At 64.7% G+C, this 55,204-nt stretch carries 56 protein-coding genes; 28 read left to right on the forward strand and 28 right to left on the reverse strand.

Annotated features, from left to right (window positions below; all coding sequences use genetic code 11):
• Positions 1-29 precede the first annotated feature (29 nt).
• Positions 30-923 carry a COG3904 family protein gene (locus HYH08_RS16610; protein WP_220010873.1) on the reverse strand — a complete coding sequence of 298 codons (894 nt, stop codon included), beginning with the start codon at positions 921-923 and terminating at the stop codon, positions 30-32.
• Positions 924-1,153: 230 nt separating this feature from the next.
• Here HYH08_RS16610 and yidD point away from each other — a divergent pair, with 230 nt between their 5' ends.
• Together yidD and HYH08_RS16620 are read left to right on the forward strand one after the other, a co-directional pair.
• A complete protein-coding gene (yidD, locus tag HYH08_RS16615; RefSeq protein ID WP_220010874.1) occupies positions 1,154-1,492 on the forward strand; it encodes a membrane protein insertion efficiency factor YidD in 339 nt (112 codons plus the stop codon).
• A 92-nt stretch (positions 1,493-1,584) separates the two neighbouring features.
• A complete protein-coding gene (locus HYH08_RS16620) occupies positions 1,585-1,800 on the forward strand; it encodes a hypothetical protein (RefSeq protein ID WP_220010875.1) in 216 nt (71 codons plus the stop codon).
• Positions 1,801-1,807: 7 nt separating this feature from the next.
• On the opposite strand, the gene HYH08_RS16625 is transcribed toward HYH08_RS16620, so the two are convergent.
• Genes HYH08_RS16625 through HYH08_RS16635 form a run of 3 tightly spaced genes read right to left on the reverse strand, consistent with a single transcriptional unit; the run spans position 1,808 to position 4,651 of the window.
• Positions 1,808-2,764, reverse strand: a complete 957-nt coding sequence (locus HYH08_RS16625; protein ID WP_220010876.1) for a PDR/VanB family oxidoreductase — start codon at positions 2,762-2,764, stop codon at positions 1,808-1,810.
• Positions 2,761-3,282 carry an MOSC domain-containing protein gene (locus HYH08_RS16630; protein WP_220010877.1) on the reverse strand — a complete coding sequence of 174 codons (522 nt, stop codon included), beginning with the start codon at positions 3,280-3,282 and terminating at the stop codon, positions 2,761-2,763. The genes HYH08_RS16625 and HYH08_RS16630 overlap by 4 nt, the downstream gene beginning before the upstream one ends.
• 55 nt (positions 3,283-3,337) lie before the next feature.
• Complete coding sequence (locus tag HYH08_RS16635) at positions 3,338-4,651, reverse strand: MFS transporter (protein ID WP_220010878.1); 1,314 nt, start codon at positions 4,649-4,651, stop codon at positions 3,338-3,340.
• Between the two features lie 344 nt (positions 4,652-4,995).
• Here HYH08_RS16635 and HYH08_RS16640 point away from each other — a divergent pair, with 344 nt between their 5' ends.
• Entirely contained in the window at positions 4,996-5,553 is a 558-nt protein-coding gene (locus tag HYH08_RS16640; RefSeq protein WP_220010879.1) for a helix-turn-helix domain-containing protein, read from the forward strand.
• Positions 5,554-5,574: 21 nt separating this feature from the next.
• Here the strand turns inward: HYH08_RS16640 and HYH08_RS16645 are convergent, their stop codons facing one another.
• Complete coding sequence (locus HYH08_RS16645; protein WP_220010880.1) at positions 5,575-6,786, reverse strand: hypothetical protein; 1,212 nt, start codon at positions 6,784-6,786, stop codon at positions 5,575-5,577.
• A 2-nt stretch (positions 6,787-6,788) separates the two neighbouring features.
• A complete protein-coding gene (locus HYH08_RS16650; protein WP_220010881.1) occupies positions 6,789-8,156 on the reverse strand; it encodes an APC family permease in 1,368 nt (455 codons plus the stop codon).
• 333 nt (positions 8,157-8,489) lie between these two features.
• On the opposite strand from HYH08_RS16650, the gene HYH08_RS16655 reads away from it, so the two are divergent.
• The gene (locus HYH08_RS16655) at positions 8,490-9,830 is read left to right on the forward strand and encodes an alpha/beta hydrolase (RefSeq protein ID WP_220010882.1); all 1,341 of its coding nucleotides are present in this window, start codon (positions 8,490-8,492) and stop codon (positions 9,828-9,830) included.
• A 32-nt stretch (positions 9,831-9,862) separates the two neighbouring features.
• Here HYH08_RS16655 and HYH08_RS16660 read toward each other — a convergent pair whose 3' ends face one another.
• Positions 9,863-10,240, reverse strand: coding sequence for a hypothetical protein (locus HYH08_RS16660; RefSeq protein ID WP_220010883.1), 378 nt, complete (start codon positions 10,238-10,240; stop codon positions 9,863-9,865).
• 88 nt (positions 10,241-10,328) lie between these two features.
• Positions 10,329-11,504, reverse strand: coding sequence for an MFS transporter (locus HYH08_RS16665; protein WP_220010884.1), 1,176 nt, complete (start codon positions 11,502-11,504; stop codon positions 10,329-10,331).
• 182 nt (positions 11,505-11,686) lie between these two features.
• Here HYH08_RS16665 and thrS point away from each other — a divergent pair, with 182 nt between their 5' ends.
• From thrS to HYH08_RS16680, 3 genes are all read left to right on the forward strand, one after another.
• Complete coding sequence (thrS, locus tag HYH08_RS16670) at positions 11,687-13,729, forward strand: threonine--tRNA ligase (RefSeq protein ID WP_220010885.1); 2,043 nt, start codon at positions 11,687-11,689, stop codon at positions 13,727-13,729.
• 92 nt (positions 13,730-13,821) lie between these two features.
• Positions 13,822-14,385, forward strand: a complete 564-nt coding sequence (locus HYH08_RS16675; protein WP_220010886.1) for a nitroreductase family protein — start codon at positions 13,822-13,824, stop codon at positions 14,383-14,385.
• 63 nt (positions 14,386-14,448) lie between these two features.
• Positions 14,449-15,717, forward strand: coding sequence for a serine hydrolase (locus HYH08_RS16680; RefSeq protein WP_220010887.1), 1,269 nt, complete (start codon positions 14,449-14,451; stop codon positions 15,715-15,717).
• Here HYH08_RS16680 and HYH08_RS16685 read toward each other — a convergent pair.
• A complete protein-coding gene (locus tag HYH08_RS16685; RefSeq protein ID WP_220010888.1) occupies positions 15,703-18,165 on the reverse strand; it encodes a putative bifunctional diguanylate cyclase/phosphodiesterase in 2,463 nt (820 codons plus the stop codon). The two genes, HYH08_RS16680 and HYH08_RS16685, sit on opposite strands and share 15 nt — an antisense overlap.
• 1,093 nt (positions 18,166-19,258) lie before the next feature.
• A complete protein-coding gene (locus tag HYH08_RS16690) occupies positions 19,259-20,110 on the reverse strand; it encodes a helix-turn-helix domain-containing protein (RefSeq protein ID WP_220010889.1) in 852 nt (283 codons plus the stop codon).
• 43 nt (positions 20,111-20,153) lie between these two features.
• Between HYH08_RS16690 and HYH08_RS16695 the strand changes: the two genes are divergently transcribed.
• A complete protein-coding gene (locus HYH08_RS16695) occupies positions 20,154-21,089 on the forward strand; it encodes a PhzF family phenazine biosynthesis protein (protein ID WP_228747865.1) in 936 nt (311 codons plus the stop codon).
• Positions 21,086-22,060 (forward strand): Bug family tripartite tricarboxylate transporter substrate binding protein, encoded by a 975-nt coding sequence (locus HYH08_RS16700; RefSeq protein WP_220010890.1) that lies wholly within the window; start codon positions 21,086-21,088, stop codon positions 22,058-22,060. Before HYH08_RS16695 ends, HYH08_RS16700 begins: the two co-directional genes overlap by 4 nt.
• A 40-nt stretch (positions 22,061-22,100) precedes the next feature.
• On the opposite strand, the gene HYH08_RS16705 is transcribed toward HYH08_RS16700, so the two are convergent.
• The 3 genes from HYH08_RS16705 to HYH08_RS16715 all read right to left on the reverse strand — a co-directional run bounded on the left by HYH08_RS16705 (position 22,101) and on the right by HYH08_RS16715 (position 24,042).
• Complete coding sequence (locus HYH08_RS16705) at positions 22,101-22,334, reverse strand: hypothetical protein (RefSeq protein WP_228747866.1); 234 nt, start codon at positions 22,332-22,334, stop codon at positions 22,101-22,103.
• Between the two features lie 235 nt (positions 22,335-22,569).
• Complete coding sequence (locus HYH08_RS37895) at positions 22,570-22,704, reverse strand: hypothetical protein (protein ID WP_502788171.1); 135 nt, start codon at positions 22,702-22,704, stop codon at positions 22,570-22,572.
• A 264-nt stretch (positions 22,705-22,968) separates the two neighbouring features.
• Positions 22,969-24,042, reverse strand: coding sequence for an RgsD C-terminal domain-containing protein (locus HYH08_RS16715; RefSeq protein ID WP_220010891.1), 1,074 nt, complete (start codon positions 24,040-24,042; stop codon positions 22,969-22,971).
• A 249-nt stretch (positions 24,043-24,291) separates the two neighbouring features.
• Between HYH08_RS16715 and HYH08_RS16720 the strand changes: the two genes are divergently transcribed.
• Positions 24,292-25,320 (forward strand): patatin-like phospholipase family protein, encoded by a 1,029-nt coding sequence (locus HYH08_RS16720; protein ID WP_220010892.1) that lies wholly within the window; start codon positions 24,292-24,294, stop codon positions 25,318-25,320.
• A gap of 7 nt (positions 25,321-25,327) precedes the next feature.
• On the opposite strand, the gene HYH08_RS16725 is transcribed toward HYH08_RS16720, so the two are convergent.
• Entirely contained in the window at positions 25,328-25,756 is a 429-nt protein-coding gene (locus HYH08_RS16725) for a CBS domain-containing protein (protein ID WP_220010893.1), read from the reverse strand.
• A gap of 186 nt (positions 25,757-25,942) precedes the next feature.
• Positions 25,943-26,761, reverse strand: a complete 819-nt coding sequence (locus tag HYH08_RS16730) for a rhomboid family intramembrane serine protease (RefSeq protein ID WP_220010894.1) — start codon at positions 26,759-26,761, stop codon at positions 25,943-25,945.
• Positions 26,762-27,212: 451 nt separating this feature from the next.
• On the opposite strand from HYH08_RS16730, the gene HYH08_RS16735 reads away from it, so the two are divergent.
• The 3 genes from HYH08_RS16735 to HYH08_RS16745 all read left to right on the forward strand — a co-directional run bounded on the left by HYH08_RS16735 (position 27,213) and on the right by HYH08_RS16745 (position 28,761).
• Positions 27,213-27,767 (forward strand): PAS domain-containing protein, encoded by a 555-nt coding sequence (locus HYH08_RS16735; RefSeq protein WP_220010895.1) that lies wholly within the window; start codon positions 27,213-27,215, stop codon positions 27,765-27,767.
• Between the two features lie 66 nt (positions 27,768-27,833).
• Entirely contained in the window at positions 27,834-28,340 is a 507-nt protein-coding gene (locus HYH08_RS16740; protein WP_220010896.1) for a GNAT family N-acetyltransferase, read from the forward strand.
• A gap of 127 nt (positions 28,341-28,467) precedes the next feature.
• Positions 28,468-28,761 carry a hypothetical protein gene (locus HYH08_RS16745; RefSeq protein ID WP_220010897.1) on the forward strand — a complete coding sequence of 98 codons (294 nt, stop codon included), beginning with the start codon at positions 28,468-28,470 and terminating at the stop codon, positions 28,759-28,761.
• A 77-nt stretch (positions 28,762-28,838) separates the two neighbouring features.
• Here the strand turns inward: HYH08_RS16745 and HYH08_RS16750 are convergent, their stop codons facing one another.
• On the reverse strand, positions 28,839-30,806 hold the full coding sequence (locus HYH08_RS16750; protein WP_220010898.1) for a DEAD/DEAH box helicase: 1,968 nt from the start codon (positions 30,804-30,806) through the stop codon (positions 28,839-28,841).
• Between the two features lie 247 nt (positions 30,807-31,053).
• Between HYH08_RS16750 and HYH08_RS16755 the strand changes: the two genes are divergently transcribed.
• Positions 31,054-31,554, forward strand: coding sequence for a hypothetical protein (locus HYH08_RS16755; protein WP_220010899.1), 501 nt, complete (start codon positions 31,054-31,056; stop codon positions 31,552-31,554).
• 51 nt (positions 31,555-31,605) lie between these two features.
• Here the strand turns inward: HYH08_RS16755 and HYH08_RS16760 are convergent, their stop codons facing one another.
• From HYH08_RS16760 to HYH08_RS16775, 4 genes are all read right to left on the reverse strand, one after another.
• Positions 31,606-32,118, reverse strand: coding sequence for a hypothetical protein (locus HYH08_RS16760; protein WP_220010900.1), 513 nt, complete (start codon positions 32,116-32,118; stop codon positions 31,606-31,608).
• A gap of 94 nt (positions 32,119-32,212) precedes the next feature.
• The gene (locus HYH08_RS16765) at positions 32,213-32,635 is read right to left on the reverse strand and encodes a VOC family protein (protein ID WP_228747868.1); all 423 of its coding nucleotides are present in this window, start codon (positions 32,633-32,635) and stop codon (positions 32,213-32,215) included.
• 153 nt (positions 32,636-32,788) lie between these two features.
• Positions 32,789-33,271, reverse strand: coding sequence for a DUF5680 domain-containing protein (locus tag HYH08_RS16770; protein WP_220010902.1), 483 nt, complete (start codon positions 33,269-33,271; stop codon positions 32,789-32,791).
• A gap of 3 nt (positions 33,272-33,274) precedes the next feature.
• Positions 33,275-34,426: a zinc-binding dehydrogenase gene (locus HYH08_RS16775; protein WP_220010903.1), complete on the reverse strand. Its 1,152-nt coding sequence runs from the start codon at positions 34,424-34,426 to the stop codon at positions 33,275-33,277.
• A 176-nt stretch (positions 34,427-34,602) separates the two neighbouring features.
• On the opposite strand from HYH08_RS16775, the gene HYH08_RS16780 reads away from it, so the two are divergent.
• The 6 genes from HYH08_RS16780 (at position 34,603) to HYH08_RS16805 (ending at position 40,369) form a co-directional block, all read left to right on the forward strand.
• Complete coding sequence (locus HYH08_RS16780; RefSeq protein WP_220010904.1) at positions 34,603-35,538, forward strand: acyl-CoA desaturase; 936 nt, start codon at positions 34,603-34,605, stop codon at positions 35,536-35,538.
• Positions 35,528-36,007, forward strand: a complete 480-nt coding sequence (locus tag HYH08_RS16785; protein ID WP_220010905.1) for a GNAT family N-acetyltransferase — start codon at positions 35,528-35,530, stop codon at positions 36,005-36,007. The genes HYH08_RS16780 and HYH08_RS16785 overlap by 11 nt, the downstream gene beginning before the upstream one ends.
• A gap of 262 nt (positions 36,008-36,269) precedes the next feature.
• Complete coding sequence (locus HYH08_RS16790) at positions 36,270-37,517, forward strand: MFS transporter (protein ID WP_283844144.1); 1,248 nt, start codon at positions 36,270-36,272, stop codon at positions 37,515-37,517.
• 52 nt (positions 37,518-37,569) lie between these two features.
• On the forward strand, positions 37,570-38,733 hold the full coding sequence (locus HYH08_RS16795) for an MFS transporter (RefSeq protein WP_220010907.1): 1,164 nt from the start codon (positions 37,570-37,572) through the stop codon (positions 38,731-38,733).
• A 68-nt stretch (positions 38,734-38,801) separates the two neighbouring features.
• Positions 38,802-39,413, forward strand: coding sequence for a PilZ domain-containing protein (locus tag HYH08_RS16800; protein ID WP_028176079.1), 612 nt, complete (start codon positions 38,802-38,804; stop codon positions 39,411-39,413).
• Positions 39,414-39,742: 329 nt separating this feature from the next.
• The gene (locus HYH08_RS16805) at positions 39,743-40,369 is read left to right on the forward strand and encodes a transglutaminase-like cysteine peptidase (RefSeq protein ID WP_220010908.1); all 627 of its coding nucleotides are present in this window, start codon (positions 39,743-39,745) and stop codon (positions 40,367-40,369) included.
• A 118-nt stretch (positions 40,370-40,487) separates the two neighbouring features.
• Here the strand turns inward: HYH08_RS16805 and HYH08_RS16810 are convergent, their stop codons facing one another.
• Both HYH08_RS16810 and HYH08_RS16815 read right to left on the reverse strand, forming a co-directional pair.
• Positions 40,488-42,221: a CYTH and CHAD domain-containing protein gene (locus tag HYH08_RS16810; protein WP_220010909.1), complete on the reverse strand. Its 1,734-nt coding sequence runs from the start codon at positions 42,219-42,221 to the stop codon at positions 40,488-40,490.
• Between the two features lie 393 nt (positions 42,222-42,614).
• The gene (locus tag HYH08_RS16815; RefSeq protein ID WP_220010910.1) at positions 42,615-43,322 is read right to left on the reverse strand and encodes a GntR family transcriptional regulator; all 708 of its coding nucleotides are present in this window, start codon (positions 43,320-43,322) and stop codon (positions 42,615-42,617) included.
• A 269-nt stretch (positions 43,323-43,591) separates the two neighbouring features.
• Here HYH08_RS16815 and HYH08_RS16820 point away from each other — a divergent pair, with 269 nt between their 5' ends.
• Genes HYH08_RS16820 through HYH08_RS16840 form a run of 5 tightly spaced genes read left to right on the forward strand, consistent with a single transcriptional unit; the run spans position 43,592 to position 48,521 of the window.
• Entirely contained in the window at positions 43,592-44,578 is a 987-nt protein-coding gene (locus tag HYH08_RS16820; protein ID WP_220010911.1) for an ABC transporter ATP-binding protein, read from the forward strand.
• A 44-nt stretch (positions 44,579-44,622) separates the two neighbouring features.
• Positions 44,623-45,912, forward strand: a complete 1,290-nt coding sequence (locus HYH08_RS16825; protein ID WP_220010912.1) for an ABC transporter substrate-binding protein — start codon at positions 44,623-44,625, stop codon at positions 45,910-45,912.
• A complete protein-coding gene (locus HYH08_RS16830; RefSeq protein WP_220010913.1) occupies positions 45,912-46,871 on the forward strand; it encodes an ABC transporter permease in 960 nt (319 codons plus the stop codon). The genes HYH08_RS16825 and HYH08_RS16830 overlap by 1 nt, the downstream gene beginning before the upstream one ends.
• A gap of 3 nt (positions 46,872-46,874) precedes the next feature.
• A complete protein-coding gene (locus tag HYH08_RS16835; protein ID WP_220010914.1) occupies positions 46,875-47,753 on the forward strand; it encodes an ABC transporter permease in 879 nt (292 codons plus the stop codon).
• A gap of 36 nt (positions 47,754-47,789) precedes the next feature.
• Positions 47,790-48,521, forward strand: coding sequence for an aspartate/glutamate racemase family protein (locus tag HYH08_RS16840; RefSeq protein ID WP_220010915.1), 732 nt, complete (start codon positions 47,790-47,792; stop codon positions 48,519-48,521).
• Between the two features lie 49 nt (positions 48,522-48,570).
• Here HYH08_RS16840 and HYH08_RS16845 read toward each other — a convergent pair whose 3' ends face one another.
• On the reverse strand, positions 48,571-49,848 hold the full coding sequence (locus tag HYH08_RS16845) for a DUF892 family protein (protein WP_220010916.1): 1,278 nt from the start codon (positions 49,846-49,848) through the stop codon (positions 48,571-48,573).
• A gap of 198 nt (positions 49,849-50,046) precedes the next feature.
• Here HYH08_RS16845 and HYH08_RS16850 point away from each other — a divergent pair, with 198 nt between their 5' ends.
• Together HYH08_RS16850 and HYH08_RS16855 are read left to right on the forward strand one after the other, a co-directional pair.
• On the forward strand, positions 50,047-50,247 hold the full coding sequence (locus tag HYH08_RS16850; RefSeq protein ID WP_220010917.1) for a hypothetical protein: 201 nt from the start codon (positions 50,047-50,049) through the stop codon (positions 50,245-50,247).
• A 211-nt stretch (positions 50,248-50,458) separates the two neighbouring features.
• Positions 50,459-50,953, forward strand: coding sequence for a hypothetical protein (locus tag HYH08_RS16855; protein ID WP_220010918.1), 495 nt, complete (start codon positions 50,459-50,461; stop codon positions 50,951-50,953).
• A gap of 177 nt (positions 50,954-51,130) precedes the next feature.
• Here the strand turns inward: HYH08_RS16855 and HYH08_RS16860 are convergent, their stop codons facing one another.
• Entirely contained in the window at positions 51,131-51,535 is a 405-nt protein-coding gene (locus HYH08_RS16860) for a hypothetical protein (RefSeq protein ID WP_220010919.1), read from the reverse strand.
• A gap of 103 nt (positions 51,536-51,638) precedes the next feature.
• Positions 51,639-51,944, reverse strand: a complete 306-nt coding sequence (locus tag HYH08_RS16865; protein ID WP_220010920.1) for a hypothetical protein — start codon at positions 51,942-51,944, stop codon at positions 51,639-51,641.
• 137 nt (positions 51,945-52,081) lie between these two features.
• On the opposite strand from HYH08_RS16865, the gene HYH08_RS16870 reads away from it, so the two are divergent.
• Positions 52,082-52,246: a hypothetical protein gene (locus HYH08_RS16870; protein ID WP_220010921.1), complete on the forward strand. Its 165-nt coding sequence runs from the start codon at positions 52,082-52,084 to the stop codon at positions 52,244-52,246.
• A gap of 19 nt (positions 52,247-52,265) precedes the next feature.
• On the opposite strand, the gene HYH08_RS16875 is transcribed toward HYH08_RS16870, so the two are convergent.
• The 3 genes from HYH08_RS16875 to HYH08_RS16885 all read right to left on the reverse strand — a co-directional run bounded on the left by HYH08_RS16875 (position 52,266) and on the right by HYH08_RS16885 (position 55,045).
• Positions 52,266-53,969 carry a PAS-domain containing protein gene (locus tag HYH08_RS16875; protein WP_220010922.1) on the reverse strand — a complete coding sequence of 568 codons (1,704 nt, stop codon included), beginning with the start codon at positions 53,967-53,969 and terminating at the stop codon, positions 52,266-52,268.
• Positions 53,970-54,098: 129 nt separating this feature from the next.
• Positions 54,099-54,629, reverse strand: coding sequence for a gamma carbonic anhydrase family protein (locus HYH08_RS16880; protein WP_220010923.1), 531 nt, complete (start codon positions 54,627-54,629; stop codon positions 54,099-54,101).
• Positions 54,630-54,715: 86 nt separating this feature from the next.
• Positions 54,716-55,045 carry a DUF6949 family protein gene (locus HYH08_RS16885; RefSeq protein ID WP_220010924.1) on the reverse strand — a complete coding sequence of 110 codons (330 nt, stop codon included), beginning with the start codon at positions 55,043-55,045 and terminating at the stop codon, positions 54,716-54,718.
• Between the last annotated feature and the right edge of the window lie 159 nt (positions 55,046-55,204).

Here is a 55,204-nt window from a genome sequence, read left to right on the forward strand (position 1 = left end):
GCCCCGGAATGACCATCAAGGAAGTCCGCTTATTTCTGCGCGCCGGCGCTCGGCGCCGTACCGGTCGGCACCATGGCTTCCGCCGTCTTGGTCGACCTGGCCGCCTGCTCCGGTTCCGTTCCGAACCTCGCCTGAGTCTTCGGCGCCAGCTCTGCCATGGCCGGCGCAGTGATATCGACATGCGGCAGCACGTCGGCGACGAGATCCGTCGTCACGAGATTGGTGAGCTTCAACTCGCCTGCATCCAGCTCGTGCAGATCTTCCCAAGGCGGCACGCTGAGCGCGAGCGACAAAAGATCGCCGGCACCGCCCATGTCGAAGGTGTATTTGGCGAGGCGACCGATGTCGCGTTCCACGATCATCAGGTCCTGCGCGCTGTAGCTTGCCGCCTTGGCATCGTCAGCGCGGTCGCCCATCCAGATCTGGTGAACGCGGACGTGCGCGGCTTCCGGCACGTAGCGCTTCTTGCCGGCCAGCAGCAGGAACACGCACATGGATTCGCAATAGGCCTCGGACGCAACAGCCGGACGGGCCGACGGCCCGCCACGGTTCGGCAGGCTGATGCCGACCGTGGTCAGCAGACCGAGATTACGGAAGCGCCGGCCGAGCGTGATCGCGTCGTTGACGGAACCGCCGCTGGAATCCAGCACCACGGTGGCGCCGCCAAGCTGGCGTCCCTGGGCAAAGTCGTCGAAGTCCTTGGGCGTATCGGAGGTGATGATGCCGACCGCGCTGACCCAGCCGCGGCAGTTCGGCTCGCAGGCGATCCAGCTGAACTTCATCGGCAGCTTGCGCTCTTCGAGCGCGGCCCCAGCGCGGGCCGAAGACCCGAATGTCGCGAGGGCACCAGCCAACGCGACCCCACAAGCGGCGGTTCCCACCAGCAACCAGCCGCGAAGTTTGAGCGACTTCAGAAGTTTCAAACTGGTCCCTTCCCCAAGCCCCAAGGCGATTCAGGCAAGCCCCGTTTCGACGTTCCAACGAGTCTACACATGGACGTCATAAAAATGGTATCCGGGGGAATACAGATCGTCCATAGGTACTTGCTGCACTGCTCCCAAAAAGCACGTAAAATATGGCGCATAAACAACAGCTTGCAGTTCCCTGCGCCGGAACCGCGCAACACCTCGCCCATGATCGCAGCACACCGCCCATGAAGCATTCAGCCTGCGAGCACTGTTCCACTCCCGTCGACGGCGCATGGCGGCTGCCGCGCAGATTCGGCCGCGCGCTGATCTGGCTCTACCGGCACACGCTCTCGCCACTGGTCGGATACAATTGCCGGCACCTGCCGACCTGCTCCGTCTACGGCGATGAAGCGATCGAGCGGTTCGGATTGTGGGCGGGCGGCTGGATGACGCTGGCGCGCCTGCTTCGCTGCAATCCGTTCGGCACCTCGGGGATCGACAACGTTCCCCTCACCGCGCCGCAAGGTGCGCACTGGTATCTGCCCTGGCGTTACGCCCGCTGGCGCGGCGTCAACGCACTCTGAGTATGCTGCGGTGCTTTGCGCATCGCTGCCCTGAGCGGAACCGGAACTTTCACGTCGCGTTGCTGTGATGCTCCGCAGGGAGGAAAACAACAATGCGCTGGAAAATCAGCCCTCATTTCCACTTCAGGCCCGGTCCTTATCTCGGCCCCAGGGGTCACCACCACCATGACCCCAGGACGCTCGACGTCCTCGCGATCATCGCCCTGCTCGCACTCGTTTTCGGCTCCGGCTGGTATCTCGCGACCAGCCAGGCGACGCCGCCGAGCACCACCGCATTCGTCGAACCAAGCCAGAGCGTGCATTGGTAGTCGTAGTCTAGAGGTCCAGCACCAGCCGTTCGGCGTCGGACCCCGCTACGCAAACCATGAGATAGCGCTCGCGCTCGTAGGGCGACAGGATGCGGTCGCGGTGCACCGGCCTGCCCTCGATCCATCCGACCTTGCAGGCGCCGCAGATGCCGCCACAGCAGGAGGTCGCGACGTCGATGCCGCCTTCCTGCAACGCGGCCAGCATGGTCTGGCCGGCACGGACCTGGATCTCGGTGCCCGAGCGCGCCAGCGATAGCGTAAAGGGCTTTGCGTCGGGATCGATGACCGGCGGCGGCGCGACGAAGCGCTCGATGTGAACATTGGCCGCGGGCCATGCAGCCGTCACACGCTCGAAATCGTCGGTCATGCCTCCGGGGCCGCAGCAGGCAACCAGCGTCTCTGATCCAGCCTCCCCGACGAGGGCCGCAAGATCGGGGCGGCCGGTCCGGGACGTCCGGTGCACGACGACCCGTCCCGCTTCAATCAGCGCGCCGAGATGAGCCGCAAGCGGCACCTCCTCGCGCACGATCAGATGCAGTGCGTAGTCGGCCTCTCCGGCTCGTTCGAGATGCCGCGCCATGGACAAGAATGGGGTCACGCCGATGCCGCCGGCGACGAACACATAGCGTGCGATGGGCGCACCGGGGTCGAGCCCGCCGCGCGGCAGAGAGACGCCGATGACATCGCCGACAGCGACCTCGTCGTGCAGCGCACGCGAGCCGCCACGCCCGTCCGCCTCGCGTTTGACCGCAATGAGGTAGCGCGCATTGTCCGCGGGCTCGTTGCACAGCGAGTAGGTGCGAACCAGGCCGTTCGGCAGATGCAGGTCGATATGCGCCCCCGGCTTGAACGGCGGCAGTTCCCAATTGTCGGGGTCGGCCAGCGTGAACAGCTTGATCCCTTCGCCGGCCTTCTCGATGGCTGTGACGACCGTCTTGACCGTCGTGATCGGGCGCGCCTTCATGCCGCGTTCCGCACGGTGTCGCCGACCTTCACCACGCCGCCTTGCAGGATCCTGCAATTGAGGCCGGAGCGATTGATCAGGGGATCGAAGATCGCCTTGCCGGTGATCTCCTCGATATGCCGGCACGGGACCGACAAGCGCGTCGCTTCCAGCAAAGTCTCGCCCAGCCAGAAACGACGGCCGACGAGATGATTCAACGGCACGCCCTCGACCGTGACGTTGCGCCGGTGCTCTTCGGGACCAAGCTCAATGCCGGCGTCGCGCTTCAGCGCAACCAGCGTCTCGAGCTCGAACAGGGTGACCTGCCGGCCCTCCTCGGGCTTGTGGGAGTAAAAACCTGCTTCGTTGCCGATCATGTAGCGATCGCCTTCGATGCCCCGGCCAGCGACGAGATTGATCGATTCAGCGGCGCGCATCGGCAGGAACGCGCGCGGGCAGAAATGGAGAAAGCGCACCACGCCGGTCCAGCCGAGTTGTGCTGCGGTGTGCGCCGGGCCGGCGCTGACGGTATCGAGCATGACAAAATCCTTGTGAGGAGCGAGGACGCGCCGCCGGCAGCGGCGCGCCGAGGGATCAGGTCAGTTCCTTGTTCGCCATCTCCGGCGCCAACGTCGTGGCGGTCGCGGTGATCGCGGCGCAGGCAATGAGGAACAGCGAGACCGGCCAGGTGGCCCCGCCGCTCCACGCCATCAGAGACGCCGCAATCAACGGCGTCAACCCGCCGCTGAGGGCCGCACCGACCTGGAAGCCGAGCGAGGCGCCGCTGTAGCGCAGCCGCGCGGAGAACAGTTCGGAGTACCAGGGCGCGCCGATGCCGAACATCACCATCTGGCCAAAGGTGATCGCGACCACGATGGTGCAGATAACGATGGTGGGATCGCGGGTATCGAGCAGCCAGAACAGCGGAAATGCAAACAGGGCCGAGAATACGCAGCTCGCATAGAACATGGTCTTGCGGCCGACGAGGTCGGACAGCCAGCCGAACAGTGGAATGGCGAACAGCGCGACCAGCGACGCGGCAAAGGCGCCGTTCAGCACCACGGTGCGCGACAGGCCGAGATTGGCCGTGGCGTAAGACATCACGAACACGCCGCCGATGCTGGCATAGGCGATCTCGGAAATCTTGAGACCTACCGCGGTGAAGAACGGTCTGCGATGGTGCCTGAAGATCTCGACCAGCGGCATGCTGGCCACTTCCTTCTTGGCCTGCACCTGCCGGAACGCCGCCGTCTCTTCCATGTTGAGGCGGATATAGAGACCGACGCCGACCAGCAGGATAGAAATCAGGAAGGGAATGCGCCAGCCATAAGCCATGAAGTCGCTTTCCGGCAGGCTCGCCACCAGCGCGAACATGCCGATCGCGGCGAGATTGCCGATGGGGTTACCGACCTGCACCATGCTGCCGAGCAGGCCGCGCCGGTGGGTCGGGCAGTTCTCGACCACCATCAGCACTGCCCCGCCCCATTCTCCACCGAGGCCGATGCCCTGGAGGAAACGGAGGCCGATCAGCAGCAGCGGCGCGGCGATGCCGATCTGCTGATAGGTCGGCAAAAGGCCGATCAGGAAGGTGCCGATGCCCATCACCATGATGGTGATCGCGAGCATCGCCTTGCGGCCGACCCGGTCGCCGTAATGGCCGAAGATCGCAGCCCCGAGCGGCCGCGCCAGAAATCCAACGGCATAGGTACCGAAAGCGGCGATGGTGGCGAGCGTGGGATTACCAGCGGCGAAGAAGACCTTGTTGAACACCAGCGCGGTCGCGGTGCCGTAGATGAGGAAGTCGTACCATTCGACGGCGGTGCCAATCACGCTCGACCACACGATCCGTCGCAAGCTCGCCGCCTCGTCCGGCGCTACGTTCAGGGTTACGTCGTCTGCTACGGTCATCGATCTCTCCAGAAAGGTACCGGCATCAGGTGATTTTGTCCGCGGAGCCCATCGGCGGGCGGACGGTAAAATCGATCATGTTTACTAATGGAAATCAACGCCGCAGGACGGGGCAAATGCCGCTGATCGCGGCAGAGAGCATCCAATGCCCCAATTTTTGGCTATTATCCGAGATATACCAGCAAAAATGCCCACATTATCTGCGGCCTTGCTCGAAATTTCCGCGCGATAGTTTTCCCATGGAATACACCTGCACACGGCCGGATTGGCCCATCCGGGCCGCCGGGCTGGCAGTTCGGCCGCATCTGTTGCAAAAGAAGCCCAGCAGTTCGGGAGACTCATGCGTGCTTGACGTCAGCAAAGCGACCGCGGTCGGGGCCAACATCCGCCAGGCGCGGATTGCCAAGGGCCTGACGCTGGACCAGCTTGCCAAGCAGAGCGATCTCACGCGCGGCTACATCTCGCTGGTCGAGCGCAATCTGAAGATCCCCTCGCTGGCTGCGCTGCTGCGGATGGCCGCCGCGCTCGAGGTCAATGTCGCGAACTTCTTCGACCCCAACGCCGAGCCCGCCCCGCGCTACACCCTGTTCCGCCGCGAGGACGGCAACGTACCGCTGTTCCAGGACAATTTTGGCGTGGTCCCGCTGGTCACCGGCCGCACCCGCAAGATGATGGAGCCGTTCCTCCTCAGCCCGCCCCACAAATCGGCGACGCGCGCCTCGCATGCCGGCGAGGAGCTGCTGTTCGTGATCAACGGCAAGATCGCGATCAAGCTCGACGGCGAGGAGCTGACGCTCGGCAAGGGCGACTGCCTGTATTTCTCGGGCGAGACGCCGCACGAGGTCAGGAGCCTCGGCCGGCAGAAGGCGGAAGTGCTGGTCGTGGTGGCGCAGAGCTCTTAACGCCGGGTCTCGGCGAATAGCTCAGCGGAACCAGTAGAAGCGCCCGGCCGGCGGCGGGATCGGCTCGGGCGGGCGCGGTCGCCTGGGACGCGGTGGTTTGGGCTGTGGCTCATCCGACGAGATCGTCTCCGCCGGCGCGGTCTCGGTCCCCGGCACCTTCACTGACAGCAGCAGATTCGACTCGTGCATGCGCCAGCGATAGCCGACGCCGAAATCGATCGGTTGGGCGCGCGCGAACAGTTCGGCGTAGCGCTCCTGATAGCGGCCAGGGAATTCGCCGATCGGTCCGAGATACCGGCCGAACGGGAAGAACCGCCACTGTCGGGCGTTGTAATTGGCCAGTGGAATGCCGGAATCGTCCTGGATGATGGTCGCGCTGTTGGTGAGCAGCCAGTCACGGGTGACCGCGAAGTCGCCCTTGTGCAGGAGATAGGATGCACTCTTGAGCAGACTGTTGCCGGGCCCGAGCGTCTCGCAGAATTTCAGGAAGCCTGTGTTGCGCGCGCCGGCATTGGAGAGATCGGTCGAAAAATAATACAGCGTGCGCGCTTCGCCATCGGGGCCCGCAAAGGTGATGCGGACGCCGTGCGTGGCGTTCGGCCCCGGATTGTCATTGCCGGTGTGCATCCCGCCCTTGGCGTCGAGCGCGACCATCTCGACATTGCGGATGGTCTTGCCGGAGCGCGCCAGGAAGACATAGAGGATGGGCAAGGTGCCGTTGACCTGGTTGGCGTGCAAATCGACCTTCATCTGCTTGGTGATGAAGAACGAAAAGCTCAGGATCGAGCCGAGCGAGCGCTCGACATTGTAGAGCGCAGCGCCGACCGACCCGCGCGGCAGCCGCGTCAGATCGGGCACCGCGCCGACCGGCTCCAGGGCGCCGAGCACGTAGGTGCTGGCCTTGGAATAGAAGGCGTTGGCGTAGAGGAAGTCCGGGCCGCTGAACATGTAGAACATGGTCGGCCTGGGAGCGGCGAGATTCACCTCGGACCAGGCGCGGATCTTCGAGAGCTGCCGCTGCTCGAGCTGGCTGAAGGCGCCGTCGAAGAACTTTGCGTGATGCTGCCAGGACGGGTCTTTGGTCAGCGGCACCAGCGGCGAGTCCGCCGAAGGCTGCATGCCCGCGAGGAAGCGCGCGGTGTCGTCAAAGGTGGCGTCGGCTGCACGTGCGATTGAGACGGCCGCAGCCAGCAGGGCAAATGCGACGGCCGCAATTCTGAAGGCTGCAAGCATGTCTATTCGCGATCGTGTGAATTGCCAGCGGCGACCGGCCGCCTGCGGAAAACAGCATAAATCAACAGACCCGAGAGCATCACGAGCATTCCCGAGAGCGAATGCATCGGCCGCTCGGTCAAAAGGTAGTACATCATGAAAGCCGTCACGAGCAGGAATACGAGCGGCGTGAACGGGTATCCCCAGGCACGATAGGGCCTGGGCAGGTTGGGATCGGTAATGCGCAGCTTGATGACGCCGGCGACCGTGAAGAACGAGCAGAACAGCAGCGCGAACTGGATGAAGTCGAGCACCGCCTCGAAGCTGCGCGTGAACAGAAGCAAATTGGCGACCGCAAGCTGAAACAGGATGGCATAGGCCGGCGCCCCGCTCACCGACCGCTTCGAGAACACGCGAAGAGCCGGAATGTCCTCCCCCATCGTCATCATCACGCGCGGGCCGATCCACATCATCGCGCTGATCGAGGAGATCAGGCCGACGCAGATCATCGCGCCGACGATCCGGCCGCCGAAACTGCCGAAGATGGCGCTACCGGCGACGCTGGCGACGTCGAGCTGGCCGGCGAGCGCACTGACGGGCGTAGAGTAAAGAAACACCGCGTTCAGCGCGACGTACAGGACGAGCACGATCAGCGTGCCCGCGAGCATCGCACGCGGCAGATTTCGCTGCGGCATGTTCATCTCGCCGATGATGTAAGTCGCGGCATTCCAGCCCGAGAACGAGTACATCACGAAGACGAGGCCGATCGCGAACGGCGCGCTGACGATATGGGCGAGATCGCCCGGCTGCGGCGTGAAGGCAATCGGCTGCGGCACGCCGATGATGAAGCCAGCGACCAGGAAGGCGACGATCAGCACGACCTTCAAAATGGTCGAGATCAGCTGGAAGGTCGAGGAGTGCTTGACGCCGGTCAGTTGCACGATCGAGACGAGCCACACCACGCCGATGGCGAGCGGGATCGGCGGCAGATCGGGCACGACCGATTTGGCGTATTCGCCGAACGCCATCGCGGCGAGCGCAACCGGCGCTGCAAATCCGACCGTCGCCGAGACCCAGCCGGCGAGAAAGCCGAAGGCGGGATGATAGGCACGGCCGAGGAAATTGTACTCGCCGCTCGAGCGCGGAAACATCGCCCCGAGTTCGCTGTAGGAGAACACCCCGCACAGCGCGACGATGCCGCCGACGGTCCACAGCAGCAGGATCGAGAAGCCCGACGGGATGTCCTTGACCTGAAAGCCGAGGCTGGTGAAGACGCCGACCCCGACCATATCGGCAACGACGATGGCGGTGGCGACCAGAACGGAAACCCCTGACCCGCTTCCGGTCAGCCAGCCAGTCCGGGGCGCGGGTCCCGCATCAGATGCCGTCATCGGGGTCCTTAAACCTCAGGCGTCACGCCTCATGGGAAGCATCGTGCAGTTCGGTCCAGTCAATTCAAGCAGGGTTAACAAGGGTTAAATGAGGCAGCCGAAATAGGTAATTCAGCACCTCTTATGCATCCTCTTGGACAATAAACCGGCGGAGACACCGGAACATCCCGAGTCTCTCCCCCACAATCAGGACACGATTGCATGGTCCTTTTGAGCGTTCCGGATGTGGGGAATTTTCTCCGGACGCTTAACGTCGCCTAAACGCCAGTCGGCTCAATTGTCTTAAGATGCCGATGAGCGTGACTTGGGTCGTGACTTTGGGGTCATGGGTGGATGGTCGGGGCCGTTCCGAAATCAAGAGCTGATGGTCGTGCCGATCGGACCATGTCCGGTCGGCGCGGTCGCGCGCTCCGGATCGGCCTGATCTCAGCCTTGGTGCCGATGTCCTTGACGCTGGTTCAATGCGGCAAGGCGCCGAACCCGGCGACACTGGCGGCGAACTCGCAGGCCAATGTGCAAGTGGTCAATCAGGTCGTCGCCAAAACCAATCCGCAAACCACCAATCAGCAAGTCGCCAGCGGCGACACGTTCGAGGACCGCTTCCCCGCCCCGCAGTTCAGGGAACGCTTCCCCTCCGCGAGCGAGAGTTTTCTGCAACGGCAGATGTCGGACTTCTCGCCGAAGCGCGCCGTGCAGCAGCAGGCGCAGCCGGAGCAGGCACCCTACAAGGTGGCCTCGCTCGCCCCGCAGGTGCCGTATCAACGCCCGCAGCGCGAGGACCTGACGACGCTCGTCAGCATGAAGTCGTCCGCCTTCCCCTATTTCGGCAACAACCCCGCGTCCGACGCGCCCTTCCTCAACATCTCCAAGGGCGACCGCCGCGGCCATCGCAGCTATTCGGGGCGCGTCTACTGGCAGGACGAGACTTACAGCGACAGCCGCGTGCTGGTGCACGTCCCCGAGCATTTCGACGTGCGCAAGCCGGGCGTGATCGTGCTGTTCTTCCACGGCAATGGCGCAACACTCGAGCGCGACGTGCGCGACCGGCAGCTGGTGCCGCAGCAGGTGACAGATTCCGGCGCCAATGCCATCCTGCTCGCGCCGCAGATGGCGGTCGACGCCGCCGATTCCAGCGCCGGAAAGTTCTGGCAGGCCGGCGGCCTCAAGCGCTTCATGGAGGAGTCGGCGAGCCACCTCGCCCGCCTCACCGGCGATCCCAACAGCGCTCGCGCCTTCGCCAATATGCCGATCGTCATCGTCGGTTACAGCGGCGGCTTCCTGCCGACGGCCTGGAGCCTCGAGGTCGGCGGCATCAGCGACCGCGTCCGTGGCGTCGTGCTGCTCGACGCCGTCTATGGCGAGATGGACAAGTTCGCCTCCTGGATCGAGAGCCACCGCTCCGGCTTCTTCGTCAGCTCCTACACCCGCTACACCGCGCGTCGCGACCGCGAGCTGATGAGCATGCTCAGGCAGAAGGGCATCAGCGTCTCCGAGGACATGGACGGCCCGTTACGTCCCGGCAGCGTGGTGTTCGTCGAGACTGGCGAGGGCATCACCCACCGCGACTACGTCAATCGCGCCTGGACGCAATATCCGCTCAAGGACGTGCTGGTGAAGATGGCGGCAACGCCGGCACTGGCGCTGACGCGCGTGGCGGCGGCGGCAAGCCGCTAGATATTGCGCGAACGGATCTTGCTGCGCCAACCTCAGGTCTTGGGCAGCTTTGGAATGCTCTCGGCAAAGCCATTGTAGCAAGCCAGCCGCTCATCCTCTTCCTTGAAGAATTTGCAATCGGCGTAGCCTTTGGCCTTCGCCGGCTTCGGCTTCGGCGCCGGCGGGATGATTGCATCGTAGCAGTTGAGCCGGTCCTTGGTGCCGTCGTCGATGTCCAGGCAGGCCTGCAGCCGCGCCGCGATGGATTGCGGCTTGCCCTTCGGCGCCGGAGTGGCGGTCGCAGCCGCGGCCTTCGTCCCCTTCGGCTTGACCTGCACCAGCGGCTTGTCCCCCACCATCGGTGGCTTGTCGGTTTGCGCAAACGCGGAGGCTGAATAGAGCACCGCGGCAACCGCCAGAATCATCCTCATTTCAGTCAACTCTCTTTGGTCCCCATGCCCGCCTTCTAGCGCTCCCGCGCGCGGTTTGCCAAGCGCCTTCCGCGCTGGAAAACGCGGGTCAGACCGTCGCCGCAGTCGCCGGCCGGGGCCGGGTCAGGATCACCAGGACCAGCGCGGCCACGACGAAGCCGACCGCGACGAAGCCGAGCGGATGCAGCATTTCGCGGGCGAACAGCAATCCGCCGATGGCGGAGCCGACCGCCTGGCCGATGTAGAGGACGGAAGTGTTGAGCGCGACAGTTGCCGACGCAAGCTGAGGTGCCGCCGCGACCAGCCGCACCTGCTGCATCGAATTGGTCGAGGCAAAGCCGAGACCCCAGATCGCGACCGCGCCCACCATCAGCACCAGCGTGCCGGCGCCGAGCGCCCAACCCGCGATGCCCGCCAGCAGCAGGCAGGTGAACAGCAGCGAGGTGCGATAAGGCCCCCAGGTGTCGACGATGCGGGTCGCGATGACGACGCCGAGGAAACCGCAAACGCCATAGATGCCGAACACCAGACCGATCGCATCGGGGCTGGCGTTAGTGAGCTTCTTGAGCAGCGGGCCCATGAAGGTGAACACCACGAACTGCCCGGCCATCTGCAGCATCGTGATTGCCAGCAGCAGCAGGATTGCCTTGCTGCGGCCGACCGCGCTCCAGGTCTTCAAATCAACAGGCGTGCCCTTCAATCCTGCCGGCAAGCGCAACAGCAAGAGCAGAAAGCTGATGCAACCGAGTGCGCCGATCCCGCCATAGGCCGCCCGCCAGCCATAGCGGCTGGCCATGAAGGTGATCAGCGGCAGGCCGACGGCGGCAGCGAGCGACCAGCCGAGGAAGATGTAGGCAATCGTGCTGCCGCGCCGCTCCACCGGCACGATCAGCGCCGCCGTGCCGGCCGCCTGCGGCGTATAGAGCGCGCCGACCGCGAGCATGACCAGGCGAATGACGAGGAGGCTGGTGTAGTCGGGCGCGAAAGCCGAGGCGAGATTGCCGAGCGCCAGCACCGCCAGCGTCGTCGTCAGCAGCGTCTTCCGTTCGACGCGGCTGGTGAGCCAAGCCGTGAGCGGCGAGCCGATGCACAGCGTGGCCGCACCGAAGGTGATCAGCAGCGCGGCCGTATGGATGCTGATGCCGAGCCCAGCCGACAGCTCCGGCAGCATGCCCGCCGGTGCCAGCACCGAGCTGCCGGTGACGAGATTCCCAAGCATCAGGGCGGTTGGCGCGAGGTGGCCGGCGGCGGGCGGTTTTTGCATGCAAGTGCATGTAGAGCGGCCGCCGGCTAGTTAAAGGGCGCAGCGCGAAATAGTTGGCGTACCGCGGCTTTTGCGCGCCACTTTCTTGGAAATGCCGGATTGCGCAGGCCGAATCGCCTGATATATCGCTCGTTCCCGCTTACCTGCGCTCGTTCGCAGGAGTGAGCTTCAGGAGAAAAGCAATGTCCGACCAGCCCAAATCCGAATCCGGCTTCCAATATTCCCTCAGCAATTTGAAGCCCGTGACCCCCGCCGCCAAAGTCACCCTCACCTTCCCCGACGGCGCCCAGCGCCAATATGACAAAAGCATTACCGGGCTCGAGATCGCCAAGGGCATCTCGCCCTCGCTCGCCAAGCGCACGGTTGCGATGGCGCTCGACGGTGTGGTCGCCGACCTCGACGATCCGATCGAAGCCGATGCCAAGATCGAGCTGATCAACCGCGACGATCCGCGCGCGCTCGAATTGATCCGCCACGACTGCGCCCACGTGCTGGCCGAAGCGGTGCAGACGCTCTGGCCGGGCACGCAAGTCACCATCGGTCCGGTGATCGAGAACGGCTTCTATTACGACTTCTTCCGCAACGAGCCGTTCACGCCGGAAGACTTTGCCGCGATCGAGAAGAAGATGCGCGAGATCATCGCGCGCGACAAACCTTTCACGAAGGAGGTTTGGGATCGCGAGAAAACGAAACAGGTGTTCCGCGACAAGGGCGAGGCCTTCAAGGTCGAGCTGGTCGATGCCATTCCCGGCAACGAGCCGATCAAGATCTACTACCAGGGCGACTGGTTCGATCTCTGCCGCGGCCCGCACATGACCTCGACCGGCAAGATCGGCAACGCCTTCAAGCTGATGAAGGTGGCCGGCGCCTATTGGCGCGGCGACAGCAACAACCCCATGCTGACCCGCATCTACGGCACCGCCTTCGCCAAGCAGGAGGACCTCGACGCTTACCTCAAGCAGATCGAGGAAGCCGAGAAACGCGACCATCGCAAGCTCGGGCGCGAGCTCGACCTCTTCCATTTCCAGGAGGAAGGTCCGGGCGTCGTGTTCTGGCACCCGAAGGGCTGGACCATCTTCCAGCAGCTGATCGCCTATATGCGCCGGCGCCTCGCCGGCGACTACAACGAGGTCAACGCGCCGCAGATCCTCGACAAGGTGCTGTGGGAGACCTCGGGCCATTGGGGCTGGTACCGCGAGAACATGTTCGCGGCTCAATCTGCCGGTGATGAGGCCGAGGACAAGCGCTGGTTTGCGCTGAAGCCGATGAACTGCCCCGGCCACGTGCAGATCTTCAAGCACGGCCTGAAGAGCTACCGCGACCTGCCGCTGCGCCTCGCCGAGTTCGGCGTGGTGCATCGCTATGAGCCCTCGGGCGCCATGCACGGCTTGATGCGCGTGCGCGGTTTCACCCAGGACGACGCGCATGTCTTCTGCATGGAGGACCAGCTCGCCGACGAGTGCCTGAAGATCAACGATCTGATCCTGTCGACCTACGCCGATTTCGGCTTCACCGGTGATCTCACGGTCAAGCTCTCGACCCGGCCGGAGAAGCGCGTCGGCACCGATGCGATGTGGGACCATGCCGAGCGCGTGATGGCGACGGTGTTGAGCGAGATCCAGGCGCAGAACAATCACATCAAGACCGAGATCAATCCGGGCGAAGGCGCCTTCTACGGGCCGAAGTTCGAATATGTGCTGCGCGACGCGATCGGCCGCGACTGGCAGTGCGGCACCACGCAGGTCGACTTCAACCTGCCGGAACGGTTCGGTGCGTTCTACATCGACCATGACAGCGGCAAGAAGGCGCCGGTGATGGTCCACCGCGCGATCTGCGGCTCGATGGAGCGCTTCATCGGCATCCTGATCGAGCACTATGCCGGCAACTTCCCGCTCTGGCTCTCGCCGGTGCAGGTGGTGGTCACCACCATCACCTCGGAAGCGGACGAATACGCCAAGCAGGTGCTTGAGCAGGTCCGCCGCGCCGGGCTTCGGGCCGAGATCGATCTTCGCAACGAGAAGATCAACTACAAGGTCCGCGAGCACTCGCTGGCGAAGATTCCGGCGCTGCTGGTCTGCGGCAAGAAGGAAGCCGAGACGCAATCGGTGTCGGTCCGCCGGCTCGGCAGCGAGGGCCAGAAGGTGATGATGACGGCGGAGGCGATCGCCGCCCTCGTCGACGAAGCGACCCCGCCGGATGTGAAGCGAGCGCGCGAGGCGGCTTAAGTCCTGAATCGATCTAAATTCGCTTCCGGTTGCGGGCGTGCATGCTTATCTGGGCATGGCACGCCCGTAGCCCATTTGAAGAGGCCATCGCAATGCCCGACGCCATCGAACTCCTGAAGACCCGCCGCTCGGTCAAGCCCCGCGAGATGACCGGCCCTGGTCCCTCGCCGGCCGAGCTCGAGACCATTCTCACCATCGGCGCACGCGTGCCTGATCACGGCAAGCTTGCACCATGGCGTTTCATCATTTTCGAGGGCGACGCGCGCCAGCGCGCCGGCGAGGTGATCGCGAAGGTCTTTGCCCGGAAGAATCCCGGCGCCCCCGCCGCCGACGTCGAGATCGAGCGCAAGCGTCTGATGGACGCCCCGCTGGTGATCGGCATCGTCAGCTTCACAAAACCGCATCCGAAGGTGCCGGCGTTCGAGCAGGAATTGTCGGCGGGCGCGAGTGCCATGAACATCGTGACGGCCGCGACCGCGCTCGGCTACGGCGCCTGCTGGCTCACCGGCTGGTTCTCGTTCGATCGCGACGTGCTCGACGGCCTCGGTCTCAAGCCGGACGAGAAGCTCGCCGGCTTCATCCACATCGGTACGCCCACCAAACCGAGCGAGGACCGTCCGCGACCGTTCCTTTCTGAAATCGTGACGCGTTTTTAATCGAAGTCTTGTTGACGCTTCTGATGTCTTGCGGCTTTGATCCCAGCGAGGGAGGAAGCCCGGATGAAGCGTCGCGAATTTCTGGTCGGAGCCGCGCTGCTGGCGGGGACGATGGCAGGCAGCCGCGCCGCCGACATCCCTGCCCCCTCGCCTGCCGGCCTTGATCGCATTACCGACTATTTCAACAACGAGGTCGGAAGCGGCCGGCTGCCGGGCGCGGTGATCCTGGTGCAGCAGCACGGCAAGCCGGTCTACCTCAGGAATTTTGGCGTGCGCGACACCCGGACGGGCCTTGCGATGACGCCCGACACGATCTTCGCCATCCATTCGATGACCAAGCCGATCACGTGCCTGGGCGCAATGATGCTGATCGACGAAGGCAGGCTCGCGCTCACCGATCCCGTGTCGAAATACGTGCCCCTCTTCGCCGAGACCAAGGTCGGCGTGGAGATTGAAAAGGCAGGCAGCACCTCGACGATCGAACTCGAGCCGCCGGTGCGTCCCGTCAACATCGAGGATCTGCTGCGGCACACCTCGGGCATCAGCTACGATTATATTGGTGCTCCATGGGTGATGGACGTTTATCTGGCCGCCAACCTGTTCGACGGCCCGTTCAACAACAGGCAGTTCGCCGATCGCATCGCGAAGCTGCCGCTGACGCGTCAGCCCGGCACGCTCTGGCGCTACGGCCACTCCACCGACGTACTCGGCGCCATCATCGAGATCATCTCGGGGCAGACGCTCTACCAATTCCTCAAACAACGCGTGCTCGATCCGCTCGGTATGACCAGCACCAAATTCGTGCTGACCGCGCCGGAGGAGCGCGCGCGGATGGCGCGGCCGCTGCCGAACGACCCCGTGCTACTCGCTGGCGAGCGCGACCGCCTCGCCCATCCCGAATGGGAGTCCGGCGGCGGCGGGCTGCTCTCGACCATCACCGACTACCAACGCTTCTCTCAGATGCTTCTCAACGGCGGCGAGTTCGAGGGCAAGCGCTACCTCAGCCCTGCCGCGTTCAAGGCGATGACGACCGATCATATCGGCCCCGGCTCGGGTGTCGGGCGCGACTATTTCTATTTCCCGGGCGACGGCTTTGGCTACGGCTACGGCGTGGGCGTGCGCACCGATCCCGGCCATGCAAAGCCGCCGCCGGCGGGCTCGATCGGCGAATTGAAATGGGACTCGGGCAGCGGCACCTATTTCGGCGTCGATCCCGAGCTCGACATGGTCTACCTGATGATGCAGCAGACCCAGAATGAGCGCAGCCGCATCACGCCCGCCTTCAAGGAATTGGTCTATGGCTGCTTCCCGGAAGCGCTACGCCGCCCGTGAGGCGCGCTGGCCGAAATCGGCCAGCAGCTTTGCGATGTCGGCAGCGGGCCGCGCCGCGCTGAACAGAAAGCCCTGCACCTCATTGCAGCCCTCGGCGCGCAGCCAGTCGAGCTGATCCTCGGTCTCGACACCTTCCGCGGTCGTGGTGATGTTGAGGCTGCGGCCGAGCCCGGAGATCGCGCGCACGATCGCGCCGCAATCGGGCCGCTCGGCCAGATCCTTCACGAAGGAACGGTCGATCTTGATCTTGTCGAACGGAAAGCTTCTGAGATAGCTCAGGCTGGAATAGCCGGTGCCGAAATCATCCATGGAGATGCTGACGCCAAGCTCGCGCAGCTGATGCAGGATCGCGAGATTGGCGTCGGTCTCGGCGAGGAAGATCGACTCGGTGATCTCGAGCTCGAGCCGCTTCGGCGACAGGCCGGACTGCGCCAGCGCCGAGATCACAACCTGCACCAGGTTGCGGCTGCGGAATTGCGCCGGCGACAGGTTGACGGCGACCTTGACGTCGACAGGCCATTTCACCGCTTCGGCGCAGGCCTCGCGCAGCACCCACTCGCCGAGCTGGCTGATGAGGCCGATGTCTTCCGCAACCGGAATGAATTCCGCCGGCGAGATCATGCCCTTGTCGGGGTGACGCCAGCGCAGCAGCGATTCGAAGCCCGAGATACGGTCGGAGGCGATCGACACCAGCGGCTGATAATGCAGCTCGAACTCGCCATTGGCGAAGGCACGGCGCAGATCGAGCTCCATGTCGCGGCGCTTCTGCGCCTGGAGGTCCATCTCGCGCTCGAAGAAATGATGCACGCCGCCGCCGTCGGATTTAGCGCGGTACAGCGCCATGTCGGCGTTGCGCATCAACTCCTCCGGCGTCGTGCCGTCACCCGGCGACAGCGCGATGCCGATGCTGGCACCGATCACCATCTCCTGGCCGTCGATCTCATAGGGCGCTCGCAGCATGTCGATCAGCAAGGTCGCACAGGCGCTGGCCTCGTTCGGCGAAACGTCGGCAGCAAGAATGACGGCGAACTCGTCGCCGCCGAGCCGCGCCGCGAGATTGGAGCCGCGGACTGCGGTGGAGAGACGTTCGGCAACCTGCTTCAACAGGCGGTCGCCCGCGGGATGGCCGAAGGAATCGTTGATGTTCTTGAACAGGTCGAGATCGATATAGAGCACGCCGACACCCTTGCCGCCGGCCTGGTCGAGCGCCTGTTTCAGACGCTCCTGGAAATATTCGCGGTTCGGCAGGTCGGTGAGCCCGTCGTGATGCGCCATATAGGCGATCCGGGCCTCGGCCTTGCGCCGCTCGGTGATGTCGACGATCGCGACCAGATAGCCGTCGCGATCGTTGAAGGAGACGCGGCGGCCAAAGGTGAGCACCTCGATCTCGCTGCCGTCGGCGCGCAGGTGACGCCAATTGCGTGAGGACTGGTAATTGTCGCCGACGCGTTCGAGCGCCTCGGCGTGGCTGTCCCACTCGTCCTCCGGCCAAATCTGGTGCAGCTTCATGCGCAGGAACGTCGGACGGCTGTAGCCGTAATGCTGAACCGCGGCATCGTTGACGCTGAGGAATTCCTTGGTCTCGGCATCGAACACCCACATCGGCATCGGGTTGTTGTCGAACAGCAGGCGGAACGAGGCGTCGCGCCGCTTCATCGCGGTGACGTCGGAGATGGTCAGCGAAATGACATCGGCGAATGCCGTGGCGCTCATCCGCAGGTACCGGCCACAGCTCTCGATCTCGAACTGCTCGCCGCGGCCGCCCGACACCGCCTTCACCAGGAAGGCCATGATCTCGGAGGCGGCCAGCAAGGTGCCGCCCTCGCCGATCTGCCGCCACAGCAGGCTGCCGCTCGCGACATTCAGCAGCAGCTCGGCGCTCTTGTTGTGATGCACGATCTGGAAATCGGACGGCCGGCCGCTCGCATCGCGCAGCGTCGCCAGCGAGATCACCGCGTCGTCGGTCGCAGAGAAGATCGCATCCAGCAGATTGTATTGCGCGCCGCGCTCGTTGACATAGGCGCCGACCAGCGTGGCTCCCCAGCGCGAGGAGGTCGGCAGCGCCAGCACGTCATAGGTCCGAACCATGCCGGCGCGCACGCAATGCGCGCTCGCCTGGTGCGGCCGCCCGTTGTTCAGCGCGTTTGCGACCGCTTCCGACAGGGCCGTGGCGCAATCCGGCGGCAGCTGTTCGACCGGAATGTCCCAGCGCTCCTCGCCGAGCCATTTCTGCACATAGCGTCCGCTGCGCGACAGCTCGAGCGTACCGTCGATCTTCAGCAGCGCGATATGATCAGCGAGCCGTCCAAGGCTGCCGAGCATCACGTCCTCATAGCGCGGCAGCCGCTCACCCGGCTTCAACGCGGCGCGCCATTTGCGCTGAAGCACCGGGATGTCGTCAAACATTTCGGTGGCCGGTTTGCCCGGCATCTTCTTCGCGGCAGTCATGGTAGTCCCCAACGCACTTTCCCCGCGCATCCAATGCGCCGCGCGCTTAATGCCTTGTAAAGAGAACGCAGGCGCGGGTTCCGTTCGGCGATTATGACAGTTTTAAGTCGGGTGTTGGTTAGTGGCCGTTAGAGACTATGACAGGTGTTTGAAATGCGATGGGCGTGCGTTCGACGCTTCCGCACACAGCTCCATCCTCGTCATTGCGAGCGCTACGACTTGTCCGCCGAGCCTTGGCGAAGGCGGAAGCAATCCAGAGTCTTTCCGCGGCGGCAGTATCCATCCCGTCATCCTGAGGTGCTCGGCTTGCGATGCCACGCATCGCAAGCCGAGCCTCGAAGGATGAGCGGCCGAGATGCAGCGGGGCCGTCGCCCTTCGAGGCCTCCGCTTCGCTCCGGCACCTCAGGGTGACGGTCATCTGTGAATGCTCGCGGCAACATTCGATATTCCGTTTCAATCGCAGACACACCTTCGCAGCCTCGCGGCGCATTTCGCCCGAGCTTTGCTTGATCGCATCACCCTCAATTGAAAGAGGGCGCAGGGAAGACCGAGTGCCGGCCGGGCACCCACGGTCCACTGTGCGGTAGGTAGCAACGAGAATTTGCACAGCGGCATACAGGTGTGGCCTCAACATCCGGCCTTCCCTGCGCAGTGGTTTTACGGCGTATGTCGTGCTCTCCCCGGGGAGCGTTGCACTATTGCCCCCGTCACCTTGCGGATGGCTGATGCGCGTGTCCGGTTGGATCGCCGCATCACCGCAAGACTTGGCGCACAGACCCCGGGCGCCAGGACCACACGATTTAGCCGTACGCGAGACCGCACCTGTCGTTGGCGCGATGGTTTTCGCTCACGGTTGCCCGCCCTGCGAACCTTCCGCACCGGTGCGACCCACGTCCACCGCCCCCCAGCCCGCGTTCGTGACGATCGCGATACGCCCTCTTCCTTGGGCCGGGTTGCTGCTATTTCTACGTTATTTCCGAATTTCGGTAAAGTGGAATATTCTCGCCTGGGGGTATTGTCCCACGCCTCGTGTGTTTTGCCCGTCGGGCAACACAAGAGATTGTAGTCCGGATTGCGAAATGGGCCGCCGGATCAGGTGAACGGGATCCGGCGAAACGCGCCGGGCGACACGCCAAGCGTCCGACGCATCGCGCGCGACAAGCCAGATCCCGATTCAAAACCCGTGCGCCATGCGATCTCACCGATCGGAAGCGACGACTCCACCAGCATGCGGCGTGCGGTCTCGACGCGTTGACGATTTCGATATTCGCCAATCGACAAGCCGGTGTGCCGCCGGAACAGTCGCGTCGCATGGCGGCGCGACAGCCCGAAGGCGGCGGCGATATCGTCAATCGGCACGTCTCGGTCAAGCCGTTCATCGATGGTGGCACGCATCTCGGCAACGACGACGCCACCATGGTCATCGCCAGTTGCGCTGGAGAGCTGGTCGCCCTGCTCGACCCGATTCAGCATCGCAACCAGCAGCGCCGTCGCCAGGTGATCTAGTGCCTTCCTCGGCGCGACATCGCCCTCGCCCGTGCAGCACAAGCGCAGCAGCGTCCGGACAAAGGGAGTCGTCGCGAACATCGCGGGCTTTTTCCCATGCCGCTGCAGATCAACCGAAGGCGCGAACTGCGCGAGCGCCGTTTCGGTGAGATAAAGAGCGACGTGATTGCTGACGCGACGAACCGCCTGCGATTCGTGGGCCTGCATTTTGGGCACCACGATAAACCGTTCTTCGCTGAGATACGTCACCGAGCGGCGCGTTTCGTCCCGAAACGCAATCGTCCCGCTCGTCGGCACCAGGATCATCGCGCAGTCGTGCCAGTGCCATTGCGTCCGATACTGCAAACCGCCTCCTGCGACGACGGCGCGATGCTCGCCCGCGTCGAGCAGACGCGATGGCGGTACCGAACGCAGAATTTGTTCAAATGAGCGAAGCATGTATCGGCCACCTTAGCACATCCGAGGACACCTGCCGATCCCGATGGCCCGTTGGGTCATCCGATTTGGCCCGATCGGGCGCGCTAGACGCTGCCTGGATCGGCATTCTGGTGGCATGACACACCAGCCCATGCCCGATCCGCGCCATTCCGACCGCGCCCTCCTGGTCAACGTGTTCAGCAACGGCCCCGGAGGCGGCAACCCGGCGCCCGTCGTGGTTGACGCTCGCGGACTCGATGGCGACGCGATGCGGCGGATCGCGGCAAGGTCCGGCCACGAGAGCGCCTTTGTTCTGCCGGGACGTGACAGCTCCGACTACCATTTTCGCTTCTTCGTCCCGAACCACGAAATGGAGATGTGCGGGCATGCGACGCTGGGAGCGGTCTGGCTGCTCGATCAACTTGGTCGACTGGCGTCGAAAGACATCTCGATCATGACGCTTTCCGGACCGGTCGAGGCGCGCGTCGACGGCGGACAGGCGCGCATCAGCCAGCCCAAGGGATGGTGCAACACTGTCGAAGATGACGGCGCGGTGCTCGACGTTCTCGGACTGCAGCCCTCCGACCTGTTCGACTACCCGCTCCAGAACGCCGCAACCAGCCGCGTCAAAACACTCGTCCCGCTTCGCTCGGTCGAAATTCTCGACGGCCTTCGACCGGACTTTTCACGGGTCGCGCGCGTGTGCGACCAGATCGGCTCGACCGGGCTCTATCCCTTCGCGCTGGTCGACGACAAGGCGGCGATCTTCTCCGCCCGACAGTTTCCGCGTTCTTCCGGTTATCCGGAGGATGCGGCAACCGGAATCGCCGCAACGGCGCTGGCATGGAGCGCATGGGAATTGGGCCTGACGTCCCAGCATCGCGTCGTCGTCCGGCAGGGTGAGGCGATGGGACGGCCCTCGCGGATTACAATCGAACGCGAGGGCGATCGCTGCTGGCTGTCCGGCGACGTCGAACTGATCGGGGAGATGCCGCTATGAACCGCCGCCTGTTTCTCGCATCTCTTGCCGCGACGGCGGCCAGCAAGAGCTTCGCGCAGCAAAACGCGACGTCCTGGCCGACAAAGCCGATCCGATTCATCGTGCCCTACGCGGCAGGCGGGCCGACCGATGTCGCGGCGCGCATCCTGGCAGAAACGATCTCCCAACACTTGCCCAGGCAGGTGCTGATCGAGAACATCACAGGCGCGGGCACGACGGTCGGCACAGCGAGAGCGGCGGGCGCCAGGGACGGGCACACGTTCCTGATCGCGACCGTCGCCCACGCGGTGAACGCCGTGCTCTACACGAATCTGCCGTTCGACCCGGTGCAGGATTTCCGGAGCGTCGCCCTCGTCGGAACAGTCCCGCAGATCGTCCTGGTCAGGAAGGACTTCCCCGCGGCCTCGCTCGCCGATCTCATCACGGCCGCGCGCGCCAAACCGGGAGCCCTGACCTACGGCTCGGCAGGCATCGGCTCGGCCCAGCATCTTGCTGCGGAATTGCTCGCGAGTCTGGCGAAGATCAATATGGTTCACGTCCCTTATCGCGGCAGCGGGCCGGCCGTCACCGATCTGATGGGAGGCCAGATCGATCTGGTGATCGATAGCGCCGCGACGGGCCTTTCCCATATCAAGGGCGGCGCGTTGCGCGCACTTGCGGTGACGACGAAGGAGCGACTATCCGCCTTGCCGGATCTGCCAGCCGCAGCCGAAACGCTGCCCGGCTACGAAGCCTACACGTGGAATGCGATCATCGCGCCGGCGGGCACCGCGCCCGAGATCATCGCCGCGATGAACGGGATGACCAACACCGCTCTGTCCGACCCGGCCCTGATGAAGCGGTTCGACGAACTCGGCATTGCCATCGCAACAGGCACGACCCCCGAGGCGACAGACGCCTTCATCGCCGCGGAGATGGCAAAATGGCAGCCGGTGCTTCGCAGCGCCGGTATCGCGCCGGCTGCACCTTGATGCGGCCGGGCCTGGGAATGACGGCACTCAGCCGAGAGCTCTAGTCCTCGCTGGACGCCGCGAAGCGGTTATGCAGATAAGCCTGGGACAGCAGGAAGAACAACGCGCGCTCGCCATGATATTTGGCGGACGGCCGCGTGCGCTCGAAGCCATCGGCAAAGATCTTGCCGGACTGGTCGCACACTTGCCATCGCCAGCCAAACCGCTTGCGCCTGGTGAGGATCACTTCGTACATGCCGACGGGCTTGGTCCCCTGCTCCTGCCGGTCTCGCAAGCGCGCACGCTTGCTCCGGCCTCCCCCGTTAGACGGATGCCCGACATATAACCCAGCAGGACGGAAAGAGAATAAAATTGATTATCGGAAATACGTAGCGTCCACGGTCGTGATGAATGACAGCCATCGTGGAATAAGCCGATGCTGCCGGTGTTTGCTGGCCCTTCCGATACACAACACGGGCTGCGAGGTCCGGTAAGCAAACGCTCACCGGAAAGATCGGCTTGAGACAACGTTACCAATGCCGCGCGGAGATGTTCTTCGCGAGCTGGTGCAGCTTGGTGGCGTCGGGAATCGGCACGATCCAGAGCTTCTGCGCCAGCGGCCAGGCCAACGCGAACTGCGCCGGCATCGCTTTTGCCGGCGTCACTTTTTTCGCAGCTGCGATCTCGCCGAGCAGTTCAACCAGCGCCTGATTGGGCTTTCGTGCACTGGATGAGAAGCGCGGTACGATGTTGCGGAAGTCATCGTGCGTCGAAAGCCGCGCTCTCGTGCCCCGGACGCAGCGCAGCGCCTCTTCGGCGGTGCGCTGCAGAGCCGGGGCCCATGTCTGAACACTGTACGTGTTGCCTTCCGGGTCCCGGCTCTGCGGAGCGGCGTTTCACGCCGCGCCGCGTCCGGGACACGCGCGGTGCTACCGCGCGACCACTTCGACTTCGCCGTCGACGCCGTTCACGACGTTGAAGCCGCGCTCGTAGACCTTGCCCTCGTTCTTGGCGATGGCGCGGTATTCGCCTTCGGAGAGCACGACGCGCGGGAAGGCGCCGATCGATTCCTTGATGACGTCGCCGCCGGGGGTCAGCACCGACCAGGCGGTGTTGGCGAGCGCCTCGCCGCCCTTGTCGCTGACGAGCTTGAGCGTGATGACGGCGGCGCGGTGGGTGATGGTGACGTCGGTGAGCTTGCCGGCCTGGACGCGGATGTCCGAGCGCACCACCGAGTTGGCATCGCCATAGTTGGAGACGATGTAGTAGGTGCCCTCCGGGATCAGCACGACGTCACCGGCGGCGACGTTCGGCACCAGCGAGGCGCGCTCGCCGGATTCGAACTGGCTGCCCTTGTAGATCGCGAACGAGATCTGGTTCTGCGGAATCCGGCTGGTGCCGACGCGGCCCTCGATGCGCAGACCGCCGGCCGGCAGCACGAAGGATTCCCGGTCGGTCTCGGCCTTTAGGCTGACGGTGCGCACCGCGCTGACGAGGCCGAAGGCGACGTGCACGACGTAATTGCCCGGCGGCAGCACGATGTTGGGCGTTGCGTTACGGTCCTCCTTGATCAGCTTGAAGGTGCCGTTCTCGTCGGGACGGTCGGCAAAGACTCGCCAGACCAGACCGCTGGTGATCTGGGGCGAATCCTTGCCGTATTTCGCGGTCAACGACAGCACGCCCTGGCCGGGCACGCCCGCGTTGAGGGGGGCAGCCGACGGCACGGTGGTGACGGCCGGCGGCGGCATGCTGGGGGTGGTCGGCTGCGTCAGGGTCGGCGGCAGGCTCGGGGGACCGGCGCCGGGGCCGGAGGGGGGCGCAAGGCTCACGGCGCCGCCGGGATCGGGCACCGAGGCTGGCGGGACCGGCGGCGGACGATCGGAGAAAAGCTGCGCCTGCGCAGCGCCTTGGCCCGAGGTAACGAGGCACGCCGCAAGGATCAGCGCCGGCAGCAGCCTGCCGCTGCGCCGCCATCCGATGATGCCGTCACCCCCGCGTGTCATGTCTCCTGCTTTTCACCGAAAACGCGGCAAATTCAAGCCTCTGATACCCAGGGAAATACCGGCCTGAACCAGTTCTATGGAACCGATCTGACGCCTGCGTGATTAGACCTGGAGCAACGCCCCTCGCCATACTCCTGCCCAGCGCCCTCCCCAAAGCGGCATAAACCATGCTTCGCCCCCGATGTGGCGGAGGGCAAGTGCGGTGCCTAGTCTCGTGGTTCGGGCTGGCCCCGGCGTAGGAGAGTTTTGGTGCTTGATATCTTGAAGGGCCGCGGCGCGAACGGCTCGAATGGCGAAAAGATCGGGCTCGGCACGACCCGCCGGCCGGTGATCGGCCTTGCACTCGGCGGCGGCGCGGCGCGCGGCTTTGCCCATATCGGAATCCTCCGGACCCTGGCGGCCAATGGCATCGTACCCGATGTGGTGGTCGGCACCTCGATCGGCGCCGTGGTCGGCGGCCTCCATGCGGCCGGCCGGCTCGACACGCTCGAAGAATGGGGGCGCAGCCTGCAAGGCATGCGCAACATCCTCGGCTATCTCGACATCCGCCTCAACGGGTCCGGCCTGCTCGGCGGCGAGAAGCTCGCCAGCCGCCTTGAGGACGCGGTTGGCGAGACCTTGATCGAGGACCTCCCCATCAAGTTCGCATCCGTCGCGACCGAGGTCCGCACCGGCCACGAGATCTGGTTGACGCGCGGCCGTCTGGTCGACGCGATGCGCGCCTCCTATGCGCTGCCCGGCATCTTCGCGCCGATCCTGATCGGCGACCGCTGGCTGGTCGACGGCGCGCTGGTCAATCCGGTGCCGGTCTCGGCCGCCCGCGCGCTCGGCGCCGAAATCGTCATCGCCGCAAATCTTTCCAGCGACATCTTCACCCATTCCACGACGATCTATTCACACGGCGCGATGCCCGCGCCCGTCACGCCCGAGCCCGAAGAGCCGCCGGCCAAGCGGCGCTTTCCGCGGCTGTTCTCGGCGGAGAAGACCATGAAGCGCGAGTTCTTCGGCGCTGCCGGACGGCCGGGAATCTCATCGGTGATGGTCGATGCCTTCAACATCATGCAGGACCGTATCACCCGCGCGCGCCTTGCCGGCGATCCGCCGGACCTTCTGATCTCGCCGCGGGTCGGCCAGTTCGGCTGGTTCGACTTCCATCGTTCCGAGGATCTGATGGCCCACGGCACGCGCGCCGCCGAGCGCGCGCTGGAACAGATCCAGGAGGCGATCGAGGCGCTGGCGCCGCCGCCCGCGGGCCACGCGCCCAAAGCGAGCGAGTGACGTTCGCTCAGGCCGTCTTGATGTAGTCCCGCAGGGCTTCCTGCTCGTTCTCGTATTCCTGGACGCGACGCTTGACGATGTCGCCGATCGAGATCAGGCCGACCACCTTGCCGTTGTCGACCACAGGCAGATGGCGGAACTTGCCGGTCGTCATCATCTCCATGAGCTCGGCCACCGTGTCGGTCTCCTTGCAGGTGACGACCTTGCGGGTCATGACCTGGGAGACCGGCTCGTCCAGGGCACCGGCGCCGCGCTCGCCGATCACGCGCACGATGTCGCGCTCGGACAGGATGCCTTCGAGCCGGCTCTGGTTCATCACCAGCACCGCGCCGATCTTCTTCTCGCCGAGCAGCTTGACCGCAGCCGACAGCTTGGCGTCGGGCTCGACGCTCATGATCTGGTGGCCCTTGGTGTTGAGAATGGAACGTACCGTCATTGTCGCCTCCCTGAATCGGATCCGGCCGCGTTTCGCGGTCCGGACTTGTTCACGAGTCTTCAACTAACAGTTTAAGCGCCGGTTTCACGCTCGTGCGCTTTGCGAAGCATCGCCGCTAGCGGCTTGCAGCTTCGACATTCTTCTGGCGAATGATGGATGAATTCGGGCCGCGCCGCAAGCGCCGCTTCAGATACGGTCTGAAACGTCCTGTGATGACGCATCCGCAGCATCGCTCCGCATGCGCGGCACGGGATCGAACAGCGCGAACAGCAGCAGGCCCGCAAAGAAGCCGCCGATATGGGCCTGCCAGGCCACGCTGGTAGTCTCGGAATCCACCCCGATCGCGCCGACGCCGAAGATGATGTTGACGCCGAACCACACCGCGAGAAAGCCGACCACCCGGCCGTCGCGCAGCGCGCGCGACAGCGGCAGCGCCGGAACCTTTGCGGCGGTATCGGCGTCCGAACGTGTGAACGACAGGAAGCTGCCGCGGGCGAACGCGAAGCGGATCGCGGCTGCCATCGCGCCCGACACCGAGGCCGAGGCGCCGATCATCGGCGCCACCGCGTGCTCATGGGTGACGAGATGGGCGAGCGCGCCGGCCGCCGCCGTCACCGCCATGAACACGAAGAACCTGATCGCGCCAAAGCGCCGCGCCAGCGCGCTGCCGAACGGCAGCAGCCACAGCACGTTGAAGCCGATATGGGTCAGATTGGCGTGCAGCAGCGAATACGTGACGAAAGTCCAGACCTTCGCCCCGGCCCCGCCCGGGATCTGCAAATCGAGCAGCGAGGAATCGTAGCGCTTCGGGATGAAGCCGAAGACGTCGATGGTCCAGTTCTCCAGCTCCGGCGGCAGCAGCACCCGCAGATGGATCACCGCCAGCAACGCGATATAGGCGGTCAGCGCCCCCGGCAGCGTCAGGATCGGCTCGCGCGGAGCCTCCTCAATGGCCGGCGCCTCGGCTTGAGGATCGTGCGGCGGAGAATTGGGCGGGGAATCCAAGGCAGCTTCGCTTTCGGCGCGATCGGAGCGGTCCGCTGGAGATAGTCGCCTTTGACGTCCCTGCGCAAGTGCACAAAAGGAAAAGGCGGGGCCCTGGGAAAGCCCCGCCTGTCCGTGTCGGCCTTCCGGCACCAAGAGAGACAAGGTGTATCCCCACCCCTCCCCGGCCCGTGGCCAAACTGTTTGACGCCTGTGTACAGGCCCCGCCGAGAACCTGGAGCAAAGCGGCGAGGCTTGCGACCGCGATCACCATAGCAGCGCGGCGGCGGACGGGAAGCCCATAGTTAATTTAACGTTAACGACGCAAAGGTCGGCTTAAGAGGTCTCAAAACGCCCCTGCGGCATGGACGCTGCAAATCCCCTCCTGCACAACAACGAAAGGGATCGCGGGTGCACTGAAGCGGGACAGGTCTGTCCCGCCCGGCCGGCACCCCGGGGTTAGCGTTCAGACATGAAACATCCGTCGAGCCGCGCGTTCTTCGCGTATTGGGACAAGAAGCGCGGCACGGCGCGGGCCCCTGACCGGGCCGATATCGATCCGGCTGCGGTCCGCGGCCTGCTCGGTGACATCTTCGTCCTCTCCTGCGAGCCAAATCTCGGCTTTCCGTTCCGCGTCGCCGGTACGCGCGTCTGCGCGCTGGCCGGAACGGACCTCAAGGACCAGAGTTTTGCGGCCCTGTTCAACGAGGCCAGCCGCAGCGAGATCGAGGAGATCACGACCATCGTCGCCGACGAGACGCTGGGCGCCATCGCCGGCGTCACCGCCGCCCGCGAGGACGGCAGCAAGGCGCATCTCGAACTGCTGCTGCTGCCCTTCAACTCCCGCCCGCATACGCCTGTCAGCGTCACCGGCGTGCTCGCGCCGTTCGACGACGAATGCGGCGCGCTGGGCAGCTTCAGCCTCACTTCCTGGCGCTACCTGCACCAGCCGGAAAAGCTGCTGCCGCGCGCGATCCGCAAATTGCAGATCGCACGGGGGCTGATGGTGTATGAAGGGCTGAGGTAGTTCTCGCCGTCACGGCCGGGCTTGTCCCGGCCACACAGGTGCCGCGCGAACGTGAGACGAACCAGCATGTTCAAGCCGCATTGGCGCCTCGCGCAAGTCTCCGATCTGCCTGACATCACCGCGATCGCGGCGCGCATTCATCCTGAGATGCCTGAGCGTCCCGAGGTGCTCGCGGAGAAGATGCGACTCTGCCCCGAAGGCTGCCGCGTGCTCGTTGCGGGTGATGCGATCGCCGGGTACGGCCTCGCGCATCCCTGGAAGCAGCACGACATTCCATCGCTCGACGGCTTCCTCGAAAAACTGCCGGAGGATGCGGACTGTTTCTATGTGCACGACGTTGCCGTGCTGCCCGATTTCCGCGGCGGCGCGGCGCGCGATTATGTCGCGATGATCGAGAAGCTCGCGCGCACATCCCATATCACGACGCTCGCGCTGGTCTCGGTCTACGCCACGCGGCCGCTGTGGGAGCGTCTCGGCTTTCGGCCTGTCGCGGTGCATGCCGAATTGCGCGCAAAGCTCGCATCGTATGGTGGAGCTGCGACCTACATGCTCCGCGACCTCGCTGCGACGTAACGGCCCGCGCCGCGCCGGCGCGGCTCACGCGAGCGTGAAGCGTCCCCTCGAACCCGATCCAGCCAGCCCCCGTCGAAGCTGTGTGCGAGGCGTTCCGGTCTCGCCAAACCGAGGCTGGAGAATTTCCATGAAACTCACATTGTCGAAAGTTGCATTGCTTGCATTCGCCGCGACGGCCGCCTTCAGCGCGACCAGTGCCAACGCGGCGCAGTACCGCGCCTACGGCTGCGACGTCGGCTTCTTCGAGGGCTGCACCGGCTTCATCGAAGCACCGAACCAGGGCGGACGCCGCGTCGTTCGCACCGACCACGACATCTCGCCGATCTACATGAAGCAGACCGATCCGCGTTACAACACGTCGCTGCGCGATGCCGGCGGCGGTGGTGGCGGAGGCGGCGGTGGTGGCGGCGGCGGCCGCTGAGCCACACCTGATTTTTCAGATGATGTCGCCGGCGCAATCCGGCGGCATCACTTCCGTCTGCGCGATCGTGCGGCCGGTCAGCCGCGATGCTTCTTCTTTTTCTTCTTTCCCGGCGCGCCCTGCATCGGCCACGGTGTGACCGAGGGCTCGGCACGGCCCGGCTTGGTCTTGTGCTTCTTTTTCTTTCCGAACGACGGCACCTCATCGAATTTCGGCTTGCGTTCGCCGTGGCCCTTGTCGCGCGACTTGAATCCACCGGCATCGCGCGGACGGTCGTCGCGGCGCTCGCGATGATCGCTCTCGCGCGGCTCGCGCCGAGGCGCCTCGAACCGCTGGTCCGACCGCGCGTCCGAATGGTCTTGCCGCTGCGGGCTATCTGCCATCGGCTCGATGCGGATGCTGTCTTCCTTGTCCGGGCGCTTGACCTTGGCGGCGAAGGACTCCGCGACCCGCTCCGAGATCTCGAACTCGGTGGTGGTGTCCATGATCTTGATGGCGCCGATGTCCTGCTTGTTGATGCCGCCACGACGACAGATCATCGGCAGCAGCCAGCGCGCCTCGGCATTCTTGCGCCGCCCGATCGCGGCGCGGAACCAGACGCTGCCCTCCGCCATGCCGTGCTTCGACGACGCTTTGCCCGGTTTCGACCGGGGCCTGACGGGACCATCGTCGCCGCCTTCGCCCCTCGCCTGGAATTTATCGCGACCGCGATCATCACGCGACCGGGCGGGCCGCTCGCCGGGATCGATGATGTCCTCGGGCGACGGCAACCGCGCGCGATAGAGCCGCGCCAATGCTGCGGCAATATCCTCGGCCGGCCGCTCGGCAAGCAGCGCCTGCGCCAGCGCCAGATCGTCCGGCGTCGTCTCCTCGGTGAACAGCACGTCCTTCATGCGGTCGTGATCGAGCTTGCGGATTTCTTCCGCCTGCGGCGCGGTGCCCCAGGCCGCATCGACGCCCGCAAGATTGAGCAACAGCTCAGCACGCCGCCGCCGCGCCGGTGGCACCAGCAGGACGCTCGTTCCCTTTCGGCCCGCACGCCCGGTGCGGCCCGAGCGATGCTGCATCACCTCGGCGTCGTTGGGCAGGTCGGCGTGAATGACGAGATCGAGGCTCGGCAGGTCGATGCCGCGCGCGGCAACGTCGGTCGCGACACAGACGCGGGCGCGCCCATCCCGCAGCGACTGCAGCGCCATGGTCCGCTCGTTCTGAGTCAATTCGCCTGACAAGGCGACCACCGAGAAGCCGCGTTCCAGCAGCGCCGCCTGCAAATGCCGGACGTTGTCGCGCGTGCTGCAAAACACCAATGCGCTCGGCGCCTCATAGAAGCGCAGCACGTTGACGACGGCATGCTCGACATCGCCGGGGGCGATGCGGGTGGCGCGGTATTCGATGTCGGCGTGCCCGCCTTCGTCACCCGCGACCTCGATGCGGAAGGCATCGCGCTGATATTGCCGCGCCAGCGCGACGATGCCGCGCGGAAACGTCGCCGAGAACAGCAGGGTGCGGCGGGTCTCCGGCGCGGTCTCGAGAATGAACTCCATGTCCTCGCGAAAGCCGAGATTGAGCATCTCGTCGGCCTCGTCGAGCACGACCGCCTTCAATTCCGAGATGTCGAGACGGTTACGCCTGAGATGATCGCAGAGCCGGCCGGGCGTGCCGACAACGATGTGCGCACCGGCCGCAAGCTCGCGCTGCTCGCGGCGCGGATCCATGCCGCCGACGCAGGAGACGACGCGCCCGCCGGCATGACCATAGAGCCAGGCGAGCTCGCGCTGGACCTGCAGCGCAAGCTCGCGGGTCGGCGCTACGATCAGGGCGAGCGGCGCGCCGGCCTGCGCGAACCGCTCGGCATCGTCGAGCAGATTTTTGGCGATGGCCAAACCATAAGCCACCGTCTTGCCGGAGCCGGTCTGGGCCGAGACCAGGAGGTCGCGGCTGGTCGCTTCATGGGCCAGCACGGCAAGCTGAACGGGGGTCAGTGAATCGTAGTTCCGCTCGGCCAAAGCTTGGGCGAGCGGCGGGGGCAGGGCCGGAAGAGACACGGGATGGGAAACCTTGGTTAATTCAGGTGCGGGCCGACGAACCGGCGGACCTGAGCTGGCGTGCGCGGCAAATGGCCCGGCCGCACGCTGGCGATGTGATTGGGGGCTCTTTACGCCAAGTGCGGCCAAATCACCATGCCTTTGATGCATGGCTTTCCGAAGAGCGCCGCGCCTTGGAGGTTGCAGCGGATTTTTGTAGCAACTTCGCTTAAGGTAAACCGCAACCGGGTCTCTTGGACATGACCGCGTGACCTCCCCTGCCCAACGCGCCTGCGGCGGTTGCACGCTGTGTTGCAAGGTGATGGCCATCGAGGCCCTGGCCAAGCCCGCGGGCAGCTGGTGCGGGCATTGCAAGCCTGGCGGCGGCTGCGCGATCTACGCCGAGCGGCCGACTGAATGCGAGGACTTTGCCTGCCTCTGGCTGGCGAGCGATCTGCTCGACGAAGGCTGGAAGCCGAGCCGGTCGAAGCTGGTCGTGACGACGTCGGACGACGGCGTCGAAATCCGCTGCGACCCGGGCTCTCCCAACGCCTGGCGCAAACAGCCTTACGCCGACGACATCCGTGCCTGGGCCGTGGAAGGCGAGCACAACGACATGACGGTGCTAGTGATCGTCGGTCGGCGCATGATCCTGGTGACGCCGGAGCGCGAGTTCGATCTCGGCATTGTGGGACCTGACGAGCGCATCGTGCGCGAGATGGAGGGTACCAAAGTGGTGGGGGCGAGGTTGGTGAGGGAGAGCGCGTGAGACAACATATCGCTTGCCGACAAGCGCGAGCTCGCATCGTTGCGTCCGGTTCTAATCCCTGGACGTCACGAGCCTGCTGAAGCTGCCCGCCAGCCTTGCTCTCACCCGCATGATCTGGTCTTTCACCGACCGGCTCAGGGCGCGGATGGCGCGCCAGGCTTCGGTGGCCTGCAGCCACGCCTTCATCTCCGTGAACTTGCCGTAGCCCCACGCGAACGCAGGAATCCGCATCAGCTTGTCGCGCGTGAGATGGAACAGGCGCTCGACCAGCACGAGCTTGAGCAGCTCGCCGACGATGAACGTCGCCGCGCCGCACACGATCTGACCGGTTGCGGCAAGATAAGCCGCCACCGGCTTGATCGGCTCCAGAATGATCACCGGCACGGAGAACAGCGCGAGCGACGGATAAGGCGGCAGCGATCTGATCCAGGCGCGCAGCCGTTTGAATTCGAAATGCCGGCCGATCCAGCGCGCGATCGGCCGCGCCACGGCCATGAAGACGGCATCCACCAGGAAGTAGACGGCCGCCAGGACATAGGTGATGGGTTTCAGGATTCGCTTCAAAGGACCTCTCCCGCGAACTGAAAGCCGGAACTAGGGCTTAAGTTTCACCTCGGCGTGAATAAGCCGGGGATTTCGGGTGGAACCTTTTGAGCATTCAGATTTCGGCATAGATCTCCAGCAGATTGCCGTCGGGATCGCGGAAGAACAGCGTGCGGTGACCAAAGGACTGGTTGGTCGGCGGCGAGAGCAGCGCCACGCCCTGCCGCACCAGCTCGTCGGCGCAGGCATCGACGTCTGCTGCGGACACGCGGAAGGCCAGTTGCAGCGAGGCGCTGCCCGTCGGTGTCGGCGCGTCAGTCGCGGTCCGGCTCGGCCTTGCCAGTGCCAGCGTGTTGGGGCCGAGGCCATACTCGATCCAGTTTGGCGACAGCTCGCGCAGCAGGGAAAGGGCGAGAACGTCCTCGTAGAAGCGGCGCATCGCCGCCATGTCGCGCACGAAGATGACGGTGTAGTCGATCGCGCGGATGGCCCTGAAGGGGGAGCGCTTGTTTGGTTCTGATGTGTGTTCCTTTGTCATTTCGGCGCTCATTCCAGACCCAACCTGTAGCCCGGATGGAGCGGAAGCGTAATCCGGGAAAAGTCTCTCCGCGGCGAGCAGCCCCGGATCACACGGAGCCTGTCATCGGGCGGCGCTTTGCGCCGACCCGTTGGCTCCATCCGGGCTACGAGACTACCGCAGCAGGCCACCACTATAGCGCAGATCATACAGCGGCGCGCCATCATGCCGCGCAATCGCCTCGACGCCATGGAAGCGGTCGAGCGAACCCTCGACCTCGTTGCGATAGACCATCCCGTCCTGCTCGAGCAGACGCGGACCACGATAGGGTTCCGCGACGCTCACACCCAGCAGGGCCTGCCGTAAAAATTTGTAGATCGCGAGGAAAGTGTCCCGGTCGGCGATATCGGCGCGGACGCCGCCGCTGTAGCTCATCGACCAGATGACGCGGTCATCCCGGGCCACCGTCTCCTGCCCGACGAAGAAGCCCATTCCGAAATAGATATCGCGGTAGGCATAAGGCGGCGCGCGATGCTCGAGCTGTTTGGAGCCGGCGAGCAACGGCGTCGATGTGGTGGCATCGTCGTCGAGGCCGGCATAGGTGCGCCGCTTGGCTTCGACCAGGAACGCTGCGAGATCGTGCGGGATGGACGGCATCTGCTATTCCACCAGCTCGGGCCACGGCACGATGGTCGACTTCACCGTCTTCATCGCCATCGCGTCCTTCACCGCCTGCGCGACGCCGGCTTCCGTGAACGGATAGATCGTCTGCATCTTCAGCCAGGGATATTTGTCACGGGTGCGGTAGAGCATGTCGACGCCGAGCGGCAGATCGTTGCCGGTGAAGCCCCAGGATCCCAGCACGTTGAGGTCCTTGGTGCAGATGCGATGCCAGGACGTGTCGATCGAGCCGGCGTCCGTGAACTGACCCATCTCGACATAGGTGCCGCCGTCGCGCAGCATCTCGATGCCCTCGGGGCCGGCGGACGGATGGCCCGAGCAATCCATCACGAGATCGGCGCCGAAGCCACCGACGATCTCGCGCACACGGGCGATGCGCTCCTGCGGCGACTTGAGCTCCTCGATCTTGACGGTCGCCTCCGCGCCGAACTCGCGCGCGAGCTTCAGCCGCGGCTCCTCCGGCGCGCCGACGCAGACGACGCGCCCTGCCCCCATCTCTTTCGCCGCCGCCACCGCGAGAATGCCGATCGGGCCCGAGCCCTGGATCACCACCGTGTCGCCCCAGGAAAAACCGCCCGCGCGGGTGGCACGGTTGAAGGCGCGGATGCAGGAGGTCAGCGGCTCCGACAACGCGCCGAGGCGCAGCGACATGTCGTCGGGCAATTTGTAGATCTTGGTGCCCGGCAGCATCTCGAGGTCGACATAGACATATTCAGCCCAGCCGCCCCACATGTGCGGCGCCTTGTCGAAGCCGAGATAGCGGCCGTAATAGACCGGCGTGAGGCATTTGTTGGCGGTTTGCGGATAGTGGATGCAGTAATAGCAATGGCCGCAAGGCATCAGCGGCGGGATCATCACCTTCGATCCGACCTTGAGCGGCTTGCTCATGAAGTCCTCGGTGAACGCATCGCCGCATTCGACGATGATTCCGCCGAGCTCGTGACCGAGCGTGAACGGCCACGGCAGCGGCTTCGGCCAGTGACCTCTAAGGATATGCAGATCGGTGCCGCAGACGCCGCAGGCGCCGACCTTGATCAGCGCGGCCTTGCGGCCGACCTTCGGCCACGGCACGGTGCGGATGACGGGCTCCGAGCCCGGCCCTGCATGGGTGCAGACGCGGATGGATTCCATGGCTGTTTCCTCGCTGCCCCGCTTGTTTTGCTTCATTGGTGCGGGTCGGCGACCACCCTATGTCAGCCGTACGGCGTTGGAAATACCAACGCGAACCGTTGACACGCCGCGGTTGTATCCGCAACGCTGCATATGCGCCAGTACCACCTGCTTCGGAACTCTGCCGGGATCAGACCATGGATTTGCGACCAGGCTCGGAACGAATTGTCATCGCGCCTGACACCGATCCGCTGGACGGCACCGTGCAATGGGCGCCTGCGAAATCGCTGTGGCTGGCGGGCATGACGGGGGCCGCCATGGCGCTCGGACCCATCACCTTCTCCTGGGCCGCGTTCGCTCTCTTCATCGCGACGAGTGCCATCACGCTGTGCTGCGGACATTCCGTCGGCATGCATCGCAAGCTGATCCATGCGAGCTTCGACTGTCCGCTTTGGCTCGAACGTCTCCTCGTCTATCTCGGCACGCTCGTGGGCATGGCCGGCCCCTATGGCATGATCCGCCAGCACGATTTCCGCGACTGGGCGCAGCGCCAACCCGCTTGCCATGACTATTCCTGCCATCGCGCCGGCTTCTGGCGCGATGCGTGGTGGCAGTTGCATTGCCACCTGGTGCTTCGCCATCCACCTGGCTTCATGCTCGAGCCGCGACTCGCAAATGACAGATTCTACGCTTTGGTCGAGCGCACATGGATGTTGCAGCAACTGCCGTGGGCCTTGCTCTTCTTCGCGATCGGCGGTGTGGACTGGGTGGTCTGGGGCATCTGTGTGCGCGTCAGCGTCTGCGTGACCGGGCACTGGCTGGTCGGCCACTTCTCGCACACCAGAGGCGATCAGGTCTGGATCATCGATGGCGTCGCCGCACAGGGCTACAATGTCCGTCTCGCGGCGCTGATCAGCATGGGCGAGAACTGGCACAACAACCATCATGCCTATCCAGGTTCAGCGAAGATGGGATTGTTGCCGGGACAGGTCGATCCCGGCTGGTGGCTGATCCGATCGCTCGAAGCTGCTGCCCTCGTCTGGAACGTCAAGACGCCAGGCAATTTGCCGGAGCGACTCGGCCTGCGGCGGCTGCGCACTGAGGTGCGCGAGGGGGTTGCCGATGCTGCGTGACTATCGGCCAGAGGATGCGGAAGCGATTGTGCGCGTCGCGCTCGCCGCGTTCGCGCAATTCGAGCGGGATTATTCCGATTGGCCACTGTTCACCGCCAATGTCGCGAAGATGCCGGAGCTTGCCAGGACCGGCGAGATCATCGTCGCCGAAGCTTGCGGGCACATTGTTGGCGCTGTCGCCTATCTCGGGCCGCAAGCGCCGAAGGCGGCGTTCTTCGATCCGGCCTGGCCGGTCATCCGCATGCTGGTGGTCGATCCCACCGCGCGCGGCAAGGGCATCGGCCGGCAATTGACGGAGGAATGCCTGCGCCGCGCCGAGCGCGACCAGGCGGGCGCCATTGCGCTGCATACGACGCCTATCATGACGGTAGCGCTGCCAATGTATCTGCGGATGGGATTTGTGAGGGTTGGCGACGCGCCGGATATTCTGGGCGTGCCGTATGGGGTTTATGTGAAGCGGCTCGGGTAGTCTCGTCGCCCGGATGGGCGGAGCTACACGCGGGAGCGGTCCCGGATGTCGCTTCCCTCATCCGGGCTACGAAGCCTGCGACACACTCCGCCGTCATCCTGGGGTGCGCGACATGGGACGCGTTGCGTCCCATGTCTCGCACCCCAGGATGACGGTTGAGTGTGTTGCGGCAGCGCATGGCAGATGTTCAAGCGCACCGAAGTGTCTTGAGCACTCACCAGCGTCCGTGTAATGGCCGGATGAAGTCCCACCCAGGTGCCGCTTGAACCCGCTTCCCCAAAATTCGCATGCCGCGTCCGGATCGTTCGCGGCGATGAAGTCCGTGCCGTACCGGCTCCAGTTCATCGCCTATGTGCTGGCGATGATGGCCGACAATATCGAGCACGTGATCAGCTATTGGGTGGTGTTCCAGAAATTCCATTCGCCGACGCTGGGCGGCTTTGCGGTGCTGTCGCACTGGTTGCCGTTCCTGTTGTTCTCGGTCGCGGTCGGCGGGCTCGCGGACCGCATCGATCCGCGCCGCATCATCCAGTGTGGCATGCTGCTGTTCATCCTCGCCTCGGCCGGATGGGGCTTCTTCTTCATCACCGACACGATCCAGATGTGGCACGCGATGCTGCTGCTGGTGATCCATGGCTGCGCCGGCGTCCTTTGGCAGACGCCGAACCAACTGCTGCTCTATGACCTCGTCGGCCCTGCCGATCTGCCGAGCGCGGTGCGGCTGAACGCGATGGCACGCTATCTCGGCATCCTGGTTGGCCCGGCCGTCGGCGGCGTGATCATGCTGACGCTCGGTACCTCGCACGGCATCATCTTCAACACGCTGTTCTATCTGCCGATGCTGCTGTGGCTGTTCTGGGCGCCGGTGCGCGACGGCAGTGTGGCGGTGCGACGTTTCGCGGTGCGCGGCTTTGCCGACATCATGCTGACCATCCGCGCCATCGGCACCCAGAAGGTGCTGACCGCGATGACATCGCTGGCTGGCCTCACCTCCTTCATGATCGGCAATGCCTATCATGCGCAGATGCCGGGCTTTGCCGGCGATCTCGGCCATGGCGATCCCGGTGTGTCCTACAGCGTGCTGCTCGCGGCGGACGCGGCCGGTGCGCTGCTCGCCGGCATCGCGCTGGAATCCTGGGGACGGTTGAAGGGCACGCCGCGCACCGCGATCACGCTGGCGATGCTCTGGAGCGTGGCGCTGCTCGGCTTCGCCGCGGTGAAAATCTATCCGGTCGCGATCGTGCTGCTGTTCTTCGCCGGCTTCTTCGAGCTGTCGTTCAACACCATGGCGCAGGCGCTGGTGCAGCTGAACGCGCCGCACGACATCCGCGGCCGCGTCGTCGGCCTCTACAACATGGCGGGGCTCGGGATGCGCGCCTTCAGCGGCATCACCGTCGGCGTCTTTGGTGCGGCGATCGGCATTCACTGGTCGCTCGGGCTGTCTGCCGCGGTGCTGCTGGCGCTGCTGGGCCTGCTGTATCAGCGCGCGACGAAGAAGGCCACGGGTTGACTCTCCTCTCTCCCCACCGCACCTTTGACTGAGGGCATGGGGAGATCGACCGTTGCGCAATCGCTGGGGCATTCTTGCGATCCTGTTCGTCGTGCGCCTGACCATTGCGTTCCAGTTCCAGAGCGTGGCGGCGGTCGCGCCGCTGCTGCAACAGACCTTTGGCGTCGGCCTTGCCGATATCGGCATCCTGATCGGGCTGTATTTCACGCCGGGCGTGGTGCTGGCGCTGCCGGGCGGCGCGATCGGACGGACGCTTGGCGACAAGCCCACGACGATCGCAGCGCTGCTGCTGATGACGGGCGGCAGCCTCGTCATGGCCACCACCGATGTCTGGGGCTGGCAGATGGCAGGCCGCCTCGCCTCCGGCGCCGGCGGCGTGCTGCTCACGGTGCAGCTCACCAAGATGGGCACCGACTGGTTTGCGGGCAAGGAGATCGCGACCGCGATGGCGATCTTCGTCAACTCGTGGCCGGCGGGCGTTGCGATCTCGCTGCTGGTGCTGCCGGCGATCGGTACGGCCTACGGCGCGGGCGCGGTGTTCCTGTCGACCGGTGCACTGACCGCGATCGGCATCATGCTGATTACGCTCTATCAGCCGCCGCCGGCGTCGACGACCGGCGCAGCCGGCTCGGGGCGGCTTGATCGGCTTGCACTGTTGGCGGTGATCGTCGCGGGCGGGATCTGGGGCCTCTATAATGTCGGCTTCGCCATGATCTTCTCATTCGGCCCCTCGCTGCTGGCCGAGCGCGGCTGGACCATTGCCGCGGCCGGATCGGCGATCAGCGTGGTGATGTGGCTGTCGGTCATCTCGGTGCCGTCAGGCGGCTATCTCGCCGATCGCGGCAACCCATTTGTCCTGACAATCGTAGCCAGCCTCGTTGTGGCCGGGTTGCTGGCGTGGCTGACGCGGTCCGACGCCGTCATCACGATCCTCGTCCTGATCGGCCTCATCGGCGGCTTTCCGGCCGGCCCGATCATGAGTCTCGCCGCCCGCGTGCTCGCGCCGGAGACCCGGGCGATCGGGATGGGCGTGTTCTACACTCTGTTCTATGGCGCGATGATGCTGGGTCCGGCCATCGCCGGGCGGCTGGCCAAATCGGCCGGATCCGCGGCGGCAGCGCTGGACCTCGGCGCGATGGCCGTTTTGGCCTGCCCGCCTTTGATGTGGCTTTTTGAACGCATTGTTTCAGTTCGTCATCGACGCACGCAATCCTAACGGGCCATTAACCCTATGCACCTTAGGGTCGTCGCGGACTCCGCCAGGCGGGGGGTCGGGTTGTGAAAATGGCGTTGGCGAACAAAAAATTTCTTCCGGCCGCCGAGGAACGTCGGCGTTTCCAGCGGGTGAAGGTTCACCTGCTCGGCCGCTACATGCTGCCCGACCGCCGGGAATTCCCCTGCCAGGTCATCAATATGTCCCCGGGCGGCCTTGCGCTGCTCGCCCCCGGCATCGGCAATGTCGGCGACCGCGTCGTCGCCTATCTCGACCATATCGGCCGCGTCGAGGGCAAGATCACACGCATCATCGACAATGGCTTCGCCATGACGATCGGCGCGACGCCCCGCAAGCGCGACAAGCTCGCGGCCCAGCTGACCTGGCTCGCCAACCGCGACATCCTCAACCTGCCGGAAGACCGCCGCCACGACCGTATCGTGCCGCGCAACCCGATCGCGGTGCTGACGCTCGAGGACGGCACCAAGATGACCTGCCGCATCATCGATCTCTCTCTCTCCGGCGCCGCCATTGCCGCCGAGAACCGCCCGCCGCTCAAATCGATCGTTCTGCTCGGCCGGGTGCAGGGCCGCGTGGTCCGAAATCTCGAGGACGGCTTCGCGCTCGAGTTCATGCACGAGCAGCCGATCGAGACTCTCGAAGAGAGCGTTACCGCGCGGTAAAGCGCGAACGCACCAAAACCACCGGATTTCCAGCCCTGAGGGCGGCCTCCGCGATGCGGACGCCGCCTTTTTCATGCGTGCTACAGCTCTGGCGCCGGTTAACGCGGGGCCTGTCGGCGCCCGCAAACAGCGGTTCCGCCAGCGTTTCCGCGTTAATCGATAAAATTTGAATCAATTGCAGTCGTCTCAAATTTTAGTCGAATTCGATTCAAGTATAGATCGAATTTGACGCGCGTTTTACTTGCATTCGATTCGACTTGACTTGGCTGACTTAGCGGCAACTCAAAAGCTCCCTGCGATGGTGGTCCCAACAAGAAACGGGGGCCGCAATGTTGGACTTCAGGGGACAGGGGAAGGGTTTGGCGCTGGCCGCCATGCTCTTCGGGATCAGCGCGACAGCGCAGGCCGGTGAAAGCCGTCTGCTCTACGCGAGCCTCGGCGACACCACGCGTGCGCCGATCGGCTGGGTCGAATTCTGCGCGGATAATCCCGCTCAGTGCCAGGGCGCTGCGACGCAGCCGCGCGACATCGTGATGTCGCAGACGGCGTGGCGCGATCTGGTCAAGGTCAATCGCTGGGTCAACGAGACCATCAAGCCTTTGACCGACCAGGAGCACTGGGGCGTGATCGAGAAGTGGTCGCTGCCGACCGACGGCTACGGCGACTGTGAAGACTACGTGTTGTTGAAGCGCAAGATGCTGATGGATGCCGGCTGGCCTCGCGAGGCCCTGCTCATCACCGTCGTGCGCGACAAGAAGGGCGAAGGGCACGCGGTGCTGACGGTGAAGACCGACAAGGGCGAGTTCGTTCTCGACAATCAGAACGAGAACGTCATTGCCTGGACCGAGACCGGCTACCGCTTCGTCAAACGCCAGTCGCAGGCGGATCCCAATGTCTGGGTTTCGCTCGGCGATACCAAGCCGGCGGTCTCCACCGCCAGCGCAAAGGATCAGTAGGAACGAGACGACAGGTTACGCGACCCGGTCACATCCCCACCCCTCCCCGTCCCAGACCGGTTCGCGCGCGCCCAGCCATCCCCCAATGGCTGGGCGCAACTTTTTTGGGAATGTGCGATCAGCCCTCTGACGACCACGGGACGCGCGCGGCGGTGAAATCGCGCCACGTGCTCTGCAGGGCGGGCTGAACGCCGACCGATGCGCGCGCCTGCCAGCCGGCGATGGCGGCGGCGGCAATTGCGCTCTCAGGCTCGGTGCCGAGCCCGTCGAGCAGCGATGCGGTGACCGCCATGTCGTTGAAGGCGCCGAGCTCCTCCTGCAGGGCGGCGACCCGGCGCGAGAATTTCCGCGCGCATTTGCGATCGGCAAACAGCGGCAGCAGGAACTCGCTGAGATAGCGCAGCCGCTTGGTCGCGAGCCGCACGCGGTGCAGCTCGTCGATCCCAAGCGACTTGAAGCGGCGGCCGCGCTTGAGCACCTTGGCATGTTGCGCCGACAGGATGCGCTGCGCGAAATTGACCGCGGGCTCGGCGAGCCGGCCGAGATCTTCGGCGGCAACACCGTTGCGCCAGCCGCGCGTCTCGATCCAGTGTCCGAGGCCGATCAGGAACACCGCGCACCGGCGATCGGCGAGCGCATGATGCGCCTTGCGATAGGCGTCGGACTGGCGTTTGCCCGCGGCCCTGCCCAGCGTGTCGAAGCCGGAGACCGAGGGACATGCCTTTGCGATCGTCGGCAAGGTCTCGAGCTGGAACACGTCCCAGTCGCGCGCGGCGGAGAGATCCTGAGCCAGCCATTTGGCTTCCGAGCGCAGCGCATCGAGATTGCTGAGCGCGCCGACCGACCGCATCAGATCGAGCGCCGACCGCAGCCGGCGCAGCGAGACGCGCAGCTGATGCACGCCTTCGGGATTGCGTCCGTCCTCCGCCGCCGGCAGCGACTGAAGCAGGTGCAGGAAACAGGAGCGCAGGATCGTCGCGAACGCCTCATCCAGCGTGACCGACGCATCGAGACGCAGCTTGCGCGGCCGTCGCGCCGACGGCGGCTTGTCGTCGGCAAGATCGAAGCCCCGCGCCGATTTGGTGCTGATCGACGGTTTCACGGCGCCCTGCTCCGCAAGCAGCAAGGCGATCTCGTAGATCGTGCTCGCAGCGCCGCCCTTCAGTTCAAGCTCGATCTCGCTCACCGGCAGCGAGCGGTCGCCGGCGGTCAGTGCGCCCTGGTCGAAGGCGATCTCGACGGTGCCGGACGGCAGGTCGAGCATCCGTGCGTGACGATGGATGTCGGCGGTGAAGACGGCTTCGAGCGGATGCGCTGCGAGATGCTCGCGAAGCTTCTCCGGAATGAAAGGCATCGCCAGCGCGAGATCGGGCGCAAGCGACGGCACGCTCGCCTCCCACTCGCCGCGCCGCAGCGGATCGTCCGCGGCTTCGGTCTTCACGGTCTGCACGAAGCGCGCGCCGCTTTGGCGGACGCGCAGGCTGAGGCCGTGACGACGCAGCAGGCGCTCGGGCGTGTCGTAATAGACGGACTTGAGATGCTTTCGCGAGCCCTTGTTGCGGGCATTGGCTGCGATGACAGGCGCCGCATTGAAATGCGCCATGCGATCGGCATCGACGAGCAGCTTGAGCTCGATCTCGCCGGCGGGACGCGCCGCGTCACGCGATGGCGCCTGATCGTTCACGGCGCCCTCGACGACGGCGCGTTCCGCACTTGGCGCACCTGGCCCGACCCCATCAACCTGCCTGAGGAAGCCGGCGAGGACTTGCGTTCTCTTATTGTCCTTGGTGACAGGACTCCCGTCCGGCGCGCTCATGATCTTGCGAGCCGGTGTGGCGTCTGATTTTAGCATATCCGATGACATGACAATTCTATGACAGAACGCCAGCATATAGCCGGTGCCGCCCGCGAGGAATAGTCACGTTACGTCGCAGCGCACTGTCATAATTCGCTCGGCGCGACGAATTAAATTGCCCACGCTCATCGCAAGTGATCGAATTGCCAGCGAATCCTCTGGTTCCCGAAACCCAGATGGAGGCGCAGCGAGCCTCACTCAGTTGGCCGAGAAATTCTTTCTGGTTCTGAAGACGCTTAGAAGCCGCGCCTCGGATGATCGTCCCGAAATTGTGACAAGCTCTCCGTTGCCTCCCGCCGTTCCGGAAGCCGAGTCTGCGTCGCAGCGCAAAAAGCCGGTTGCGGGCGAACGTCACCAACCGCGACTTGATCCAGGCGCGCTACGCGCTGCTCACACGCCGAGCACGTCGGCGAGCCGCAGCTCGTCAACGGCGGGATCCTTCAGGAACAGCTCGGCCTCGATCTCGTTCAGATGCGACAGCATCTGCGCGCGCGCGGCCTCTCTGTCGCGCTTGCGGATCGCGCTGACGATGCCGGCGTGATGCTCGGTGCCGCAGGCCGGCGTGTCGTGGCGGCGGTAGAGCAGGATGATCAGCGAGGAACGCGCGATCAGCTCCTTGAGGAAACCGAGATAGATGCTGTGGCCGCTCATCTCGGCGACGAGCTTGTGAAACTCGCCGGAGAGGCGGACCGAGGCGCGCGCGTCGCCGCGCAGCTCCGCCTCGCGCTCCTCGGCAAGATGCCGCTGGAGGCGCTCGATCCAGGCCGGCGAGACCGCATCGATCGCGTGATCGACGATGGTGGGCTCGATCAGGCGACGCGCCTCGAACACTTCGCGCGCGTCCGCCGGCGTCGGGCGCGCAACGAAGGCGCCGCGGTTCTTCTCGATGTTGACGATGCCCTCATGCGCAAGCTGCTGCAGCGCGGTGCGAACCAGCGTGCGGCTCGCGCCATAGATCTCGCCGATCTCGTCCTCGCCGAGCTTGGTGCCGGGCAGCAGACGATGCTCGAGGATCGCCGCTGTCACGCCCTCCCTGATACGGCTGACGCGATCGCTCGCGTCTGGCGCATCGGATCTGGGGCGGGTCTTGGCGGCCATAGTTCGAGGGGTTGGGGTTGAGGGCTCGATCGGCGACGTCTGGCTTTTGAATGTTAGTCGACCAGTTGTATCCAATCACAGGCGAAACTTTATACAATCTGCGCACATTTTGTGTGCATATTAACGACCCTCCGGCGGGCCGCGCCGCTGCGCCGGATTCGATCTAACGATCTGACTCCACTGCACAGTTTTGGAATCCGGCCGCCTCCGGGCGATTGGCACGGACCTTGCGGAGAAAGCCGGAGCATCGCCCTCCCTGCGGACACGCCATGGCCACTCCTGCCGCTCTCGAACTGGTCGCCGTCACCAAGCGCTACGACACGACGCTGGCGGTCGACACCGTAAACCTCAAGATCCCCGCCGGCACCTATTGCTGCCTGCTCGGCCCCTCCGGCTGCGGCAAAACCTCCACCTTGCGCATGATCGCGGGCCACGAGGCGGTCAGCGAGGGCGACATCATTCTCGGCGCGCAGAACGTCACGGACCTGCCGCCGGCCGAGCGCGGCACGGCCATGATGTTCCAGTCCTACGCGCTGTTTCCGCATCTGACCGTGCTCGACAATGTTGCATTCGCCCTGAAAATGCGCGGCATCGACAAGGCGACACGGCACAAGAAGGCGGGCGAACTCCTGGAGCTGGTTGCGATGAGCCCTTACGCCGGCCGCCTCCCCGCCCAGCTCTCCGGCGGCCAGCAGCAGCGCGTCGCGCTCGCCCGCGCGCTCATCACCGAGCCGCAGATCCTGCTGCTCGACGAGCCGCTGTCCGCGCTCGATCCGTTCCTGCGGGTGAAGATGCGGGGCGAATTGAAGCGGCTACAGCGCGAGCTCGGCATCAGCTTCATCCAGGTCACCCACGGCCAGGAAGAGGCAATGGCGCTCGCCGACCACATCGTGGTGATGAACCACGGCAAGATCGAGCAGCAGGGCAGCGCCCGCGACATCTTCCACCACCCCCGCACCGAATTCGTGGCGCGCTTCATCGGCGGCCACAACGTCCTCAGCGACGCCGGCAACCTCATCGCCGTGCGCGCCGATCAGCTCGGCATCAAGCCGGTCACTGACGGCGCGTTCGGCGCGCCGGCGCTGCTGACCCAGACCGAGTACCAGGGCTCCTACATCGCCGTCTCGCTGACGCTCGACGACGGCACCGCCCTGTTCTCCCACGTTCCCGAGGCCACCTTCGACGTCCACCCGTTCCGCCCGGGCGATCGGGTGCTGGCCACGTGGGATCCCGCCAAGGCGCAGCGCCTGCAATAGCGCCGACGATTTCAGAGAATGCGCAACACAGAGGAGTGAGCGATATGACCGAGACGACCAGGACAACCGGCGTCAGCCGCCGCACGCTGTTGAAGGGCACCGCGGGTCTCGCCGGCCTTGCAGCCGGCTCCGGCGCCATCACCGGCTTTCCCTACGTGAAGTCGGCCGACGCGAAGGTGCTGCGCTATCTCGGCACCGCCGTGAACGAGGGCGACGACATCTCCAAGCAGTGCCTGAAGGACACCGGCATCAAGATCGAATACATCACCGCGACCACCGACGACGTCACCAAGCGCGTGATGACCCAGCCGAACTCCTTCGACGTGCTCGACACCGAATATTTCTCGCTGAAGAAGCTGGTGCCGTCGGGCAACATCCTTGCCCTCGATGCCAAGAAGATCAAGGAATTCGACAACATCACTCCGGTCTTCACCAAGGGCATGACGCCCGGCGGCAAGAAGATCGGCAGCCAGGGCACCGCGCCCTGGAAGGTGCTGTATCTCGAAGGCAAGGACTCCAAGAAGTTTGCGACGTCGGCGACCGAATTCGTCACGCTGATCCCGACCGTCTACAACGCCGACACGCTCGGCATCCGCCCCGATTTGATCAAGCGGCCGATCTCCTCGTGGTCCGAGCTGCTCAACCCCGAATTCAAGGGCAAGGCCTCGATCCTCAACATCCCCTCGATCGGCATCATGGACGCGGCGATGGTCGTCGAAGCCACCGGCAAGCACAAATATGCCGACAAGGGCAACATGACCAAAGAGGAGATCGATCTCACCATGAAGGTGATGACCGAGGCGAAGAAGGCCGGCCAGTTCCGCGCCTTCTGGAAAGATTTCAACGAGAGCGTGAACCTGATGGCGTCAGGCGAAACCGTCATTCAGTCGATGTGGTCGCCGGCGGTGACCAAGGTGCGATCGATGGGCATCGCCTGCACCTTCCAGCCGCTCAAGGAAGGCTATCGCTCCTGGGCCTCGGGCTTCTGCGTCTCCAAGGGCGTGTCGGGTCAGAAGCTCGACTGGGCCTACGAGTTCGTCAACTGGTTCCTGTCAGGCTATGCCGGCGCCTATCTCAACCGCCAGGGCTACTACTCCGCCGTGCTCTCCACCGCCAAGGCGCACATGGAGCCGTACGAGTGGGCGTACTGGATGGAAGGCAAGCCGGCCGAGAAGGACATCAAGGCGCCCGACGGCTCGCTGCTGGAGAAGGCCGGCGCGGTACGTGACGGCGGCTCCTATGAGGACCGCATGGGCGCGGTCGCGTGCTGGAACGCCGTGATGGACGAGAACGACTACATGGTCCGCAAGTGGAACGAGTTCATCGCGGCGTAATGGATATGTCGGAAGAAGTTCTGCAACAGGCATCCCCGGGTCTGATCCCGGGGTCGGGCACGGCGCGCGCGGCAAAGCCGACGCGCCTGTCGCCGTCCTTCATCTCCTGGCTTCAGGCCGGGCCGATGATGCTGGTGTTTCTCGCCTTCTTCCTCATTCCCCTCGTCTTCGTGGTCATCGTCTCGTTCTGGGACTACAACGAATACCAGCTGCTGCCGGCTTTCTCCGGCCGCGGCTACACCGACACGTTCGAGGGCTGCATCGCGCAGCTCCCCGATCTCTGCACGATCGGCAAGACCTATCTGATGACGCTGAAGCTCTGCTTCCTGGTGTGGGCGCTCACGCTCTTCATCGGCTTCTGGGTCGCCTACTTCCTCGCCTTCCACGTCAAGTCAAAGACCTGGCAGATGGGATTGTCGCTGCTCTGCACGATCCCGTTCTGGACCTCCAACGTGATCCGCATGATCGCGTGGATCCCGCTGCTCGGCCGCAACGGCCTCGTCAATTCCGGCCTCGTCAAGACGGGCCTGATCCACCAGCCGCTGGAATGGCTGCTGTTCTCCGAATTCTCGGTGGTGCTGGCGCTGGTGCACCTCTTCACCTTCTTCATGGTGGTGCCGATCTTCAATTCGATGGTGCGCATCGACAAGTCGCTGATCGAGGCCGCCTATGACGCCGGGGCCACCGGCTTCCAGACACTGGTCAACGTCGTCATTCCGCTCGCGAAACCGGGCATCGTGATCGGCTCGATCTTCGTCATCACCATCGTGATGGGCGATTTCATCACCATCGGCGTGATGGGCGGCCAGCAGATCGCCGCCGCCGGCAAGATCATCGAGACGCGGGTGAACGCGCTGCAATTCCCCGCGGCCGCGGCCAACGCCGTGATCCTGCTCGCCATCACCTTCCTGATCATCACGATGATGTCGCGCATCGTCGACATCAAGAAGGAACTGTAGAGCATGAAGGAAGGACGCCCGCGCTCGTTCTACGTGCTCGCGATCTTCTTCGCGGCTTATGTGCTGTTTCTCTACGGCCCCATGATCGCGATCTACGTGTTGTCGTTCCAGGGGCCGCAAGGCGGCCTCACTTTCCCGATGAACGGCGTGTCGACGTTCTGGATCGCAAAACTGTTCCAGGGCACCGGCATCGTCGATCTGGGCGCCGCCTTCCGCCGCTCGCTGCTGCTCGGCGTGATCGTGATGATCGTCACCGTCGTGCTGTCGGTCGCGGCCGGCATGGCCTTCCGCAGGAAGTTCAAAGCACAAAGCATCCTGTTCTATTCGGCGATCGCGAGCCTCATCGTACCCTCGATCATCACCTCGCTCGGCATCTCCCTCGAATTCCGCATCATCGACGATCTGATCAAGGCGCACTGGAACGAGAATTTCGAGACCTCGATGGGCCTGCTCACCTCGGGTCTGGGCGCGCACCTGACCTGGACGCTGCCGTTCGGCCTGCTCATCATGTTCGCAATCTTCAACCGCTTTGACCCGCGCCTCGAGGAAGCCGCGCGCGATCTCGGGGCGACGCCGTGGCAGACCTTCCGCCACGTCGTGCTGCCGATCATCCTGCCGTCCGTGATCGGCATCGGCCTGTTCGGCTTCACGCTGTCCTGGGACGAGCTTGCCCGCTCCAGCCAGGCGATCGGCGCGGTGAACACGCTGCCGCTGGATCTGCAGGGCCTCACCACCACCGTGACGAATCCCGACATCTATGCCTTGGGCACCGTGATCTCGGCGGTCTCGTTCACCGTGATCAGCCTTGCGCTCGGCACCATCCACGTGCTCAACAGGCGGCAGGCGGCCAAAGGTTCGGACGCCGGCAAAGGGCTCGTCTAACATAGCGCTCGTCTGACAAAGGCTCGTCTGATCGCGATGCGACTTCACGTCGTCAATCCCAACACCACCGCGTCGATGACGGCAAAGATCGCCGCGGCTGCACGCGCGATCGCCCTGCCCGGTACCGTGATCGACGCGCGCCAGCCCGACATGGGTCCGGTCTCGATCGAAGGGTTTTACGACGAGGCCTTCGCCGTTCCCGGCATGCTCGGCTGCATCCGCGACGCCGACCGCGAGGATGCGGACGCGCACATCATTGCCTGCTTCGATGACACCGGCCTCGACGCCGCGCGCGCGGTTGCCAAAGCGCCGGTGATCGGCATCGGCGAAGCCGGCTTCCACATGGCGAGCCTGGTCGCGGCGCGCTTTTCGGTCGTGACGACGCTCGGTGTCTCCATCGTGCCGATCGAGCATAATCTGCGCAAATACGGCCTCGCCGAGCGCTGCGCGCGCGTCCGCGCCGCCGAGGTCCCCGTCCTTGCGCTCGAGGAGCGCAACACCAGCGCGCTCGCAGGAATCTCCGCGGAGATCACCGCCGCGACCCGCGAGGACCGTGCCGAGGCCATCGTGCTCGGCTGCGCCGGCATGGCCGATCTCGCCGCCGAGCTCGCCACCGCCCATGGCCTGCCCGTGGTCGACGGCGTCGCCGCTGCGGTGACGCTGGCGGAATCGTTGGTACGGCTCGGCCTGACGACATCCCGGCTCGGGCCCTACGCCGCTCCGCGCCCGAAGACCTATTCCGGGCCGTTCTCGCGGTTTCAGCCGTAGGCTGACCACACCGTCCGTCCTCTCCGGCGAGGACGGACGGTGGTCAATGTCAGCCCTGTTCGGTCTGCTCGACCGCAGCCGGCATCTTCGCGACCGACATCAGGGAACGCGCCACCTGGTTGAGCAACTGGTCCGCGTTTTCCTCTTCCGCCAGCGACTTCGACAACAGGCTGACGATGGCGCTGTGACGCAGCTGCTGCGCGAGGTTGCGCGCGGTGCTGTAGCCCGCAATCTCGTAGTGCTCCACGCGTTGCGCCGCGCCGATCAACGCGAGGTCGGCAGCAGCGTCTTCCTTCTTTTCGCCTTCGTCGATGATTTCCTGTCCTTCCTCGACCAGCCCCATCATCCCCTTGCAGGGCTTAGCCCGGGCGGACTTGCCGAGCAGCTCGAAGCATTCATTGATTCGCTCGATCTGGGTTTCGGTTTCGACAAGGTGCTGTTCGAACAGCTCGCGCAATTGGTCGAAGCGAGCCGCTTCGGCCATTTTGGGAAGCGCCTTGGTCAATTGCTTTTCGGCATGCAGGATATCGCGGAGCTCGTCGAGCAAGAGATCGCCGAGGCCCGCCTCGTCTGCCGGCGGCGAGCTTTCGGTGACAATGGCCGTTGCCGGACCGGGCTCTCCAGCCTGGATGGCGGGCGAGTCCGTGAAGACCCAGTCGCCCCCTTCGTTCCAGGGCCCGCGGGTGTCGATCTCGCCGTGATCACCGGCTCCGGTGGAATCGTTGAAGAACTGATCGACGAGACCCGGCGTCGGCGCGATCCGGCCGATGCTGAAAGCCGGCTTGCCCATGCTCTCCAGCGCCAGCGAAAACGCCTTCATATGGGTGATCTCGCGCGTCATCAGGAACTGCAGCGCGTCCTTGGTGCCGGCGTCGTCGCAAAAATTGATCAGCCGTTCGTAGACGATCTTGGCGCGCGCTTCCGCGGCGATATTGCTGCGCAGGTCGACGTCGAGTTCGCCCGTGATCTTCAGATAATCGGCGGTCCAGGCGTTTCCTTGCGAATTGAACAGATTGACGCCGCCGCCGCCCGCGATCGCGATCAGCGGATCGGCCTCGGCCGCCTGCCGGTCGAATTTCGAGGGCTTGAGATGCATGCGCGCCAAGGTGCCGACGACCTCCAGATGGCTTAGCTCTTCGGTGCCGATGTCCATCAGCAGGTCCTTGCGATCGGGGTCTTCGCAATTGAGACCCTGAATCGAATACTGCATGGCGGCCGCCAGTTCGCCGTTAGCGCCGCCGAATTGCTCGAGCAGCATGTTGCCGAACCGCGGATCCGGCTCATCGACGCGAACGGTGAACATCAGTTTCTTGACGTGGTGATACATGGGGAAGTGCCCTGGCTGGAAAGAAGATGGATTCCGAACGGGCGCGCATTGCGCTTGTTCCTATTCCAACCGCCGCGGAGATTGTCGTTGCGTCCGCCTATTGCAGGCGAAGCGTTGCTGCGGGGGCGATTGCAGTCCCGTGGGAACGATAGGCGCTCGACCCGCTTGGTGTGCTTTGGCGTACAAAGGGACAATCAGATGGACAGCGACGACGCATTGGCCAAGGTGAAGGACGTGTCGGAAGGCGTGCGCGAGACCGCGCGTAGTGTGCGACAGAGCCTCGAAGAGGGGCGGACGCCGGGACAGGCGCTTGCCTTCCTTCGCGACGTGGCTCGCGAAGCGCCGCTTCCGGCGCTCGCCGTGGCCTTCATGCTTGGCGTGCTGGTGGCCCGGCGCTAGCGCGTCGGCATCGGCTCCCCGCTCTGCTTCGGTTGCGCCGGTCCGCGCGAGCGAGCCCTTCCAAGCTTGGGACGATTAGGTTTTTCGGCTCGCGGCCTCTTTTTGGTCCCAATTGTTGCCGAACAGTAACACTTTCGGGACATCCCGGCCGCCACTTTCGGGCTGCCGGTCTTCGCCACTCACCAAGTTTCAATTTGGGGCTTTGTCAGCGATGATCGATCTCGCAGAGGACACACCGTCCAACCCCTTGCTTCGCCTGGGCGCCCAGCCGATCGCGCTGACCGCCGCCGCCCTGCTCCTGCTGATCGCCGGAGTGACCTCGATCGCGATCTGGCGCGCCTATACGGGCTCTGCGCCGGAGACCGACCGGGTGGTGGCCTCGCGGCAGCTCCAGGCCCGCACGGCGCAGGCCTCCGAGCAGCTGGTCGAAAAGACCAAGGGGCTGGAGGCGACCCAGCAGGAATCGATCGACCAGCTCCAGGTCGTGCAGGACCAGCTCCAGACCATGAAGCGGCTGATGGCGGCACAGCAGGCCGACACCAAGCGCCTGTCCGAGCAGGTCACGACACTGAACGAATCCATCGACAACCTGCGGCAGTCCTTTGCCAGCGCGCGGGCCACCGAGGTCGAGACCCCGTCGGTTACCCGCAAGAAACCGGCGCGTCACCGCGTCCATGCCAGCGCGCGCAAGCGTTCGCGCGGATAGCGTGCGGCTCTAATTTTTTCCACTTGTGAACTGGATCACATTCGCCCGTCTGATTCCGCGCGATGGTGCCGGCTACCGGATGGCGTGAGCCGATTTCAATATCCGGGGCTGGCAAGGTCGTTGACGGTATACTGCGTCAACGACCTTGTTTTTTAGTGGGCCCGCAGGCCGTCCGCTTCATTCGCAGACGTCGACGCGACGGTACCGCCATCCGGACGGCGTCATCACGCGCTTGCGCACGACGTAGCATCCGCCATAGCCGCCATCGTCATAGCCGGTACCATAGTAATAGGGATCGCCGTAATAGGGGTAACCGTAGCCGTAATAGCCGCCATAATAGCCAGCACCGGCGATCCCCGCCCCGATCGCGACACCCGGCCAGAAGCCGCCGCCATGCCAACCACGGCCCCAGCCGCCTCCCCCGTGCCAGCCACCACCGCCGTGCCAGCCACCACCACCGTGCCAGCCACCACCGCCATGGAAGCCACCACCGTGCCAGCCACCCGCGGCCTGGGCCGACTGCGGCGCCGACAGTCCGACCGCCGCGACGGCCAGCGCCGCCAACATCATCTTCCGTAACATCACTCGATCCTCCGCGTGGACAAGCTCCACGCTTCAAAGCCGGACCAAGCTAGCGTCATCAGGGCATTCCGGACAGCTGCGCTGTCTCACTTCCGCGCGAGCGTCAGCAGCCGCGGCAGATGCTCTTCAGCTTCTTGTCGAGCATCCGGTTCTCGGTCTGGACGGTTTTATCGGTCGAAGGGTCTGCGGCGGTGCCGGTCGTGACGCCCGGGGCCGTGTTGGCGCCGGATGACTGCGCCGTACCGAGGCTGTTGGTGCCGGGTGGCGGTGCTGCCGAATTGGAAACGCCTCCACTCGATCCGGAGCCGGACGTACCGCCGGTTGTCTGCGCGAACGATACCGCGGGAACGGCTGCCAAGCTCAGGATCACGATCAAGGCTTTGTGCGAAATCCTGGACGATGCTCTCATTCACTCTCTCCTTTGCCAGTCAACGGCTGCATCGAAGCGCGGTTCCGGAACAAACCCCGCCGGATGAGCTTGAACAGGTCGGTGTGAGCACGAGAGCAATCACGTCGACCGTGACGTAATGGAAAGGCAAAGCCACGATGACCGATCGCGATCCCTTTGCGGAAGGCGAGCGCGCCGCGCGCGAAAACATTCCGGCGGAAGCCAATCCTTACTCTGACGGCAGCGACGAGCACGCGCTGTGGTCTGCCGGCCACGAGAAGGTCGCGGGCGCCATCGAAGCACGCGAATCCGAAGGAAGCTGATACCGCGCGAAACGAACGCCTAGGCGGCCGCCGCTTCCATCGTCCCGGTGCGGTCCTCGACCATGGTCACGAACATGTGGGACTCTTCGTCGGCACCGCCGATCTGGACCCGGCGGGCCGAGATGACACGGCGCCCGCGCGTCGGATTGTCGATGGTGTCGATGATCGGCTCGAGCTGCTGCTTCTGCGCCAGCAGTTGTTGGTCGCGCCGCTCGATCAATGCAGCGGCTTCCGCCGAGAACAATTCCCGCGCGGTCTTGCCGATGATCTCGCCACGCGACATGCCGAGCATCTTCTCGGCCGATCTGTTGACGAAGACGTAGCGGTGGTTGCGCGCGTCCTTGGCGATGATGCCTTCGGTCACGTTCTCGATGATGGTGGCGAGGAAACGCTCCATCCGCTCCAGAATACGCTCGCGCTGGCGTTGCTCGGTGACGTCCTCGTGCACCGATACCCAGCCGCCGCCGTCCATCGGACGCTCGTAGATCTTGATGGTGCGCCCATCGTTCAGGGTGACCTCGTTGGCCGCCGGCTCGCGCCTGGCGATCCGGTCGAGCACAGCCGCGACATATGTGGCGACGTCGCCGTTGAACAGCCCGCTCCTGACCCGGTGCTGGAGGACTTCCTCGAGCGTCGTCGATCCGGCCTGGATCGTGTCCGGAAGATTGTACATCTTCCGATAGTTGGCGTTCATCGCGACCACGTTCGCCTTGGCGTCGAGCATCACCAGGCCCTGCGGCATGCTGTTGATCGCGGCGGAGAGCTGCCACTTCTTGGCCTGGTACTTGTCGTTGAAATTGTCGCGCTCGGTCATCGCCGCGTCGCGCGCCTGCGCGGTGCCCATCTCGAGCTCTTCCAGCTCGAAGATGCGCGCCACCGCGTCGCGGAAGTGCTGCACGGCGCGCGCGAGACGCCCGATCTCGTCGTGACGGCCGAGATGCGGCACTTTGCTCTTGACGTCGCCATCCGCGATCCGATCGGTCGCCTGCGTGATCTCGGCGAGCGCGCCGACCACCGAGCTGCGCATCACGACGACGTTCAACCCCGCCAGCAGGAGAGCCGCGAGCCCGAGCGCGAACAGATAGGCGGCGGCATAACGGTTCTCGTCGGCGAGCTCGTCCGCCCGACGGGCGCGCTCCCTGTAGATCCGTTCGAGCACCTCGAGATCGCTGTTCAGCTTGTTGCGCAGCGCCCGGTTGGCTTCATTGTCGCCCAATTCGCGCGCCGCGGCCGCACTGATCTCAAGCCCGCGCCGCACCAGATCCTGGCGGAACTCGATGAAATGAGCGATGCGCTGCCGGAAGCCGGCGAATTGTTCGGCATCATCGTCGCCGACGGTCCGCTCCATGTTCTTCACGGCGTCGGCGAGCTCGCGGTTGCGGCGCAGCAACCCGTCGGCGAACTGCTTCATCGAATTGCGGTCGGCGGACATGTAGATGCCGCGCGATTCCATCACGATGGCGTAGATCAGCGCGTTGATGCGCCCGACGCTGATCGCCGCCTCCGCAGAAGAGGCATGCATGTGACGATAGGTCGTCTGCAACCGCACCGTCTGGATCGACATTACGAGCAGGAAGGTCGTCACGATCGCGAGGAAGCCGGCGATGCTGTAGACCTTCTCCGCAACGCTCAGCGTGTCGGCGCCGCGTGCAAAGCGGACCAGCTTCTTGAGAAACTTGGTTCCGGCCTCGAGCCGGGCTCCCACTGCTGCTGCGTCGCCCATGGCGCCGCTCCTCCTGGTTGAAAACGCTCCAGGATAGGGACGCCCGCGCTAGCGGAGACTTAAAGTCCCGAGCGGTAATTTTACGGTTCGGGAACCGCGGCTCTGCGCGGCCAGGCAAACGGACCAGCGTCAGCCGATCCGCTTCAGCCCGTTCTTGAAGCGCGGTCCGTTGGCGACGTAGAACCGCGCCGCGCTTCCCATCTTCTGGACCTGGGCGTCATCGAGCGTGCGGATCACGCGGGCGGGCGAGCCGATGATCAGCGAGCGTTCGGGAAACTCCTTGCCCTCGGTGATGACCGAGCCGGCGCCGACGATGCTGTTGCGGCCGATCCTGGCGCCGTTCATCACGATCGAGCCCATGCCGATCAGCGCTCCCTCTTCGATCGTGCAGCCGTGCAGGATGACGTTGTGGCCGACGGTGCAGTTCCTGCCGACGACCATGGGAAAGCCGAGGTCGGTGTGGCAGGTCGAGCCGTCCTGCACATTGGCGCCCTCGCCGATCTCGATCCACTCGTTGTCGCCGCGCAGCACCGCGCCGAACCAGACGCTCGCACCCGGCTTGAGGCGCACGCGGCCGATCACCGTGGCGGTCTCCGCGATGAAGTAATTTCCGTCCGGGGGAAGATCGGGCGCCTGCCCGTCGAGCTCATAGATCGCCATGGAGGTCTCCTGTCAGGTTGACCCAGCCATAGCGAAACCGGCGCCCTCAGGCAAAGGGCCGCCGCGCCACGCAGTGATGCAAAGTGTCAGCCCAGCACGCCGGTCGCGCGCAGCGTCATCAGGAAGAAGGTGCCGCTCATCATGCTCCAGAAGCCCGCGATGACGGTCGCCATCATCACGAACTCAACGCGGCGGCTTTCCAGCCGCATGCCGCGCAGCGTGTTGCGCATGATGATGAAGGGGGCCGCGAACACCAGGAACGGCACCGCGGCGAACGTCTTCGGCGCCACGCCGTCCTGCAACAGGCCGAAGCCGGCCGGCCGCTGCGTGGCCGCCTGGTAGCCGTTCACGAGCGCCCCCGCGAGCGCGAAACCGATGCAGATCGAGAAGAAGGAGTTGAGAGCTTCAGGTGTCATCGGAGCGGTCCGCCCTTACGCAACGCGAGGAGCCTTCCTGTGACAAATCGTGCCGGTTAACGCTACATTATCCTTAAGGGAAGGTTAACGCCGCCGCCCGGCCCGCGCAGGGCCCTGTTGCGAGCCCGGTCGCCGGAACTTTCCGCGGCGTCGCCGCCG

The sequence above is a fragment of the Bradyrhizobium sp. BR 10289 genome (assembly GCF_019455385.1).
Classification (GTDB): Bacteria; Pseudomonadota; Alphaproteobacteria; order Rhizobiales; family Xanthobacteraceae; genus Bradyrhizobium.

What these genes read in the sequence shown, in the direction of transcription:
- HYH08_RS16865 (WP_220010920.1), bottom strand. Translation starts at nt 51,944, where the DNA reads ATGAGAGCATCGTCCAGGATTTCGCACAAAGCCTTGATCGTGATCCTG.
- HYH08_RS16835 (WP_220010914.1), top strand. Translation starts at nt 46,875, where the DNA reads ATGAAGGAAGGACGCCCGCGCTCGTTCTACGTGCTCGCGATCTTCTTC.
- HYH08_RS16815 (WP_220010910.1), bottom strand. Translation starts at nt 43,322, where the DNA reads ATGGCCGCCAAGACCCGCCCCAGATCCGATGCGCCAGACGCGAGCGAT.
- HYH08_RS16660 (WP_220010883.1), bottom strand. Translation starts at nt 10,240, where the DNA reads ATGAGGATGATTCTGGCGGTTGCCGCGGTGCTCTATTCAGCCTCCGCG.
- HYH08_RS16735 (WP_220010895.1), top strand. Translation starts at nt 27,213, where the DNA reads ATGAAACATCCGTCGAGCCGCGCGTTCTTCGCGTATTGGGACAAGAAG.
- HYH08_RS16810 (WP_220010909.1), bottom strand. Translation starts at nt 42,221, where the DNA reads ATGCTAAAATCAGACGCCACACCGGCTCGCAAGATCATGAGCGCGCCG.
- HYH08_RS16850 (WP_220010917.1), top strand. Translation starts at nt 50,047, where the DNA reads ATGGACAGCGACGACGCATTGGCCAAGGTGAAGGACGTGTCGGAAGGC.
- HYH08_RS16765 (WP_228747868.1), bottom strand. Translation starts at nt 32,635, where the DNA reads ATGACAAAGGAACACACATCAGAACCAAACAAGCGCTCCCCCTTCAGG.
- HYH08_RS16685 (WP_220010888.1), bottom strand. Translation starts at nt 18,165, where the DNA reads ATGACTGCCGCGAAGAAGATGCCGGGCAAACCGGCCACCGAAATGTTT.
- HYH08_RS16870 (WP_220010921.1), top strand. Translation starts at nt 52,082, where the DNA reads ATGACCGATCGCGATCCCTTTGCGGAAGGCGAGCGCGCCGCGCGCGAA.
- HYH08_RS16630 (WP_220010877.1), bottom strand. Translation starts at nt 3,282, where the DNA reads ATGCTCGATACCGTCAGCGCCGGCCCGGCGCACACCGCAGCACAACTC.
- HYH08_RS16650 (WP_220010881.1), bottom strand. Translation starts at nt 8,156, where the DNA reads ATGACGGCATCTGATGCGGGACCCGCGCCCCGGACTGGCTGGCTGACC.
- HYH08_RS16780 (WP_220010904.1), top strand. Translation starts at nt 34,603, where the DNA reads ATGGATTTGCGACCAGGCTCGGAACGAATTGTCATCGCGCCTGACACC.
- HYH08_RS16655 (WP_220010882.1), top strand. Translation starts at nt 8,490, where the DNA reads ATGGTCGGGGCCGTTCCGAAATCAAGAGCTGATGGTCGTGCCGATCGG.
- HYH08_RS16880 (WP_220010923.1), bottom strand. Translation starts at nt 54,629, where the DNA reads ATGGCGATCTATGAGCTCGACGGGCAGGCGCCCGATCTTCCCCCGGAC.
- HYH08_RS16855 (WP_220010918.1), top strand. Translation starts at nt 50,459, where the DNA reads ATGATCGATCTCGCAGAGGACACACCGTCCAACCCCTTGCTTCGCCTG.
- HYH08_RS16680 (WP_220010887.1), top strand. Translation starts at nt 14,449, where the DNA reads ATGAAGCGTCGCGAATTTCTGGTCGGAGCCGCGCTGCTGGCGGGGACG.
- HYH08_RS16775 (WP_220010903.1), bottom strand. Translation starts at nt 34,426, where the DNA reads ATGGAATCCATCCGCGTCTGCACCCATGCAGGGCCGGGCTCGGAGCCC.
- HYH08_RS16745 (WP_220010897.1), top strand. Translation starts at nt 28,468, where the DNA reads ATGAAACTCACATTGTCGAAAGTTGCATTGCTTGCATTCGCCGCGACG.
- HYH08_RS16885 (WP_220010924.1), bottom strand. Translation starts at nt 55,045, where the DNA reads ATGACACCTGAAGCTCTCAACTCCTTCTTCTCGATCTGCATCGGTTTC.
- yidD (WP_220010874.1), top strand. Translation starts at nt 1,154, where the DNA reads ATGAAGCATTCAGCCTGCGAGCACTGTTCCACTCCCGTCGACGGCGCA.
- HYH08_RS16875 (WP_220010922.1), bottom strand. Translation starts at nt 53,969, where the DNA reads ATGGGCGACGCAGCAGCAGTGGGAGCCCGGCTCGAGGCCGGAACCAAG.
- HYH08_RS16805 (WP_220010908.1), top strand. Translation starts at nt 39,743, where the DNA reads ATGTTGGACTTCAGGGGACAGGGGAAGGGTTTGGCGCTGGCCGCCATG.
- HYH08_RS16700 (WP_220010890.1), top strand. Translation starts at nt 21,086, where the DNA reads ATGAACCGCCGCCTGTTTCTCGCATCTCTTGCCGCGACGGCGGCCAGC.
- HYH08_RS16690 (WP_220010889.1), bottom strand. Translation starts at nt 20,110, where the DNA reads ATGCTTCGCTCATTTGAACAAATTCTGCGTTCGGTACCGCCATCGCGT.
- HYH08_RS16800 (WP_028176079.1), top strand. Translation starts at nt 38,802, where the DNA reads ATGGCGTTGGCGAACAAAAAATTTCTTCCGGCCGCCGAGGAACGTCGG.
- thrS (WP_220010885.1), top strand. Translation starts at nt 11,687, where the DNA reads ATGTCCGACCAGCCCAAATCCGAATCCGGCTTCCAATATTCCCTCAGC.
- HYH08_RS16695 (WP_228747865.1), top strand. Translation starts at nt 20,154, where the DNA reads ATGGCCCGTTGGGTCATCCGATTTGGCCCGATCGGGCGCGCTAGACGC.
- HYH08_RS16860 (WP_220010919.1), bottom strand. Translation starts at nt 51,535, where the DNA reads ATGTTACGGAAGATGATGTTGGCGGCGCTGGCCGTCGCGGCGGTCGGA.
- HYH08_RS16770 (WP_220010902.1), bottom strand. Translation starts at nt 33,271, where the DNA reads ATGCCGTCCATCCCGCACGATCTCGCAGCGTTCCTGGTCGAAGCCAAG.
- HYH08_RS16840 (WP_220010915.1), top strand. Translation starts at nt 47,790, where the DNA reads ATGCGACTTCACGTCGTCAATCCCAACACCACCGCGTCGATGACGGCA.
- HYH08_RS16715 (WP_220010891.1), bottom strand. Translation starts at nt 24,042, where the DNA reads ATGACACGCGGGGGTGACGGCATCATCGGATGGCGGCGCAGCGGCAGG.
- HYH08_RS16740 (WP_220010896.1), top strand. Translation starts at nt 27,834, where the DNA reads ATGTTCAAGCCGCATTGGCGCCTCGCGCAAGTCTCCGATCTGCCTGAC.
- HYH08_RS16820 (WP_220010911.1), top strand. Translation starts at nt 43,592, where the DNA reads ATGGCCACTCCTGCCGCTCTCGAACTGGTCGCCGTCACCAAGCGCTAC.
- HYH08_RS16625 (WP_220010876.1), bottom strand. Translation starts at nt 2,764, where the DNA reads ATGAAGGCGCGCCCGATCACGACGGTCAAGACGGTCGTCACAGCCATC.
- HYH08_RS16725 (WP_220010893.1), bottom strand. Translation starts at nt 25,756, where the DNA reads ATGACGGTACGTTCCATTCTCAACACCAAGGGCCACCAGATCATGAGC.
- HYH08_RS16785 (WP_220010905.1), top strand. Translation starts at nt 35,528, where the DNA reads ATGCTGCGTGACTATCGGCCAGAGGATGCGGAAGCGATTGTGCGCGTC.
- HYH08_RS16645 (WP_220010880.1), bottom strand. Translation starts at nt 6,786, where the DNA reads ATGCTTGCAGCCTTCAGAATTGCGGCCGTCGCATTTGCCCTGCTGGCT.
- HYH08_RS16635 (WP_220010878.1), bottom strand. Translation starts at nt 4,651, where the DNA reads ATGACCGTAGCAGACGACGTAACCCTGAACGTAGCGCCGGACGAGGCG.
- HYH08_RS16620 (WP_220010875.1), top strand. Translation starts at nt 1,585, where the DNA reads ATGCGCTGGAAAATCAGCCCTCATTTCCACTTCAGGCCCGGTCCTTAT.
- HYH08_RS16675 (WP_220010886.1), top strand. Translation starts at nt 13,822, where the DNA reads ATGCCCGACGCCATCGAACTCCTGAAGACCCGCCGCTCGGTCAAGCCC.
- HYH08_RS16845 (WP_220010916.1), bottom strand. Translation starts at nt 49,848, where the DNA reads ATGTATCACCACGTCAAGAAACTGATGTTCACCGTTCGCGTCGATGAG.
- HYH08_RS16665 (WP_220010884.1), bottom strand. Translation starts at nt 11,504, where the DNA reads ATGCAAAAACCGCCCGCCGCCGGCCACCTCGCGCCAACCGCCCTGATG.
- HYH08_RS16830 (WP_220010913.1), top strand. Translation starts at nt 45,912, where the DNA reads ATGGATATGTCGGAAGAAGTTCTGCAACAGGCATCCCCGGGTCTGATC.
- HYH08_RS16825 (WP_220010912.1), top strand. Translation starts at nt 44,623, where the DNA reads ATGACCGAGACGACCAGGACAACCGGCGTCAGCCGCCGCACGCTGTTG.